Consider the following 57,445-nt stretch of genomic DNA (forward strand, 5'->3'; position numbering starts at 1 on the left):
GGCCGCGACAACGGCGGCGTGCACATCAACTCCGGCATCCCCAACCGCGCGTTCTACCTGGTCGCCGAGGCCCTCGGCGGGCACTCGTGGGAGCGGGCCGGACAGATCTGGTACACGGTCCTGACCGGCGGCGAACTGGCGCAGGACGCGTCCTTCACCGACTTCGCCAAGCTGACGGTCGCCGCCGCCCGCCAGAAGTTCGGCGACGGCGACGAGCTCAAGGCCGTCATCGACGCGTGGTCGACGGTGAAGGTGCCGACCACCGAGTGACGGCTTGACGGCGTGCTACCGGCCGCCCGCCCGGTGGAGTAGACAGGACCCATGCGTATCCAGGTGAAGCGGACCGGAGGATTCGCGGGCATCGACCGGCATGCCGAGGTGGACACCTCGCAGCTGGCCGATGCCCCGGAATGGCACGCCCTGGCCGAACAGGCCGTGGCCGAGGGGCGGAGCACCCCGCCGATAGGGGTGCCGGACGGCTTCAGTTACCAGCTGACGGTGGACGGGCGGACGGTGTACTGCGCGGACCCGCGGCTGACGGAGCCGCAGCGGAAGCTGATCTCGCGGGTGCTGAAGGAGGGCTCGTAGCGCGCCCCGGATAAAACCTGAGCTTTGTTCATCTTCTTGCCGCACACCCATTGACTTCCGTACTCGCCGGTACGGAGGATCCCGCCCATGGCAGCGAGTGCGGCGAGCCCGATACCCACCTTCCCCCGCGACTTCCTGTGGGGCGTCTCCACCTCGGCCCACCAGATCGAGGGCGCGGCCGACGAGCGCGGCGCCTCGGTCTGGGACGCGTTCACGGCCGTGCCGGGGAACGTGAAGGACGGCACGACCGCCGCGGTCGCCTGCGACCACTACCACCGCTACCGCGAGGACGTGGCGCTCCTCCGCGACCTCGGCGTGGACGCGTACCGCTTCTCGGTCTCCTGGCCGCGCGTGCTGCCCACCGGCGCGGGCGCGGTGAACCCGGCGGGCCTGGACTTCTACGACCGGCTCGTCGACGAGCTGTGCGCGGCCGGAGTGCGCCCCGTCGCCACCCTCTTCCACTGGGACACCCCGCTGGTCGTGCAGGAGGCGGGCGGCTGGCTGAACCGGCGCACCGCCGAGCGGTTCGCCGACTACGCGGCCGTGGTCGCGGCCCGCATCGGCGACCGCGTCACGAAGTGGATCACCCTCAACGAACCGGCGGAGCACACCCTTCTCGGCCACGCCCTCGGCCAGCACGCCCCCGGTGAACGGCTCCTCTTCGACGCGCTGCCCGCCGCCCACCACCAGCTCCTCGCCCACGGCCTGGCCGTACGGGCGCTGCGCGCGGCGGGCGCCGACGACATCGGCATCGCCAACTCGCACGGCCCGACCTGGCCCGCCTCCGCCACCGCAGAGGACACGGCCGCCGCGGACTTCTACGACGTGCTCCTCAACCGCCTCTTCGCGGACCCGCTGCTCCTCGGCGCCTACCCGGAGGGCATCGGCGAGCTGATGCCGGCGCAGGATCTCGCGGCGGACCTGAAGGTGATCTCCGAGCCGCTGGACTGGTACGGGATCAACTTCTACCAGCCGACGAAGGTGGGCGCGCCGCTCCCCGAGGGCACGGCGGCGGAGTTCGCGGGCGTCACGCTCCCGCCCGAACTCCCCTTCTCACCGCGGCACATCGACGGCTTCCCGGTCACGGACTTCGGCTGGCCCGTCGTCCCCGACGCCCTCCCCGAACTCCTCGCCGCCTTCCGCGACCGGTACGGCGACCGGCTCCCGCCGCTCGTCATCACCGAGAACGGCTGCTCGTACGACGGACTCGACGACCAGGACCGCATCGCCTATCTCGACGGCCATCTGCGGGCGCTGCACCGGGCGCTGGAGGCGGGCGCGGACGTGCGCGGCTACTTCGTCTGGTCCCTGATCGACAACTTCGAGTGGGCGGAGGGCTACCGGCAGCGGTTCGGCCTCGTCCACGTCGACCACGCCACGCAGCGGCGCACCCCGAAGGCGTCGTACCACTGGCTGCGCGAGGTGCTGCGGGCGCGCCGCCCGTGACCGTCACCGCGCTGCGGGAGCCGACCGAGCGGGTCGGGCGCGGCTGGACGGTCTCGCTGTCGCTCGCCAACGGCGCGATCTGGGTGGGGTGGTACGGGCCGCTACAGATCCTGCTCGCCGTCCAGGCGGAGGACCTCGCGCCCGCGGGCACGTCCAAGGAGACGGTCCTCGCCTGGGTGACGGGCGTCGGCGCCGTCGTCTCCCTCGCCGCGAACCCGCTCTTCGGCGCCCTCTCGGACCGCACGACGTCCCGCTGGGGCCGGCGCACCCCGTGGATCGTGGCGGGGTCGGCGGGCGGCGCCGCCGCGCTCCTGCTGCTCTCCGCGGCGGGCTCGGTGTGGTGGCTGGCGGCGGGCTGGTGCCTGGTCCAACTCGCCCTGAACGCCGCGTTCGCCGCGGTCACGGCGGCCGTACCGGACCGGGTGCCGCGTCTTCAGCGGGGCTCGGTGGGCGGGTGGCTCGGCGCGGCGCAGCTGCTCGGCGTGGTCGTCGGCACGGGGCTCGCGACGGTGGCGGGCGGGACGGTCGCGGGGTACGCGGCGTGTGCGCTCTTCACCGTGGCGGGCGTGCTGCCCTACGTCGTACGCCACCGGGACCTGCGCCTGTCACCGGCCGACCGCCCGCCGTGGAATTGGCGCGACTTCCTCGCCGGCTTCCGGCTGAGCCCGCGCCGCCACCCGGACCTGGCGTGGGCCTGGCTGACCCGCTTCCTGATCAACGTCAGCAACGCGCTGGTGCTGCTCTACCTTCTCTACTTCCTGCGGGACCGCCTGGAGTACGCGGACCCGGAGGAGGGCGTCCTGATCCTGACCGCCGTGAACGGCGCGACGATGCTGGCCACCGTGGTGGTGGGCGGCGCATGGTCGGACCGGACGGGCCGCCGCAAGCCGTTCGTGCTCTGGTCGGGGGCGCTGATGGCGGCGGCGACGGGACTGCTCGCGCTCTGGCAGACGTGGCCCGGCGCGCTCGTCGCGGCGGCGGTCCTCGGCATCGGCTTCGGCGTCTTCACGTCCGTGGACTTCGCCCTGATGACGGACGTCCTGCCCACGACCATGGACCGCGGCAAGGACCTCGGCATCATCAACATCGCCAACTCCCTCCCCCAGGTCGCGGCCCCCGCCCTGGCGGCCCCGCTCGTGACACACCTGGGCGGCTACCGGACCCTGTACCTGACGGCGGCGGTGATCGGCCTGGCGGGGGCGGTGCTGGTACACAGGATCAGAGGGGTCGACTGAGGCAGCGCCCCGTCAGGGGCGCGGGGAACTGCGCGACCGGCCACGACGGGCCGGCAGCCGAAGAACCCGCCCTAGAACCCCAGCTTGCGCAGCTGGCGCGGATCCCGCTGCCAGTCCTTCGCGACCTTGACGTGCAGGTCGAGGAAGACGGGCGTCCCGAGAAGCGCCTCGATCTGCTTCCGCGACTTGATGCCCACGTCCTTCAGGCGCTTGCCCTTCGGGCCGATGATGATGCCCTTCTGGCTGGGCCGCTCGATGTAGACGAACGCGTGGATGTCGAGGAGCGGCTTGTCGGCGGGGCGGTCCTCGCGCGGCAGCATCTCCTCCACCACGACCGCGATGGAGTGCGGCAGCTCGTCCCGCACGCCCTCCAGCGCCGCCTCGCGGATCAGCTCGGCGACCATGACCTGCTCGGGCTCGTCGGTGAGGTCGCCCTCGGGGTAGAGCGGGGGGCCCTGCGGGAGCATCGGGACGATGAGGTCGGCGAGGAGCTCGACCTGCTGGTCGCCGACGGCCGACACGGGCACGATCTCGGCCCACTCCAGGCCCAGCTCCTTGCCGAGCTGGTCGACCGCGATGAGCTGCTCGGCGAGCGTCTTGCTGTCGACGAGGTCCGTCTTGGTGATGATCGCGATCTTCGGCGCCTTCTTGATGGAGGCGAGCTCCTTGGCGATGAAGCGGTCACCGGGGCCGAGCTTCTCGTTCGCCGGGAGGCAGAAGCCGATCACGTCGACCTCGGCCCACGTCGTGCGCACGACGTCGTTGAGCCGCTCGCCGAGCAGCGTGCGCGGCTTGTGCAGCCCGGGGGTGTCGACCAGGATCAGCTGGGCGTCCGGGCGGTGCACGATGCCGCGCACCGTGTGGCGCGTGGTCTGCGGCCGGTTCGAGGTGATCGCCACCTTCTGGCCGACCAGAGCGTTCGTAAGGGTGGACTTGCCCGCGTTGGGGCGGCCGACGAAGCAGGCGAAGCCGGCGCGGTGGACGGCCTCGGACGGCTCGGCTGAAGACGGGGTACGAACGCTCATGGCGCCCATTGTCCCTGATCCCCGGAGCCCCGCCGCACCGCCCGGGCCGGAAGGGGGGAAGCCGGCGGCCTCAGCCCGCCGCGACGCGCGCCCGGACCTCGCCGTCGGGCCCCGCCAGGAAGACCGGCGTCCCGGCCCCGCCCAGGTCCCGCACCGCGGCCAGGTCCTCGTCGGAGACCTTCTCGGCACCCGAGACGACCGCCGCCGCCTCCAGGGACTCCGCCCCCGACGCGACCGCCATCGCCACCGCCGTCCGCAGCGCGGACAGCCGCAGCGAGTCGAGAGCCACCGTCCCCGCCACGTACGTACGACCGGTCTCGTCCCGCACGGCCGCCCCCTCGGGCACACCGTTGCGGGCCCGCGCGGAACGGGCCAGGGTGACGATCTTGCGGTCCTCGGGGTCAAGCGCGGCGCTCTCAGTCATGCCCCGAGCATACGGAGCGGACCCCGCCGCACCGCCACCGGCCGGACCGGTCACATCGCCGGCCGGACCGGTCACATCGCCACCGGATGGATCGATCCCCGGCGGCCCTCGGGCGAGGCGAGCCACGCCAGCTTGCCCGCCGTGTCCACCTCGGCGTGCGGCATCGGCGTGTGCAGCACGATGGTGAGGTCGGGCCTGGCGGGCACCTTCAGCTGCGTCGACTCCAGGAACAGCGCGCCCGCCACGGGGTGCTGGATCTCCTTGGCGACCTGCCCGCCGGGCAGGATGTCCCGCCGCTCCCACAGCTCCACGAACTCGGGGCTCACCGACTTCGCCTCGGCGATCACCGCGGCGAAGCCGTCGTCGTCGGGGTGTTCCGAGCACGCGGCCCGGTACATCGCCACGATCTGCGGGGCGTTCCGCTCCCAACTGCGCGCCCGCGCGCGGTAGATGGGGTCGGTGAAGAAGGTGAGCAGGCAGTTCTCGGAGGTCTCCGAGCGCATGCCGAGCACGGAGGCGGCCGCGTCGTTGTACATGACGCAGTTCCAGTACGCGTCCATGATGTGCGCGGGCTGCGGCATCCATGTGTCGATGAGCCGGTGCAGCCCCTCGCACATGGCCGCGTCGTCCCTGGCGACCTCGGGCCGCGGCGGGTTGAGCCCGGCGAGCACGTACAGATGCCGCCGCTCGGCGCCGCTCAGCTTCAGGACGCGCGCCACGGAGTCCAGGACCTGCGGCGACACGGAGATGTCGCGGCCCTGCTCCAGCCACTGGTACCAGGACGCGCCGACCCCGGCGAGCACGGCGACCTCCTCGCGGCGCAGACCCGGCGTGCGCCGCCGGGCCCCGCCGTCCGGGAGCCCGGCCTCCGCGGGGCTGATCCGCGCACGGCGGCTCATCAGGAACTCCCGCAGCTCCCCGAGGCGACGCGCCTTCGACGCGTCCGTGTCCGACGCCGCGACCGACGGTGTTGCCATGTGGCGCTCCCCCAAGCCCTGACTGGTGTTCCGACCACCAGCATAAGTTCCCGCTCCCCACGTCTATTCCAGCCGCAGCAAGCTCTGGCCCATGGCGATCGACACCTCCACTGCCCCGTCCCCCAAGGCCGCGCCACCGGCGCCGGGCCCGCGAAACCCTGAGCCCAACCCCAAGCTCTCCACCCGCGACAAGCTCGTCCTCTTCGTGCTCTGCGCCGCGCAGTTCATGGTCGCGCTCGACTTCTCCGTACTGAACGTGGCGCTGCCCGTGCTCGGCGCCGACCTCGGCATGAGCCACTCCGCTCTCCAGTGGGCGGTGACCGCCTTCGCACTGCCCTCGGGAGGGTTCCTGCTCCTCTTCGGCAGGACCGGCGACCTCTTCGGGCGCCGCAAGCTGTTCCTCGCGGGGCTCGCGCTCTTCGGCCTCGCGTCGCTGCTCGCCACGTTCGCGTGGGACCCGGCGTCGTTCCTGACGGCACGGGCGCTGCAAGGCGTCGGCGCGGCGGCGATCGTGCCGACCGGCATGTCGCTCCTGACGACGACGTTCCCCGAGGGGCCGCAGCGCGACCGGGCGCTCGGCATCTCCGGCACGCTCCTCTCCCTCGGCTTCACGGTCGGCATGGTGCTCGGCGGCGTACTGACCGACACCCTCGGCTGGCGCTCCACGATGGGCCTGCTGACCCTCTTCGCGCTGATCGTGCTGCCGCTGGCCCCCGGGCTGCTGCCGGAGTCCCGCACCCCGGACCGCCCCCGCCTGGACATCCCGGGCGCCGTGACGGTCACCGGCGGTCTGCTCTCCCTGATCTACGCCCTCTCCACCGCGGCCGAGCGCGGCTTCGGCGGCACGGACGTCATCGTCGCGCTGGTGGCGGGTCTCGCCCTGCTCGTGGCGTTCGGCTACGTCGAGTCGCGCGCCGCGTCGCCGCTCGTCTCGCTGCCGATGCTGCGCCGCCGCACGGTGGCGTGGGGCAACCTGGGCGGCCTGGTCACGTTCTCGATGATGTCGACGGTCGTCTTCGTGCTGACCCTCTACCTCCAGGAAGTGCTGCGTCTCTCCGCCTTCGAGACCGGGCTCGTCTTCGGCGTGCAGGGCGTGCTCTCGGTGGTCGCCGGCGTGTACGCGCCGAAGGTCATCGGCCGCTTCGGTGCCCGTCGCACCCTGGTCGGCTCGCTGGCCGGGCAGGGCGTCCTCGTGGCGGCGCTGCTCGGCATCGGGGAGGGCGGCTGGTCGGTCTGGCTCGCCACGGCCGCGGTGTCGCTCGCCAGCATGTGCCACCTGGGCGCGATCATCTCGTACGGCCTGACGGTGACGTCGGGCGTGCCCGACGAGGAGCAGGGCCTGGCGACGGGCCTCGTCACCTCCACGCAGCAGGTCGGCATCACCATCGGCATCCCGCTGCTCGGCGTCCTCGCGACGACCGCCCCCGACCTGCTCACGGGTACGCGGACGGTCCTCGCGATCGATGCGGCGGTGGTCCTGGCGACGGCGGGCGCGGTCGCCGTCGGTCTGCGCCGCGGCGGCGTCCGCGCCTGACCGCCGCCATCGGGAACGGCCCGGCCTCTCTCAGAGGCGGGCCGTCCGCTCGTCGTTCCGTGCGCCTCGGTGGGTGTCCGGTGGCGCGCCCGCCACTTGGGCGACGAACGCCGTCCACGCCTCGGGACGGAAGGCGAGCACGGGACCGCGTGGCCGGACGGAGTCGCGGACGAGCACCGCGTCACCGGTCCAGGCGATCTCCACGCAGGTATTCGACCCGCCGTCGCTCGCACTGCTCTTGCGCCACGTCCATGAGTCGCCCACGCTTCTCCTCCACCCCGGGTGCGGAAGGCCAGCCGCCGCTTCCCGCGCGTGGCTGGTGCAGGGACACGCAGCACCTCTTCCAGAATAACGGGGCGTCATACGAATATGAACGAGGCGTTTCTCGCCAAGGTCCCTCTGTCCGGGGGGAGTTACGTCTGCGGCACCTCCTGCGGCACGGCCTCCCTGGTCAGCGTCTCCAGGTCGTCGCTGCCCTCGCCGATCCGGACCGCGAGGGCGCGCAGCAGGGCGGGCATGTCGTCCTTGAGGGCGAGATCCTCCAGCTCCCAGAACCGCTCCAGGTAGCGGCCGGTCTCCTCCGGGGAGTCGGTCACGTACGAATCGCCGCGCGGGTTCTCCAGATAGAGCGAGTCCGGCATCTCGTCCACCCCGAACTCGAAGTGGCTGAAGGGACCCTGGATGCCCGCGTGGGCGCCGACGCTGAACGGCAGGATCTGGATGGTGACGCCCGGCCGCTCCGCCAGCTCCGCGAGCCGCTCCAGCTGGGCGCGCATCACGCCCCGCCCGCCGACGTGCCGGCGCACGACCGCCTCGTCGAGGATGTAGAAGACCTCGCGGCCTCCCGAGGTCAGCAACTCCTGGCGGGTGAGGCGCACTTCGACGCTTCGTTCCAGGCGTTCCTCGGGGATGTCCTTCTCGTACGAGAGCATGATGGCGCGCGCGTACTCCTCGGTCTGGAGGGAGCCGGGCATCAGGAGCGCGCCGTAGTGCCGGACGATCGACGCCGAGGACTCCAGGGCGAGGAACTGAAGGAACTCTTTGGTGTAGAGGTCGCGGTACTCGCTGAAGGGCATGCGCCGACTGCCTCTGGCGAGGTCCAGCAGCTCTTCGATCTTGCGTCGGTCGCGGATCCCGTACGTCTCCAGCAGGGGCCGCAAGTCGTTGACGGAGATACCGACTTCACCGGCCTCGATGCGGATCAGCTTGGAGGGGCTCCACTCCATCTTCGCCGCGACCTGACGCTGGGTCAGCTGCGCGGCGGTCCGCGCCTTTCGGAGCTCGGTGCGCAGCCGCAGCCGCTGAAGTGCCGCACTTGGCACGTTCATGATGGCTCCACCCCCAACCGGACCGTGCGAGGTGCAACATAGCAGACTAGCAGCTTACTCATCGAGACCTTCCGGGACGACAGTTCACGCCACTGTCAGGAGACCTGAAGTTCCCCGCAGCGGCAACCGCACAGGGCTGTCCGGTCGACAGCTCACGGAAAGCTATATCGCATTCAGCGAGCTCTGGAACCGGACCCGTAACTCCGCGAGGTGCCGTATGGCACTACCCACGTGGCGATGTGCGGGCTACGCTGGTGCGGAGGGGTAGCTTGCTTCAACTGCCCGACAGGAAAAGGAGGTTGAACATCAACAAGACCAGCGGGGAACTCACTCCAACGAGTGTCGCCGGCCGCCCGGTTCGCTGGTCCGCCGACTGATCCGAATCCCTCTTCCTGCTGCCACCCGTTCGTGGAGCGCCGCGGTATCCACGACAGAGAGTGGGACCAGGAAGGAGAACAAGCCCCATGGCTGAGAAGCCGGACGGGCGTCGCGCCACCCGCACGTGGACCGACTGGGCCGCCCACGCGGCTCCGTGGGCCAGTCTTCTCGTGGTACTCGGCGAGTGCTTCGAGAAATGGGTACTGCCCCACGTGTGACACAGAGCCGGCCCCGACCCGAGAGGGCCGAGGCCAGACGGCGGACGCCATCGCACTGACGTTTCCACTCCGAGTTCCCTTGGCCGGCAGCCCGGAGTGGAGGCGTTTCGGTTCCGGCCGTCACTCCATTCTGCCTGCCCCACCACCCCGATGGCGAGGGGCTGTTGGCACACTCTGCGCCAATCGCCGCGGACCGCGCACGCCCCTCAGGGGCGGTCGAGCCGCAGCCGCTCCGCCCGCGGCAGACCCGCGACCACCAAGTCGTACGAGTCCTCGACGAGCTCCCTGACCTGCCGCTCGGTGAGCCCGCCGTCGACCGTGACCGTGTTCCAGTGGCGCTTGTTCATGTGCCAGCCCGGCACGATCTCCGGGTGCTCGGCCCGCAGCCGGACCGCGATCTCCGGATCGCACTTGAGGTTGACGGTGAGCGGACGCCCGTCGAGCGCCGTGAGCGCGAACATCTTCCCGCCCACCTTGAAGACCGACATCTCCGGCGTGAACGGGAAGTCCTCCACGGCTCCGTTGAACGAGAGACAGAACGCGCGCAGGTCCTCGGGCGTCACCCGGCCTCCCCCGCCTTCACCGCGCCGTCCCCGGCGTCCGCGGGGGCGGGCTCCACGAGCACCGTCATGATCCGGTTGCGGCGGCCGGCCGCGGACTCCGCGGTGAGCTTGAGCCCCCGCCCGTCCGGCAGCGGCACCACCGCCGTGGCCCCCGCGATCGGCACGCGGCCGAGACGCTTGGCGAGCAGCCCGCCGACGGTCTCGACGTCCTCGTCGTCGAACTCGTCGAGGCCGAACAGCTCCCCCAGGTCACCGATGTCGAGCCGCGCCGTCACGCGGTAGCAGCCGTCCGCCAGCTCCTCCACCGGGGGCAGCTCACGGTCGTACTCGTCGGTGATCTCGCCGACGATCTCCTCCAGGATGTCCTCGATGGTGACGATGCCGGCCGTCCCGCCGTACTCGTCGATCACCACGGCCACGTGGTTGCGCTCCTGCTGCATCTCGCGCAGCAGGTCGCCCGCGTTCTTCGTGTCCGGGACGAAGGTGGCCGGACGCATCGCCGTCGACACCAGGTCGGACTCGCTGTCGCGGTTGATGTGCGTCTTGCGCGCCAGGTCCTTCAGGTACACCATGCCGACGACGTCGTCCTCGCTCTCGCCCGTCACGGGTATGCGCGAGAAGCCGGAGCGCAGCGCGAGGGTGAGGGCCTGGCGGATCGTCTTGAAACGCTCGATGGCGACCAGGTCGGTGCGGGGCACCATGACCTCGCGGACCAGGGTGTCGCCCAGCTCGAAGACGGAGTGCACCATGCGGCGCTCCTCGTCCTCGATCAGGGACTCCTTCTCGGCGAGGTCCACCATGGCGCGCAGCTCGGCCTCGGAGGCGAACGGGCCGCGGCGGAAACCCTTGCCGGGCGTCAGCGCGTTGCCGATCAGGATCAGGAGGGGCGGGACGGGGCCCATGATGCGGGCCAGCGGCAGCAGGACGTACGCCGACGCGGTGGCCGTGTTCAGCGGGTGCTGGCGGCCGATGGTGCGCGGGGAGACCCCCACCGCCACATAGCTGACGAGGACCATCACGCCGATGGCGACCGCGAGGGCCTGCCAGGTCTCGTCGAACTCGCGCAGGCAGGCGTACGTCACCAGGGCGGCCGAGGCCATCTCGCAGGCCACCCGGACGAGCAGCGCCACGTTGAGATAGCGGGTCGGGTCGGCGGCGACCTGGGCGAGCTTCGCGCTGCCGCGCCGCCCCGAGCGGACCGCCTCGTCCGCGCGGAAGCTGGAGACCCGGGCGATGCCCGCCTCCGCGCAGGCCGCGAGCCAGGCCACGACGGTGAGGGCGACCGCGCCGACGATCAGCTGTGGACTCATGGCGCTACGAGACGGTGGGCGCCGGAGAGGGGCCGGTCAGGCCCTTCTCGGCACGCCAGCCGTCGACGATCGCGGCCTGGAGGCCGAACATCTCGGCCTTCTCGTCGGGCTCCTCGTGGTCGTACCCGAGCAGGTGCAGGACTCCGTGGACGGTGAGGAGCTGGAGCTCCTCGTCCATGGAGTGCCCCGTCGGGGCGTCCTTGCCCTGCTGGGCGGCGACCTCGGGGCAGAGCACGATGTCGCCGAGGAGGCCCTGCGGGAGCTCGCCGTCGTCCTTCATGGGCGGCCGCAGCTCGTCCATGGGGAAGGACATGACGTCCGTCGGCCCCGGCAGGTCCATCCACCGGATGTGCAGCTCCTCCATGGCGTCGGCGTCCACGACGATCACCGAGAGGTCGGAGAGCGGGTGGATGCGCATCCGCGCGAGGGCGTAGCGGGCGATGTCGAGGATCGCCGGCTCGTCGACCTCGGTTCCGGATTCGTTGTTGACGTCGATCGACATGGTGGTGCTCGTCTACTTCCCGTCGCGGCTGTCGTGCTGCTCGTACGCGTCGACGATACGGCCGACGAGCTTGTGCCGGACGACATCGTGGGACGTGAGCCGGGAGAAGTGGATGTCCTCGACGCCGTCGAGGATCTGCTGGACCTCGCGCAGACCGCTCTTGGTGCCGCCCGGCAGGTCGACCTGGGTGATGTCGCCGGTGATGACGATCTTCGAGTCGAAGCCGAGGCGGGTGAGGAACATCTTCATCTGCTCGGCGCTGGTGTTCTGCGCCTCGTCGAGGATGATGAACGCGTCGTTCAGCGTGCGGCCGCGCATGTACGCGAGCGGCGCCACCTCGATCGTTCCCGCCGCCATCAGCCGCGGGATGGAGTCCGGGTCGAGCATGTCGTGCAGGGCGTCGTAGAGCGGCCGCAGGTAGGGGTCGATCTTCTCGTAGAGCGTGCCGGGCAGGAAGCCGAGCCGCTCGCCCGCCTCGACCGCGGGGCGGGTCAGGATGATGCGGTTGACCTGCTTGGACTGGAGGGCCTGCACGGCCTTGGCCATGGCCAGGTAGGTCTTGCCGGTGCCGGCGGGGCCGATCCCGAAGACGATGGTGTGCTTGTCGATCGCGTCGACGTACCGCTTCTGGTTCAGCGTCTTGGGGCGGATGGTGCGGCCGCGGGACGAGAGGATGTTCTGCGTGAGGACCTCGGCGGGGGTCTCCTCCGCGCCGTCGCCGTTCTCGTCCGCCCTCAGCATGGCGATCGAGCGTTCCACTGCGTCCTCCGTCATCGGCTGACCGGTGCGGAGCACCAGCATCATCTGGTCGAACAGGCGCTGGATGAGGGCGACTTCGCGGGCCGCGCCCACGGCGCTGATCTCATTGCCCCGGACGTGGATGTCGGCCGCCGGGAAGGCCTTCTCGATCACCCGCAGCAGGGCGTCGCCGGAGCCGAGGACGGTCACCATCGGATGCTTCGCCGGAACGGTGAAGTGCGCTCGGGACTGGCCCTGGGCATCGGTGTGAGTTGTGGGTGTCTGAGTCATGGGCCGGCTCTGAAGGCCTGCTCATCCTCCTCGTGCGGGGCTCGGTGGCCGCTCGACAGCCTTGCACTGCCAAGAGTACGACGCGCCACGCCCGAGCCCGTAGGCCTTTTCCCCCGTCCGCCGCACGCACCTCCCCGGGCCCCGGCCCCTCACGCCGACCGGAAGCCGATCGTCGGCACGGCCCGCCGCAGGGGCCACGGCCGGCTCGCCGCGGGAAGCAGCCCCTCCAGGAACGCGTACCGGCGCAGCGCGACCGGGTCCTGGCCGTCCAGCTCCCGCACCCGGCGCCACCACGCGCCGACCTCCGCCCAGCCGGGCGCCGACAGGGACCCGCCGAACTCCTGCACCGAGAGCGCCGCCGTGAGACCCGCGAAGGCGAGCCGGTCCGCGAGGGGCCACTCCGCGAGCGTCCCGGTGACGAATCCGGCGACGAAGACGTCCCCCGCCCCGGTGGGGTCGAGCGCCTCGACCTCGATGGCCGGGACCTCCGCGGTCTCGCCGGTCCGCCCGTCCACGGCGTACGCGCCCTCCGCGCCCAGCGTCACCACGGCGAGCGGCACGTACTTGGTCAGCGCCCTGGCCGCGGCGCGGGGGCACGACGTGCGCGTGTACCGCATGGCCTCCTCCGCGTTCGGCAGGAACGCCTCGCAGTGCTCCAGGTCGGGCAGGCCTGCGAGGTCCCACCGCCCGGTGTCGTCCCAGCCGACGTCGGCGAAGATGCGGGTGCCGCTGCGCGCGGCCCGCTCGATCCAGGGGGCGTGGACGCCGGGCGTCAGGGAGGCGACAGCGGCACGCGCGCGTGGCGGGCAGGAGGGGGCGCCGCCGTCCGGCGCGTCGGCGTCCGGCGGCGGCTCGTGGCCGTGGCTGACCATGGTCCGCTCGCCCTCGTACGCCATGGAGACCGTCACCGGGGAGTGCCAGCCCGGCACGGTCCGGGACGGGGTGAGGTCGATGCCCTCGCCCTGTTCGAGGGCGTCCCAGCAGTACTCCCCGTAGTGGTCGTCCCCGAAGGCGGCGGCGAGCGACGTGTGCAGCCCGAGCCGGGCGAGCGCGGTCGCCATGTTGGCGACGCCGCCGGGGCTCGACCCCATGCCGCGCGCCCAGGACTCGGTCCCGCGCACGGGCGCGGAGTCGAGCCCGGTGAAGATGATGTCGAGGAAGACCGTGCCGGTGAGGTAGACGTCGCAGTCCGGATCCCCGGCTCTGCGGGCCGCCTTCAGCGGGTCGACGGTGGGCTGTACGGGTACGACCATGCAGGCAACGTAACGGACGAGGGGCTACCAGCGCGGCACGGCCGGGGTGGTCCACGCCGGGTCGGCCACCCGCATCGCCGCCGCGTCGTCCCGCTCCCGCATCGCGCGGAAGCCGTCGTCGAGCCAGCGCGCGTGCAGGGCGGCGAGCCTGTCGCGGTCCAGCTCGACGCCGAGGCCGGGGGTGTCGGTGACGGCGACGTGCCCGTCGGTGAAGCGCAGCCGTGAGGTGAGCACGTCCTCGGCCTGCCAGGGGTAGTGCGTGTCGCAGGCGTGGTCGAGTCCGGGCACGGTCGCCGCCACGTGCGTCATCGCGGCGAGGCTGATGCCGAGGTGGGTGTTGGAGTGCATGGACACGCTCACGCCGAAGGTCCGGCAGACGGCGGCCAGCTCGCGGGTGCGCCGCAGCCCGCCCCAGTAGTGGTGGTCGGAGAGCACCACCCGCACGGCCTTCTTCGCGAAGGCCTCCGGTATCTCCTCGAAGGTCGTCACGCACATGTTCGTGGCGAGCGGCACCGGCGTGCGCGCGGCGACCTCCGCCATCGCGGGCGTGCCGAGCGCGGGGTCCTCCAGGTATTCGAGTACGTCACCGAGCTCCTGCGCCACCTTCAGCGAGGTCTCCACGGACCAGGCGCCGTTGGGGTCGAGCCGGAGCGGGCGGCCGGGGAACGCGGCGGCCAGGGCGCGGATCGCGGCGGCCTCCTCGTCCGGCGGGAAGACGCCGCCCTTGAGCTTGAAGGACGAGAAGCCGTACCGCTGGGCGAAGAGTTCCGCCTGGGCGACGATTCCGGCCGGATCGAGCGCCGCGCCCCACCCTTCGTCCCGCTCGCTCACGACCCCCGCCGGGTGCTCAGCCCACTTGTAGAACAGGTACGCGCTGTACTCCACGGCGTCGCGGACCTTGCCGCCGAGCAGCGCGTGCACGGGCAGCCCGAGCGCCTTGCCGAGGGCGTCCAGGCAGGCCACCTCGAACCCGGAGACGACGGAGAGCCGCAGCTTGTCGGCGGTCTGCACGCCGCGCAGGCCGCCGACGTCCACGGAGTCGTCGACGCGGGCGGCGTCGACCGCCGTCTCGTCCGCGAGTGTGAACAGCCGGTTCGGCTCGGAGACCGCGTGGCCGACCAGCCGCCGGGCGAGCGGCCGCGCGATCTCCAGATACTGCCCGTCGCCGTACGTCTCCCCGATCCCCGTCACCCCACCGGCCGTGACCACCTCGATGATGAGCCGGGGCGTGTAGGGCTGGTGGACGCCCTGCGTGTTGAGGAGCGGCGGGTCGGCGACGAGGACGGGGGTGAGACGGACGTCCGTGATGACGAGACCGCCGGAGCGTTGTCCATACATGAGAACGGAGACTAGGTATGCGAACCGCACCCGTCAACGGAACGGACAACATTAGCGGTCCCGCACGTCCGTGGCGCCCGGCGGCCGCCCGTCAGTCGAACGAGTAGGCCTCCACCTCGGCGAGGTACCGCGCCCGCAGCGCCTCGTCCGCCGCGTCGCGGTCCAGGAAGGCCGCCTCGAAGGAGTTCCGCGCCAGGGTGCGCAGCCGCTCCTGGTCGAGCCCGAGCGCCTCGCGCACGGCGTGGAAGGTGTCGTCGACGTAGCCGCCGAAGTAGGCCGGGTCGTCGGAGTTGACCGTGCACATCAGCCCGGCGTCCAGCATCTGCGGCAACGGGTGCTCCTCCAGGACGTCGATGGCGCGAAGCCGGACGTTGGAGAGCGGGCACAGCGTCAGCGGCACGCGGTCGCGGACCAGCCGCTCCACCAGCGCCGGGTCCTCCATGCAGCGCAGACCGTGGTCGATGCGCTCGACGCGCAGGACGTCGAGGGCCTCCGTGATGTACGCGGGCGGGCCCTCCTCCCCCGCGTGGGCGACGAGCCGCAGCCCGTGCGCGGCGGCGGCCTCGTACACCTCCTTGAACTTGGCCGGCGGGTGGCCGACCTCGGCCGAGTCGAGCCCGATGCCGATGATCCGGCCGAGGTGGGGCTCGGCGGCCTTCAGGGTCTCCATGGCGGATTCGGCGGACTGGTCGCGCAGGAAGCACATGATGAGCCGCGTGGAGACGCCGTGCCGCTCCTCGCTGCGGTCCAGGGCGCGGCCGAGGCCTTCGACGACGGTGGCGATGGGGACGCCGCGCGCGGTGTGCGCCTGCGGGTCGAAGAAGATCTCCGCGTGCCGGACGCCCTGTGCGGCGGCGCGGGCGAGGTAGGCGTCCGCGAGCTCCTCGAAGTCGGCCTCGGTGCGCAGCACGGCCATGAGGCTGTAGTAGAGGTCCAGGAAGCTCTGGAGGTCGTCGAAGAGGTAGGCCTTGCGGAGCTCTTCGGTGTCGGCGTAGGGCAGTTCGACGCCGTTGCGTGCGGCGAGGGCGAAGGCGAGCTCGGGTTCGAGGGTGCCTTCGATGTGGAGGTGGAGTTCGGCCTTGGGGATCGGCATGGTGCGGTCTCGCTCAGTTCGGGGGTGGTTCAGGTTCGTTTGGGGAGGGGGACGCGTGCCAGGTCGCGCGCGATGGTGAGGTCGCCGTCGAAGCCGGCGGCGCGGGCCTGCTGTTCATAGACGTCGGGGTCGGGGTAGCGCTGGCTGAAGTGGGTCAGGACGAGGTGGCGCACGCCCGCGTCGACGGCCACACGGGCGGCCTGGCCGGCCGTCAGATGGCCGTGGTCGGTGGCCAGTTGTTCGTCCTCGTCGAGGAACGTCGACTCGATGACGAGCATGTCGCAGCCCTCGGCGAGCGCGTGCACGCCGTCGCAGAGGCGGGTGTCCATCACGAAGGCGAACCGCTGCCCGCGCCGCACCTCGCTGACCTCGTCGAGGGTGACGCCGCCGAGGCGGCCCTCCTTCTGCAACCGTCCGACGTCCGGCCCCTTGATGCCGCGCTCGGCGAGCAGGGCGGGCAGCATCCGCCGCCCGTCGGGCTCGGTGATCCGGTAGCCGTACGACTCGACCGGGTGCGAGAGCTTGACCGCGTCGAGGGTGTACGCGTCCGTCACGGCCAGCGGCCCGTCGGCGGCGACCGGTTCCTCGGCGAGCGGCACGGTCTCGCGGTACGCCGTCGCGTACCGCAGGCGGTCGAAGAAGCGCTGCCCCGACGCGGGGTAATGGGCGGTGACCGGGTGCGGGACCCGGTCGAGGTTGATGCGCTGGATCACCCCGGCGAGGCCCAGACAGTGGTCGCCGTGGAAGTGCGTGACGCAGATCCGGTGCAGGTCGTGGGCGGCGACCCCGGCGCGCAGCATCTGCCGCTGCGTGCCCTCGCCGGGGTCGAACATGATGCCCTGGCCGTCCCAGAGCAGGACGTAGCCGTTGTGGTTGCGGTGCCGGGTGGGGACCTGGCTGGCGGTGCCGAGCACCACCAGTTCACGTGCGGACAAGGAGGCCGGTCCCCGCTATCCGGGAGGCCACTGGAGGCCGCGGCCGCCCAGGACGTGCGCGTGCGTGTGGAAGACGGTCTGGCCCGCGCCGGCGCCGGTGTTGAAGACGATGCGGTAGCTCTCCGCCTGCTCCTGCGCGGCCACCTCGCCCGCCTCCCGCAGCACGTCCGCGGCGATCCGCGGTTCGGCGGCGGCGAGGGAGGCGGCGTCCGGGTAGTGCGCCTTGGGGATCACCAGGACGTGGGTGGGCGCCTGCGGGTTGATGTCGCGGAAGGCGAGGGTCGTCTCCGTCTCGCGGACGAGCGTCGCCGGCACCTCCTTCGCGACGATCTTGCAGAACAAGCAGTCACTTTGCGCTTCGCCCGCCATGGGCCGCCTCCTGGCTGAGTATGGGCACGAGGGAAAGATCAGTACGTTCGGCATGCTATCGGCCGCCGTGTCAAGGGGCCGGGGGCCGGGGGTCCGGCCGGGTCACTCCGCGCCGGGCAGGGGCGGCGGCGACTTCGCCGGGTGCTCCTCCAGCGCGGCCAGCGCGATGCGGACCGCCTCGTCCAACTGCGGGTCACGGCCCGCCACATGGTCGTCGGGGGTGGTGACGACCTCCACGTCCGGGTCGACCCCGTGGTTCTCGACGCCCCACTCGTGGCCCTCCAGCCAGAACGCGTACTTCGGCTGCGTCACCAGCGTCCCGTCGACCAGGTGGTAGCGGCTGTCGATGCCGACGACGCCGCCCCAGGTGCGCGTGCCCACCACGGGCCCGATGCCGAGCGCCCTGATCGCGGCGTTGACGATGTCCCCGTCCGAACCGGAGAACTCGTTGGCGACGGCGACGACGGGGCCGCGCGGCGCGTCCACCGGATAGCTGAGCGGGCGCGAGCCGCGCGGCAGGTCCCAGCCGACGACCCGGCGCGCCAGCTTCTCCACGACGAGCTGCGAGGTGTGCCCGCCGCGGTTCTCCCGCACGTCCACGACCAGGCCCTCGCGGGCGACCTCGACGCGCAGGTCACGGTGGATCTGTGCCCAGCCGGGCGCCTGCATGTCGGGCACGTGGAGGTAGCCGAGGCGGCCGTCCGAGCGCTCGTGGACGTACGCCCGCCGGTCGGCGACCCAGGCGTGGTAGCGCAGCGGCTCCTCGTCGTCGACGGGGATCACGACGGCGTACCGCGGGTCGCCGCCGCCGGACGGCGAGACGGTCAGCTCGACCGGCTTGCCCGCGGTGCCCACGAGCAGCGGCCCGGGGCCCGTGACCGGGTCGACGGGACGGCCGTTGACCTCGATGACCGCGTCGCCGGGGCGGGCCGCGACGCCGGGCGCGGCGAGCGGGGACCGGGCGGCAGGGTCGGAGGACTCCGAGGGCAGGATGCGGTCGATGCGCCACAGGCCGTCCGCGCCGCGCGAGAGGTCCGCGCCGAGGAGCCCTTGGCGGTGCCCGCCGCCCCCGCCGCCGGAGGCCACGTACGCGTGCGAGGTGCCCAGTTCGCCGTGCACCTCCCACAGCAGGTCGACGAGGTCGTCGTGGGTGGCGACGCGGGCGAGCACCGGGCGGTAGCGGTCCAGGACCGCGGCCCAGTCGACGCCGCCCATGTCGGCCCGCCAGAAGTTGTCCCGCACGAGGCGGCCCGCCTCCTCGTACATCTGCCGCCACTCGGCGGCCGGGTCGACGGTGTACCGGACGCGGGAGAGGTCGACGGTGATGTTCGAGTCGCTGTCCTCGTCGCCGGAGGCGCGCCGGTCGCTCGGCACCACCTTCAGCTTGCCGTCGGTCCACAGCAGGACCCGCTTGCCGTCGCCGGTGACCGCGAAGTGGTCGGCGTCCGCGGCCAGTGTCTCCACCCGGTGCTGTACGAGGTCGTACCGCTCCAGCTCCGTCTTCGGGTCGGGGTCGTGCGGGGTGGCGCGGGAGGCGCCGAGCACGCCGCGCACCGGGTGGCGCAGCCAGAGCAGCCCGTCCTTGGCGGCCCGCAGCGTGGTGCAGCGGGCCGCCTCGACGGGGAACGGCACGATGCGGTCGGCGAGCCCGTCGAAGTCGATACGGGTGACGGGGGCGCCCTCGCTGTCCGGTGTCTCGGCGCCGTCCTGCGCCTCGAAGGGCCTGCCGTGCCGCTGCGGCCCGAAGGGGGACGGCGTGGTCGCGGCGAGCGTGAGCAGGTGCGGCCGGGAGCCGCCGACGAAGGCGAGGTCGAAGACGTGCTCGTCGTAGACCGGGTCGAAGGCGCGCGCGGAGAGAAAGGCGAGGTGCTTGCCGTCGAGGGTGAACGCGGGCGCCCAGTCGCGGAAGCGCAGCGGGGTCGCCTCGGCGACCGACAGGTCCGCGGTGTTGGCGAGCTTCAGCTGGCGCAGCGGGCTCGGCCCGGGATGCGACCAGGCGAGCCAGGCGGAGTCGGGCGAGAAGACGAGCCCGGTGACCTCGCCGTCGGCGCTCCGGTCGACCTCGCGGACCTCGCCGCTCTCCCGCTCGACGAGCAGCACCCGGCCGTCGTGCGAGGCGACGGCGGCCCGGGAGCCGTCCGGCGCCACGGCGAGCCCGAGGACCCGGCCGAGCTGTCCGGCGGCGAGCCTGCGCGGGGTGGTGCCGGGCGCGGGGCCGGTGGCCGGCGCGAATTCGAGGGCCTCGTCGCCCTCCGCGTCGGTCACCCACACCACGTGCTCCTCGCCCTGCACGCGGAAGGTGCGGGGCAGCCGGGCGCGCACCCCGGGCTCGGCGGCAAGCGCGCGGGCGGGCCCCTCGCGGTGCGTGACCCAGTGCACGGAGCCGCGCACGGAGACGGCGCTGCCGCGCCCGGTGTGGTCGGGCGCGGCGGCACCGAACCAGCGGGCGGCGGAGACGGGGTGCGGTTGCAGGTCGGTGCGCTGCCCGCCGAGGCGGAGGCCGACGCGGCGCGGCTCGGCGTCCGCCAGGTCGTCGAGGAGCCACAGCTCACCGGCGGACATGTAAACGACGCGGGTGCCGTCGGTGGCGGCGTGCCGTGCGTAGAAGCCGCTCTCGACCGGGGTGTGGCGCCGCAGGTCGGTACCGTCGGGCAGCGAGGAGTAGAGGGCGCCGACGCCTTCGTGGTCGCAGAGGAAGGCGATGCGGTCGCCGACCCAGAGCGGGTACTCGATGTTCCCGTCGAGTTCTTCGTGGACGCGGACGAACGGTTCCGCGGCCTCGTCGTTCCCGGCGGGCCGCCGTATCCACAGCTTGCCCGCGGTGCCGCCCCGGTACCGCTTCCACCGGGCGGCCTCGTGGCCCATCGGGGCGGAGAGCAGCAGGACCTGCCCGTCGGGGCCGTGCGCGACGTCGCCGACGATGCCGTACGGCAGGGTGGTGGCGGGTCCGCCGTCGAGCGGCACGGCCCGTGCCCAGCTGCGCCGCGGGGAGGCCTGCCCCGCCGCGCTGACGGCGAGGACCTGTCCGTCGGGGGTCCAGCCGCACATGGCGGTCTGCCAACTCCCCCAGTACGTCAGCCTTTTGGAGGGCCCGCCCTCGACCGGCGCGATGTGCACCTCCGGGGCACCGTCGCGGCGGGAGGTCCAGGCGACGGTCGTGCCGTCCGGGGAGATCCTCGGGTGGTTCACGGGTACGTTGTCGGCGCTGACCCGCCAGGCGCGGCCCCCGTCGAGGGGTGCGACCCAGACGTCGTCCTCGGCCGTGAAGGCGATCAACTCGCCGTGGATGTGCGGGAACCGGAGATACGCGAAGTGCGCTGCCTCTGTCACGCCGACCAGCCTAGGCAGGGTCCCGGCGGGCCGACAGAGGGCGGATCACTTGCCGGGCAGGCAGGTGCAGGTCGGATGGGGCGGCGGGTCCGGGGTGACCGTCACGGTGACGGTGGCGGTGGGTGCGGGGTCGGGCGGGTCGTGGGAGGGCGGCGGCTCGTGGGAATCGGGCGGATCGGAGGGCCGGCCGTCACCGTCGCCATTGCCGTCGTCCGCACCGCAGTTGCCCAGCACGTCGACGCGGAACCACTGCTTGCCGTCGACCTTGGCGGTGAGGTCGCCGCGTACGCAGCGGCCGTCGGCGACGGAGTGCACCTTGCCCTTGATGCCGATGTCCTTGCCGTCGTCGGTCTCGCCCTGGCAGTCCACGTCGACCACCGCGTCCGCCGACGCGGACCTGCCGCGCGGAGTGACCTTGTCGTCGAAGCTGGCGGTACAGCTGAGCCACGCCACGTCGGCCTTCTGCCGCTCCAGCTCCTTGGTGCCCATCTCGTCGGTGGTGAGCGCGACCGCGGAGGTGTTCATCCCGCCGTCCACCGGATCGCACGCGGTGACGCCGAGCGCGGCGGCCCCGGCGAGCCCGACGGCGTACAGGATCGTCGGACGCCGCTTGCCCGCCACCCGGCCGCGTAACCGTCTCAATGCCCCCATGGGCGGCAGAGTGCCACCGCGTACGCCGGTGCGGTAGGCCCCTTGCGGCCATCCGTCCCCTCGGGACCGCGAGACATGTCGACCGGAAACGGCTCAACCCCGGGGGCGCCCCCGGGGTGCGGTCAGGACCAGCGCCCCGTACGCCCGAGGAGCAGCGCCGTCGCCGCGGTCCCCGCGGTCGAGGTGCGCAGGACGCTGCGCCCCAGGCGATAGGGCTTGGCGCCGGCCTCGGCGAACGCCGCCAGCTCGTCCGGGGACACGCCCCCTTCGGGGCCGACCACCAGCACGATGTGCCCGGCCGCCGGGAGCTCGGCGGTGGCCAGCGGTTCGCTGCCCTCCTCGTGCAGGACGGCCGCGAGGTCGGCGCCGGCGAGGAGCGCCGCGACCTGCTTGGTCGACGCGGCGTCGGCGACCTCGGGGAAGCGGACGCGGCGCGACTGCTTGCCAGCCTCGCGCGCCGTGGCCCGCCACTTGGCGAGGGCCTTGAGACCGCGCTCGCCCTTCCACTGGGTGATGCAGCGGGACGCCGTCCACGGCACGACGGCGTCGACGCCGGTCTCCGTCATGGTCTCCACGGCCAGCTCGCCGCGGTCGCCCTTGGGCAGCGCCTGCACGACGGTGATGCGGGGCGACTCCTCGGGCTCCTCGGCCACGGTGTCCATCCGCACGACGAGCCGGTCCTTGCCCTCGGTGCCGAGGACCACGCACTGGGCCCACCGTCCGGCGCCGTCGGTCAGGACGACGTCCTCACCGGCGTGCAGCCGCTTCACGGAGACGGCGTGCCGCCCCTCGGGCCCGTCCAGTACGTACTGTCCGTCGGCGCCCGCGGTGAAGTCCTCGACGACGAAGACGGGGGCGGTCACGCGGCGCCCTCGGCCGTCAACGAGGCCTTGGCCTCGGCCAGTTCGGCGACGAGGACCTCCACGAGCTGCCCGGCGGGCAGCTCCCGGGCGAGCCGGTGGCCCTGCCCGGCCCAGAGCGCCATGGCCTGCGCGTCACCGGCCTTCGCCGCGGCCTTGCGCAGCCCGCTGGTGAGGTGGTGGACCTGGGGGTAGGCGGCGGGGGCGTAGGGGCCGTGCTCGCGCATGAAGCGGTTGACGAGGCCGCGCGCGGGGCGCCCGGAGAACGCCCGGGTCAGCTCGGTCCGTACGAACAGCGGGTTGGTCATGGCCTGCTTGTGCAGGGCGTTGGCGCCCGACTCGGGGGTGACCAGGAACGCCGTGCCGAGCTGCGCGGCGTCCGCGCCCGCCGCGAGCACTGCGGCGATCTGCGCGCCCCGCATCAGGCCGCCGGCCGCGACGATCGGGATCTGCGCGGTCTCGCGGACCTGGGTGATGAGGGAGAGCAGCCCGATCCCGCAGCCGTCGGTCTCGGGGTTGTCCTTGTGCGTGCCCTGGTGGCCGCCCGCCTCGACGCCCTGCACGCACACGGCGTCGGCACCGGCCCACTGCGCGGTCTGGGCCTCCTCGGCCGTGGTGACGGTGACGACGGTCACCGTGCCGACGCGCGCGAAGGCGTCCAGGACGTCGCGGGTGGGGCACCCGAAAGTGAAGGAGACGACCGGCACCGGGTCGTCGAGGAGGATCGCGAGCTTGGCGTCGTACCCGTCGTCCCGCCCGCTGTCCGGGTCGCCGAGCTCCGTCTCGTACCAGGTGGCCTCGCCGGCGAGCTGGTTGCGGTACACCTCGACGGCGGCGGGGTCCGCGGTGTCGGGCTGCGGCATGAACAGATTGACGCCGAAGGGACGCGAGGTCAGCCCCCGCACCTGTTTGATCTCCTGGTACATCCCGTCGGCCGTCTTGTACCCGGCGGCGAGGAACCCGAGCCCGCCGGCCTCGGCGACGGCCGCGGCCAGCTGCGGCCCCGAGGCGCCGCCCGCCATGGGGGCCTGCACGATCGGGTGGCGGCAGAGATCGGTCAGTGCGGAGGACATGCACGCATCGTGCCACGCTCTGTGACCCGGACCGAATCGCGCACCCCGCACCGGGCGTGCGCCGCCCCGTCTGCCCACGCTCCCCCGTCGGCGTCTACCGGCCGTCGCGGCTCGCTCGCGCAGTTCCCCGCGCCCCTGAAGGGGCCCGGGACGGGCCTTCAAGGGGCGCGGGGAACTGCGCGACCAGCCCCCACGAACCCGCAGCCGAACAAAAAGGCCCCCGGCGACGGAACCCGTCGCCGGGGGCCAAAGAACACCGCTCAAGGCGCTACCGCCCGTTGAACGCATCCTTGAGCCGCGAGAACAACCCCTGCTGCCCCGGCTGGAACTGCCCCGTGGGCCGTTCCTCCCCGCGCAGCTGCGCCAGCTCCCGCAGCAGCCGCTCCTGCTCGGGGTCGAGCTTCGTCGGCGTGAGGACCTCGACGTGCACGATGAGGTCACCGCGGCCGCCACCGCGCAGGTGCGTGACGCCACGCCCGTGCAGCGGCACGGACTGCCCGGACTGCGTACCGGGCCGGATGTCGATCTCCTCCAGGCCGTCCAGCGTCTCCAGCGGCACCTTCGTGCCGAGGGCCGCCGCGGTCATCGGGATCGTCACCGTGCAGTGCAGATCGTCGCCGCGCCGCTGGAAGACGGCGTGCGGCAGCTCGTGGATCTCGACGTAGAGGTCGCCGGCGGGGCCGCCGCCGGGGCCGACCTCGCCCTCGCCCGCGAGCTGGATCCGCGTGCCGTTGTCGACACCGGCCGGGATCTTCACGGTCAGCGTCCGGCGCGACCGGATGCGGCCGTCACCGGCGCACTCCGGGCACGGCGTCGGCACGACGGTGCCGAAGCCCTGGCACTGCGGGCAGGGCCGCGAGGTCATGACCTGGCCGAGGAAGGACCGCGTGACCTGCGACACCTCACCGCGACCGCGGCACATGTCACAGGTCTGTGCGGAGGTACCGGGCGCGGCACCCTCACCACTGCACGTCGTACAGACGACAGCCGTGTCGACCTGGATGTCCTTGGTGGTCCCGAAGGCGGCCTCTTCGAGGTCGATCTCCAGGCGGATCATGGCGTCCTGGCCGCGGCGCGTGCGCGACCGCGGGCCACGCTGCGACGCCGTCCCGAAGAACGCGTCCATGATGTCGGAGAAGTTGCCGAAGCCACCGGCGCCGAAGCCGCCCGCGCCTGTGCCGCCGCCCGCCTGGGACAGGGGGTCGCCGCCGAGGTCGTAGACCTGCTTCTTCTGCGGGTCCGACAACACCTCGTACGCGGCGTTGATCTCCTTGAAGCGCTCCTGAGTCTTCGGGTCCGGATTCACATCCGGGTGAAGCTCACGCGCCAGCCTCCGGAAGGCCTTCTTGATCTCGTCCTGGGAAGCGTCGCGGCGCACGCCGAGTACGGCGTAGTAGTCCGTGGCCACTTACGACTCCGCCAGGATCTGTCCGACGTAACGTGCCACTGCGCGTACTGCTCCCATCGTTCCCGGATAGTCCATGCGGGTCGGTCCGACCACGCCGAGTTTGGCGACTGCCTCGCTTCCCGAACCGTAGCCGACCGAGACCACGGACGTGGAGCTGAGCCCCTCATGGGCGTTCTCGTGACCGATCCGTACGGCCATGCCCGAATCCTGCACCTCACCAAGCAACTTGAGGAGCACGACCTGCTCCTCGAGGGCTTCGAGAACGGGCCGGATGGTGAGGGGAAAGTCATGTCCGAAGCGGGTGAGATTGGCGGTGCCGCCGATCATCAGCCGTTCTTCGGTCTCCTCCACGAGCGTTTCGAGGAGGGTGGAGAGGACCGTCGCGACCGTGCCGCGGTCCTCGGTCTCGAAGGCCTCGGGCAGGTCCTGCACCAACTGTGGCACATCCGCGAACCGCCGCCCCGCGACCCTGCTGTTCAGCCTGGCCCGCAGGTCCGCGAGCGCGGTCTCGCCGAACGGCGCCGGGCAGTCGATCATGCGCTGCTCGACCCGGCCCGTGTCCGTGATCAGGACGAGCATCAGCCGGGCCGGAGCGAGCGAGAGCAGCTCCACGTGCCGCACCGTCGACCTGGTGAGCGACGGGTACTGCACGACGGCGACCTGCCGGGTCAGCTGCGCGAGCAGCCGCACCGTGCGCCCCACGACGTCGTCGAGGTCCACGGCGCCGTCGAGGAAGTTCTGGATGGCACGGCGCTCGGGCGCGGTCATCGGCTTGACGCCGGCGAGCTTGTCGACGAACAGCCGATAGCCCTTGTCGGTCGGGATGCGCCCCGCGCTGGTGTGGGGCTGGGCGATGAACCCTTCCTCCTCCAGCGCCGCCATGTCGTTGCGGACGGTGGCCGGGGAGACCCCCAGACGGTGCCGCTCGGTGAGCGCCTTCGAACCGACGGGCTCCTCCGTCCCCACATAGTCATGGACGATGGCGCGCAGCACTTCGAGCCTGCGTTCACTGAGCATCGCGCACACCTCCAGCTGTCTCTGTGAGCCCCGCCTGGCACTCACCGCGGGCGAGTGCCAGCCTTTCAATTGGGCCAGTGTACGGCCGTCGGGTACGGCCCCGGCAAGACAGCGGCTGCCGAACACCGCGCGTGCGGATAGCGTCACCGTATGAACGTGACGCCGGCATGGGAAGCGGCGGGCTGGGAGCGGCTCGCACCGCGCGTGGGGCGGCGGCGCCTGCCCGTCTGGGACTGCACGGCGGGGCTGGTCGTCGGGGACGACGCGGCCCTCATGGTCGAGGCCGGGTCGAGTCTGGCGGAGGGCGCGGCCCTGCGGACCCAGGCCCGGCGGATCCTCGGCGGTGGCCGCAGAGTGACGCACCTCGCACTCACCCACCCGCACTTCGACCACGTCCTCGGCGGTGCCGCCTTCGCGGGCGTGGAGGTGTACGGGGCGGTGGGCATCGACACGGTCCTCACCGAGGGCCGCGAGGAGCTCCGCGAGGACGCGGTGCGCCACGGCCTGGCCGCGGACGCGGCGGCGGAGGCGGCCGACCTCCTGATCCGCCCGCACCACCTGGTGTGCGGGGAGTGGACGCTCGACCTGGGCGGCCTCCAGGTGCTGCTCGCCAACATCGGCCCCGGCCACTCGGGCCACGACCTGGCGGTCCTCGTCCCCGGCACCGACGGCGGACCGGAGGTCGTCTTCTGCGGCGACCTCGTCGAGGAGTCGGGCGAACCGCAGGCGGGCCCGGACGCGGCGCCGAACCACTGGCCGGCGGCGCTGGACCGACTCCTCGACCTGGGCGGCGAGGACGCGCTGTACGTCCCCGGGCACGGCGCGACGGTGAATGCGGCATTTGTCCGGGCGCAACGCGCCACATTGGCCGCCCGCTTCGGCGTGTCGTGACCGCAACACCCTCCGCTCTTCCTATCGTCACCGGAATGCGCCAGTACTCCGCCGACCTCACGCCTCCCTGGAAGAAGCCGAAGCCCGTACCGGAGGTGGCGGCGGACGCCGGCCTCGTGGTCGAGGAGCTGAGCACCGGTTTCTGCGGGGCGGTGATCCGCTGCGAGAAGACGGCGCAGGGCCCGACGGTGACGCTGGAGGACCGCTTCGGCAAGCACCGCGTGTTCCCGATGGAGCCCCGCGGCTTCCTCCTGGAGGGCCGCCCGGTCACCCTGGTCCGCCCCGCGCAGGCCCCTGCTCCCGTACGTCCCTCCCGCACCGCCTCCGGTTCGGTGGCCGTCCCCGGGGCGCGGGCCAGGGTCGCCCGCGCGGGACGCATCTACGTGGAGGGCCGTCACGACGCCGAACTCGTCGAACGCGTCTGGGGCGACGACCTGCGCATCGAGGGCGTCGTCGTCGAGTACCTGGAAGGCATCGACGACCTCCCCGCGATCGTCGCGGACTTCGCCCCCGGCCCCGACGCCCGCCTCGGCGTCCTCGTCGACCACCTGGTCCCCGGCTCCAAGGAGTCCCGCATCGCGGCGGAGGTCACCAGCGCGCACGCCCTGGTGGTCGGCCACCCCTACATCGACGTCTGGGAGGCGGTGAAGCCCGCCTCCGTCGGCATCCCCGGGTGGCCCCGCGTGCCGCGCGGGCAGGACTGGAAGACGGGGGTGTGCAGGGCCCTGGGGTGGCCGGAGAACACGGGCGCGGCATGGCAGCGCATCCTGGGCTCGGTCCACTCCTACAAGGACCTGGAGCCCCCGCTCCTGGGCCGGGTGGAAGAACTGATCGACTTCGTCACCCTGCCCTAGGTCCTGTCGTCACATTCCCGTCGTCCGCCCGGAGGGCGGCCCCGGCGGCGTCTGGTGCGTGCGATCGCAAGGCGCCGGAGCGTCCTCGTGGCGGAGCCACGTGGGCGTTTCGGCAACGCGGCATGGGGGTCCCCCCTGGCCTTTCAGGCCTGGGGGAGGGCGTGCCAGACGCCGCCGGGCAGGCGGGAATGTGACGACAGGGCCTAGGCCCGTGCCGGACGTCCCTAGTCGACCAGGTCCCGCACCACCGCGTCGGCCAGCAACCGCCCCCGGAGCGTCAGCACGGCCCGCCCGTCGTCGTAGGGTCCGGGCTCAAGGAGCCCCTCGTCGCGCGCCCGCGCGGACGCCGCGAGGCCCGCCTCCCGCAGCAGCGACAACGGACACCCCTCCCGCAGCCGCAGCTCCAGCAGGATCCGCTCCACCCGCCGGTCCTCGGCGGAGAGCACCTCCCGCCCGGCCCCCGGCGACCCCCCACCGGCCAGCGCCGCCGCATACGCCCCGGGGTGCTTGACGTTCCACCACCGCACGCCCCCCACGTGGCTGTGCGCGCCCGGCCCGGCGCCCCACCAGTCGGCCCCGCGCCAGTACAGCTCGTTGTGCAGGCACCGCCCGGCCTCGGAGGTCGCCCAGTTGGACACCTCGTACCAGTCGAAGCCCGCACCGCCCAGGATCTCGTCGGCGATGAGGTACCGGTCCGCGTGGACGTCGTCGTCGGTCATCGGCACCTCGCCGCGCCGGATCCGCCGGGCCAGCTGCGTCCCCTCCTCCACGATCAGCGCGTACGCGCTCACGTGGTCGGGCCCGGCCCCGATCGCCGCGTCGAGGGAGGCCCGCCAGTCGTCGTCCGTCTCGCCCGGCGTGCCGTAGATCAGGTCCAGGTTCACGTGGTCGAACCCGGCCGCCCGCGCCTCGGCGACGCACGCCTCGGGCCGGCCGGGCGTATGCGTACGGTCGAGCACCTTCAGGACGTGCTGCTTCGCGCTCTGCATGCCGAAGGAGACCCGGTTGAACCCGCCATCGCGCAGCTCGCCCAGGTACGCCGCGTCGACGGACTCCGGGTTGGCCTCGGTGGTGATCTCGGCGTCGTCCGCGAGCCCGAACTCCTCGCGCACGGCGCCCAGCATCCGCACGAGATCCCCGGCGGCGAGCAGCGTCGGCGTACCACCGCCGACGAACACGGTCCGCACGGGCCGCGGGTCGTCCCCGAGGACCTTCCGGGCGAGCCGCACCTCGTCGACGAGGGTGTCCGCGTAGTTGTCCCGGGAGGCGAGCACGCCGCCGGAGCCGCGCAGCTCGGTGGCGGTGTACGTGTTGAAGTCGCAGTAGCCGCAGCGCGTGGCGCAGTACGGGACGTGCAGGTAGAAGCCGAGCGGGCGGGAGGCCGCGCCGTCCAGGGCGTACGCGGGCAGCGCCCCGTCCTCGGGCATGGGCTCACCATCGGGCAGTGCGGAAGGCATACCTTCGATTGTCCCGCACCCCGAGGCGACCCCACACCGCTGTGCCGCCCACGGCCGCCCACCGCACCCGCACCGCCCGTCACTGGGCCCGAAGCACCAGCAACGCCAGGTCGTCGTCCGGCGGCCGCTCCGAGAACTCGTGGACGAGCCTGCGGATCCGCTCCGCCACCAGCGGAGCGTCGAGCCCCGTGCACCCGGCCAGCGCCTGAGCGAGCCCGTTCCCGTCGTCGAACTGGCGCCGCCCCGAGCGGCGCTCGGTCACTCCGTCCGTGACGCACAGCAGCGTCTCGCCGGCCCGCAGCTCGAAGGTCTCGCTCGTGTACGTCTCGTCGTCGACGACCCCGAGCAGCATCTGCGGGGTGGCCGCCTCCCGTACCTCCCCCTCCGGGGAGAGAAGGAGCGGCAACGGATGCCCGGCGCACGCGATCGTGCAGCGTACGCCCCCTTCGTACGGCACGAGCTCTCCATAGAGGAGCGAGAGGAAGCGCGAGGTGGGGCCGTCGGTCGGCACGCCCTGCCCGCCCGCCACCGCGACGACCGCCGCCGCCGCGTCCGCCGCCTCGGTCGCGTCGTCGAGGAGCAGTTGGTTGAGGCGGTCCATGACCTCCGCGACCTGGTACCCCTCGCGGGCGAGGAGCCGCAGCCAGGGGCGGGCGAGCCCGATGACGACGGCCGCCTCCGGCCCCTTGCCCTGGACGTCGCCGAGCGCGAAGCACCAGCGGCCGTCACCGGCCTGGAACACGTCGTAGAAGTCGCCGCCGGGGCCGCCCTTGTCCCGGGGTTCGTAGACGAGGCCGCTCTCCACGCCGGGGATCTCCGCGACCTTGCTGGGGAGCAGCCCGCGCTGGAGCACCTGGCTGATGTTGGCCTGGCGCTGGTAGCGCCGCGCCGTGCTGATCGCGAGCGCGACCCGGCGGCTGAAGTCCTCGACGAGGCCGGTGACCTCGTCGGGGAACCGGACGAGACCGGCCCGGCCGATGAGGAGCGTGCCCAGCGCGCGCCCGCCCGCGGTCAGCCGGTACGCCAGAGCCGCCCCGGACGAGCTGGACGCCCCGGTGTCGAACACGGCGGGCACCGCGACGCCCGCCTCGGAACCATGAGAGGCACCGGGCGCCCCGACCCCGCCCACCAGCCCCTCCCCCGGCCAAGGAACGGGAAACGCGCCCGAGCCCGCCGCCTCGGGCAGCCGCGGCGGCTCCTTCTCCAGAACGCGGCGCAGTTCCTCTATCCGGTGCTCGCTGGTGTGCCACACGCGGGCGAGGCGCGCCCCCGGCGCCCCCATGCTCCCGCGCGCCGGCCCTTCCGAGGCGTCCTCCAGCCACACCGCGCACCAGTCCGCGAGGCGCGGCACGAGCAGCTGCCCGGCGAGGGCGGCCACCATGTCCTCGTCGAACTGTCCGGCCAGCAGGTCGGACGCCTCGGCGAGGAAGGTCAGCGCGCCTCTGTTGACCCACTCCATGTCGTCCGACGTGCGCTTGGGCAGCGGCGCGAGGATCTCGGCGGCGCGCAGGCCGCGCTGGAGCGCCTGCTCTGTCGCGTAGGACTCGATCTCGTGGGCGGCCCTGACGCCTTCGACGGGCAACCGGGCCCAGACCGTCTTGGTGCCGGTGCGGTAGGTGATGCCCCAGGACCCGGAGAGGGTCGCGACAAGCTGAAGGCCGCGGCCGTACTCGGGCGTGCCGACGGACGGCGGCGGGCCCTGGTCGCTGCGGACGGCGCGGGAGGGGTGGTGGTCGGAGACCTCGATGACGAGGGCCTCCGTGCTCTCGTCGGGCAGCGCCTCGTCGAGCCGGCACAACAGCTCGACGGCGGTGCCCGCGTGCACGACGGCGTTGGTCACCAATTCGCTGACCAGCAGCACGGAGTCGTCGGCCAGACGGTCGGTGATGCCCGCGGCGGCGGGCACGCCGAGCTCGGTCCAGTCGGCGAGCGCCGCCCGCACGAACCGGCGCGCGGCGGCGGGCGCCAGCGGGTTCCCGGGCAGCGAGGTGCGCACCACCGCCGGCGGCCCGGAGGCGTCCGGGTCCATGGCGGAGGCACGGAAATCGTTCTTCCGTTGCATCGGAATGGACCCCACGGTGCGGCTCCTGAGCAGTTCGGGCGAATGCGCCTCAGGCGACACCGACAGAGTGACAGACTGGCCACGCCCATAAGCACCGAGTCACCGAAGTGGGCCGTTATGAGTGAGAACAGTGCTATGCCTGTGTCCGGACGGGACCGGCTTCCCGTTCCGGCGCAGAAGGCCGACTCCGGCACGGAACCGGTCACCAGTCAGCTGCGTCCGCTGCTCGCCGCCATGCGCGCGGCACGGGACGGGGACTTCACCAAGGTCGCACCGGTCGGCGAGGGCATCACCGCCGAGCTGTACGCGGTCTTCAACGAAATGCTCGACCGCTCGCTCCACTTCGACGGCGAACTGGTCCGCGTGCGCCGCGAGATCATACGCCACGGCCGCCTGGACGAGAGGTTCGGCGCGAGCCCGGGACAGGGCCGCTGGGCGGCGCGTGTCTCGGAGGTCAACACGCTGCTGGACGCGCTGGTCGCGCCGGCGGCGAACGCCACCCGGGTGCTGAACGCGGTCGCGGGCGGCGATCTGACGCAGCGCGTGGACCTGCACGACGGCACCCGGGAGCTGCGGGGCGATTTACGCCGTCTGGGGCGTGCCGTCAACACGATGGTCGATCAGCTGTCACTCTTCACGGGCGAAGTCACGCGTGTCGCCCGCGAGGTGGGCACGGAGGGGCGGCTCGGCGGGCGCGCCAAGGTGCGGGGGCTCTCGGGCAGCTGGCGGGACGTGACGGAGGCCGTCAACACGATGGCGGCCCGGCTCACCGCGCAGGTGCGGGACATCGCCCTCGTCACCACGGCGGTGGCGCAGGGCGACCTGACCCGCACGGTCACCGTGGAGGCCACGGGTGAGCTCCTCGAACTGAAGCTGACCGTGAACACGATGGTGGAGCAGCTCTCCGCGTTCGCCGCCGAGGTGACCCGTGTGGCGCGCGAGGTCGGCACGGAGGGCCAGTTGGGCGGCCGCGCACAGGCGCGCGGTGTCTCCGGCGTCTGGAAGGACCTCACCGACAACGTCAACTTCATGGCGTCGAACCTCACCTCCCAGGTCCGCAACATCGCCCAGGTCACCACCGCCGTCGCCAACGGCGACCTGAGCCAGAAGATCACCGTCGACGCCCGGGGCGAGATCCTGGAGCTGAAGTCGACGGTGAACACGATGGTGGACCAGCTCTCCGCCTTCGCCGACGAGGTCACCCGTGTCGCTCGCGAGGTCGGCACCGAGGGGAATCTGGGCGGGCGCGCCCAGGTGCGGGGCGTCTCCGGCGTCTGGAAGGACCTCACCGACAACGTCAACTTCATGGCCGACAACCTCACCTCCCAGGTGCGGAACATCGCGCTCGTGTCGACGGCCGTCGCCCAGGGCGATCTCGGCAAGAAGATCACCGTCGAGGCGAAGGGCGAGATCCTCGAACTGAAGTCGACGATCAACACGATGGTCGACCAGCTCTCCGCCTTCGCCGACGAGGTCACCCGCGTCGCCCGCGAGGTCGGCACCGAAGGAAACCTCGGCGGTCAGGCCCAGGTCCGGGGCGTCTCCGGCGTCTGGAAGGACCTCACCGACAACGTCAACTTCATGGCGTCGAACCTCACCTCCCAGGTCCGCAACATCGCCCAGGTCACCACCGCCGTCGCCAACGGCGACCTCTCCAAGATGATCACGGTGACGGCGCGCGGCGAGATCCTGGAGCTGAAGGACACCGTCAACACCATGGTGGAGCAGCTGCGCGCCTTCGCCGACGAGGTCACCCGGGTGGCCCGCGAGGTCGGCACGGACGGCCGGCTCGGCGGCCGGGCGCAGGTGCTCGGCGTATCCGGGGTGTGGAAGGACCTCACGGACAACGTCAACTACATGGCGGACAACCTCACGGGCCAGGTCCGCAACATCGCGCAGGTCGCGACGGCCGTGGCCCAGGGCGACCTCTCCAAGAAGATCGACGTGGACGCGCGCGGCGAGATCCTGGAGCTGAAGACCACCATCAACACCATGGTGGACACGCTGTCCTCGTTCTCCTCCGAGGTGACCCGTGTGGCCCGCGAGGTCGGCTCGGAGGGGCAGCTGGGCGGGCAGGCCCGGGTCGAGGGCGTGTACGGCACGTGGAAGCGCCTGACGACGAACGTGAACGAGCTGGCGCTGAACCTCACCACCCAGGTCCGCGCCATCGCCGAGGTCGCCTCCGCCGTCGCCCAGGGCGACATGACCCGCGCCATCACGGTCGAGACGCGCGGCGAGGTCACCGACCTCAAGGACAACATCAACCTGATGGTGAACAACCTCCGCGAGACCACGCGCGCGAAGGACTGGCTGGAGTCCAACCTCGCCCGTCTCGCGGGCCTCATGCAGGGCCACCGCGACCTGATGGAGGTCGCCGACCTGATCCTGCGCGAGCTGACCCCGCTGGTGAACGCGCAGTACGGCGCGTTCTTCCTCGCCGATCCGGACACCGCGGAGAGCCCTGCGCCCACCCAGGTCACCGCGAAGGGCCTCGCGTTCATCGCGGGGTACGGCGCGGCACAGGGCTCGGTCGTCGACACCGGCGGGATGCCCGCGCAGGGCCTGGTGCGCCAGGCCGCGCTGGAGAAGAAGCGCATCCTCGTCGAGGAGGTCCCGCCGGACTACATCAAGATCCATTCGGGGCTCGGCGACGCGGCCCCGGCCACCGTCGTGATCATCCCGATCCTCTTCGAGGACAAGCTGCTCGGCGTGATCGAGCTGGCCACGTTCTCCCGCTTCTCCGACGTCCACCTGGCCTTCTTCGACCAGTTCGTGAATACCATCGGCGTCGCCATCAACACCATCATCGCCAACTCCCGCACGGAGTCGCTGCTCGGCGAGTCGCAGCGCCTGGCCACCCAGCTCCAGGAGCGGTCGGACGAACTCCAGCGCCAGCAGGCCGAGTTGCGCCGCTCCAACGCGGAGCTGGAGGAGAAGGCGGCGCTGCTCGCCACGAGTTCGCAGTACAAGTCGGAGTTCCTCGCGAACATGTCGCACGAGCTGCGCACTCCGCTCAACTCCCTGCTGATCCTGGCGCGGCTGCTCTCGGACAACCCCGACGACCATCTCTCCGACCAGGAGGTGCAGTTCGCGACGACCATCCACCGCTCCGGCTCCGACCTGCTCCAGCTCATCAACGACATCCTCGACCTGTCGAAGATCGAGGCGGGGCGGATGGACGTACGCCCCAAGAAGCTCCCGCTCATCAAGGTCCTCGACTACGTCCACGCGACGTTCCGCCCGCTCACCCTCGACCGCGGGCTCGCCTTCGACGTGTCGGTCGGCGAGGACGTGCCGCGCGAGATGTTCTCCGACGAGCAGCGCCTCCAGCAGATCCTGCGCAACCTCCTGTCGAACGCGGTGAAGTTCACCTCGGCCGGCAGCATCGAGCTGCGGGTCAGCCGCGTCAAGAAGACCGCGCGCGACCGGCTGGTCCACGACAACGAAGACCTGCTCTGCTTCGCCGTCAGGGACACCGGCATCGGCATTCCGCCCGAGCAACTGCCGGTGATCTTCGAGGCGTTCCAGCAGGCCGACGGCACCACCAACCGCAAGTACGGCGGCACCGGCCTCGGCCTCTCCATCAGCCGCGAGATCGCGGGCCTGCTCGGCGGCCGGATCACCGCGGAGAGCGCCCCCGGCCAGGGTTCGACCTTCTCCCTGTACGTCCCCGTGGTGCACCCGGGCCACGGCGCGGCCGCCATCGCGTACGCGGCGGCGCACACGGAGCACCTGCCGGAGCCGGTCGAACAGGCCGTGCTGCGGCCGCACACCAGCCTGGAACCCGACGACAGCTGGCCCACGCCCACCAAGCTGGAGGAGTGGAAGGAAGGGCACGCGGGCCGCATACTCCCGGGCCGCAGGGTGCTCATCGTCGACGACGACATCCGCAACGTCTTCGCGCTCACCCATGTGCTGAGCCGCGTCGGCATGCCCGTCCTGTACGCGGAGAACGGCCGTGAGGGCATCGAGACGCTGGAGCGCAATCCGGACGTCGACATCGTCCTGATGGACATCATGATGCCGGAGATGGACGGCTACGAAACCATGGCCGCGATCCGTCGCAGCCCCCGCTGGCGGGGTCTGCCGATCGTCGCCCTCACCGCCAAGGCCATGCCCGGGGACCGCGAGAAGGCCATCGCCCAGGGCGCCACCGACTACGTACCGAAACCCGTGGACGTGGACCAGCTGCTCGGCGTCGTCTGTGCCCTCCTGGACCCCGAAGGACCGGCCGCGGCCGGGCAGCCCACCTCCGCCGAATCCACCGATCCCGAGCCTGTCGATCCGGAACAGAACGGCACTCCAGGAGAAGGCGCTGTTCCGCCGGCAACCGAGTGAGGCACCGTGACCATGCGTGCAGAGGCCGCTACAGACAACCGCGCGAGCATCCTCCTGGTCGACGACATGGAGGACAACCTGATGGCGCTCGAAGCCGTCCTCGGATCACTGAACGAGCCGTTGGTGCGCGCCCGTTCGGGGGAGGAGGCGATGAAGGCGATTCTGAGGCAACGATTCGCCGTGATCCTCCTGGACGTCCGCATGCCCGGCATGGACGGCTTCGAGACCGCGTCGAACATCAAACGCCTCGACCAGACCAAGGACGTGCCCATCATCTTCCTGACGGGCACCGACAACGACGCGGGCTACGCCTTCCGTGGCTACGCGACGGGAGCGGCGGACTACCTCACCAAGCCGTTCGACCCCTGGGTGCTGCGCGCCAAGGTCACCGTCTTCCTCGAACTGCACCGCAAGAACCGGCAGTTGGAGCGGATACTGGCCCGCGAGCAGCGCCAGTTCGACGAGCTGGCGGCACGGCTCTCGTCGATCGAGGCCCAGATGGCCGCGAGCAGCCTCAAGGACGTCCTCGAACTGCGCCGCCAGGTGACGCACATGGAGGAACTGGTACAGGAGATGCGCCGCGGCCGGGACATCTAGCGCCCGCACAAGTCCCGGCCGCGCACGAGGGGCCCCCGGACCCCGGGCCCGCGCCTGCGCTCAGGCCTCGCGTGAACCCTCGTACATCTCCTCGATCAGGTGCTTGTACTCCCGCTCGACCACCGGTCGCTTCAACTTCAGGCTGGGTGTCAGCTCGCCGTGCTCGACGTCCAGGTCGCGCGGCAGGAGCCGGAACTTCTTGATGGTCTGCCAGCGTTGCAGGCCTTCGTTGAGCTCCCGCACATAGCCGTCGATGAGCTCGACCGTCGTGGGGGCCGCGCACACCTCGGCGTAGGACTTGCCCTCCAGGCCGTTCTCCTTGGCCCAGTCCAGGATCGCGGGCTCGTCGAGGGCGATCAGGGCGGTGCAGAAGTTCCGGTCGGCGCCGTGCACGAGGATGTTGGAGACGTACGGACACACGGCCTTGAACTGGCCCTCCACCTCGGCGGGCGCGATGTACTTGCCGCCGGAGGTTTTGATCAGGTCCTTCTTGCGGTCCGTGATCCGCAGATAGCCGTCGACGGACAGCTCGCCGATGTCCCCGGTGTGGAACCAGCCGTCGGACTCCAGGACCTCGGCGGTCTTGTCGGGCAGGCCGTGGTAGCCCTCCATGATGCCGGGGCCGCGCAGCAGGATCTCGCCGTCGTCGGCGATACGCACCTCGGTGCCGGGCAGCGGCTTGCCGACGGTGCCGGTGCGGTAGGCCTCGCCGGGGTTGACGAAGGAGGCCGCGGAGGACTCGGTCAGGCCGTACCCCTCCAGGATGTGGATGCCGGCGCCCGCGAAGAAGTAGCCGATGTCGGGGGCGAGCGCGGCCGACCCGGAGACGGCGGCGCGCAGCCGGCCGCCGAAGGCGTCGCGCAGCTTGGAGTAGACGAGGGTGTCGGCGGCCTTGTGCTTGGCGCGCAGCCCGAAGGGCACGGATGCGGTGCCGGTCCTGCGGAAGTTGTCCTGGCTGACCTTCGCGTACTCGCGGGCGACCTCGGCGGCCCACAGGAAGATCTTGTACTTGGCGCCGCCGCCCGCGCGCGCCTTGGCCGCGACGCCGTTGTAGACCTTCTCGAAGATGCGGGGCACGGCCGCCATGTACGTCGGCTGCACGACCGGCAGATTCTCGATGATCTTGTCGACGCGGCCGTCGACGGCGGTGACGTGCCCGAGCTCGATCTGGCCCGAGGTCAGCACCTTGCCGAAGACGTGCGCGAGCGGCAGCCACAGGTACTGCACGTCGTCCGGGCCGAGGAGGCCGGTCGCGGCGATGGCCTTGGCCATGTACGACCAGTTGTCCTGCGGCAGGCGCACGCCCTTGGGGCGGCCGGTGGTGCCGGAGGTGTAGATGATCGTGGCGAGCTGGTCCTTGCTGATCGCCGCGATGCGCTCCTTGATCAGCTCCGGGTTCTTCTCCAGGTGCGCGGCGCCGCGGGCCTCCAGGTCGGCGAGCGTGAGCACCCAGCCGTCGGGGTCGCCCTCGACGGGGTCCGCGCCCTTGGGGTCGAGCACCACGACGTGCCGCAGCTCGGGCAGGTCGGCGCGCTTCTCGCGGGCCTTGGCGAGCTGCGTGGCGTCCTCGGCGATCAGCACCCGGCTGCCGGAGTCGGCCAGGATGTACGCCGACTCCTCGGCGTTGGTCTGCGGGTAGACGGTCGTGGTGGCGGCGCCCGCGCACATGATGGCGAGGTCGCAGAGAATCCACTCGACGCGCGTGGACGAGGCGAGCGCGACCCGGTCCTCGGAGCGCAGACCGAGCTCGACGAGTCCGGCGGCGATGGCGTGGACGCGGTCGGCGGCCTGCGCCCAGCTGAGCGACTTCCAGTCGTCGGGGCCCTCGCCGGAGGCCGCCGGGGCGGGGTAGCGGTAGGCCTCGGCGTCCGGGGTGGCCGCCACGCGCTCCAGGAAGAGATGCGCCACGGACGGCGGACGGTTCTCGATCAAGGTCTGTGTGTCGCTCACGACATCCTCCGGGCCCACGACGGTGCGGCGAACTGGCTGGCGGCTGCTTCTTACGTCTGCTGGTGCGTCTGCTTACGGCTGCTCTTACGTCCCTGCGGCTACTTGTTTAACTTGTGAGTAACCTACGAGTGGTGATCAGAGTAGAGCTCCGACGCGTCGCGCGTAAGGGGCAGCCGCCCGTCACTTCCTACAGACACCCAAACGGAATGAGCTGGCCCGCCGCAACGCGCCGCGGGCCCGGTGCGTATGCGCACCGGGCCCGCGTGGCGGCCGCTCCACCGCGGCGGGGGTGACTACTTCTTGCCCTTGCCGGGCCCGCTGTCGTCGCTGGAGAGCACCGCGATGAAGGCTTCCTGCGGCACCTCGACGGAGCCGACCATCTTCATGCGCTTCTTGCCCTCCTTCTGCTTCTCCAGGAGCTTGCGCTTACGGGAGATGTCACCGCCGTAGCACTTGGCGAGGACGTCCTTGCGGATGGCGCGGATGGTCTCGCGGGCGATGACCCGGGAGCCGATCGCGGCCTGCACCGGCACCTCGAACGCCTGCCGCGGGATGAGCTCGCGCAGCTTGGCGACGAGCCGCACGCCGTACGCGTACGCCGCGTCCTTGTGCGTGACGGCGGAGAACGCGTCGACCTTGTCGCCGTGCAGCAGGATGTCGACCTTGACGAGCTGCGCGGACTGCTCGCCCGTGGGCTCGTAGTCCAGCGAGGCGTAACCACGCGTCTTGGACTTCAGCTGGTCGAAGAAGTCGAAGACGATCTCGGCGAGCGGCAGCGTGTAGCGGATCTCGACGCGGTCCTCGGAGAGGTAGTCCATGCCGAGCATGACGCCGCGCCGGTTCTGGCACAGCTCCATGATCGAGCCGATGAACTCGCTCGGCGCGAGGATCGTGGCGCGCACGACCGGCTCGAACACCTGGTCGATCTTGCCCTCGGGGAATTCACTCGGGTTGGTGACCGTGTGCTCGGTGCCGTCCTCCATGATCACGCGGTAGACCACGTTCGGAGCGGTGGCGATGAGGTCGAGCCCGAACTCGCGCTCCAGCCGCTCGCGGATCACGTCGAGGTGCAGCAGCCCGAGGAAACCGACGCGGAAGCCGAAGCCGAGCGCGGCGGACGTCTCGGGCTCGTAGACGAGCGCGGCGTCGTTGAGCTGGAGCTTGTCGAGGGCTTCGCGCAGGTCGGGGTATTCGGAGCCGTCCAGCGGATACAGACCCGAGAAGACCATCGGCTTCGGGTCCTTGTAGCCGCCGAGCGCCTCGGTCGCGCCCTTGCTCTGGGAGGTGATCGTGTCACCGACCTTGGACTGACGGACGTCCTTCACGCCGGTGATGATGTAGCCCACCTCGCCGACGCCGATGCCGTCGGCCGGGGTCATCTCGGGGGAGGAGACGCCGATCTCAAGAAGCTCGTGCGTGGCCCCGGTGGACATCATCCGGATCCGCTCGCGCTTGTTGAGCTGGCCGTCGACGACTCGTACGTACGTCACGACGCCACGGTAGGAGTCGTAGACCGAGTCGAAGATCATCGCGCGGGCGGGGGCATCCGCGACGCCGACCGGCGCCGGAACCTCGGCCACGACCTTGTCGAGCAGCGCCTCGACGCCCATGCCGGTCTTCGCGGAGACCTTCAGGACGTCCTCGGGCTCGCAGCCGATGAGGTTGGCGAGCTCCTCGGAGAACTTCTCGGGCTGCGCGGCCGGCAGATCGATCTTGTTCAGTACGGGGACGATCTTGAGGTCGTTCTCCATCGCCAGGTAGAGGTTGGCGAGAGTCTGCGCCTCGATGCCCTGGGCCGCGTCGACCAGGAGGATCGTGCCCTCACAGGCCGCGAGCGAACGTGAGACTTCATACGTGAAGTCCACGTGGCCCGGAGTGTCGATCATGTTGAGGATGTGGGTCCTGCCCTGATCGGGGCCCTCGGTCGGGGCCCAGGGCAGACGCACCGCCTGGGACTTGATCGTGATGCCGCGCTCGCGCTCGATGTCCATGCGGTCGAGGTACTGAGCACGCATCTGCCGCTGCTCCACCACCCCGGTGAGCTGGAGCATGCGGTCGGCGAGCGTGGACTTGCCGTGGTCGATGTGCGCGATGATGCAGAAATTGCGGATCAGAGCCGGGTCGGTACGGCTCGGCTCGGGCACATTGTTAGGGGTCGCGGGCACGCAGGGTCCTGTCTCTTGAGGCGCCTGTAGCCTCGGGTCGGATCTATACGTAGCTTCCATCGTCCCATGGGTGGCGCACTGCGCTCGGTTTGGGCCGGTCCGAGGGCGGCTGGTACCGTGGACAGCTGTGTCTCGTAGCCCTCTCAAGCATCGAGGCGCGTGTCATCAAAATCATCTGCAGTACCTCTGCAGTACCTGAACCTGAAAAGGCTCTTTCGTGGCGAACATCAAGTCCCAGATCAAGCGGATCAAGACCAACGAGAAGGCGCGTCAGCGCAACAAGGCGGTCAAGTCTTCGCTGAAGACCGCGATCCGCAAGGCCCGCGAGGCCGTTGCCGCCGGTGACACCCAGAAGGCCGCCGAGCTCACGCGTGAGGCCACGCGCCAGCTCGACAAGGCTGTCTCCAAGGGCGTCATCCACAAGAACCAGGCCGCCAACAAGAAGTCGGCGCTGGCGACGAAGGCTGCGGCTCTCAAGGGCTGAAGCCCTTTCCCCGGCCGTGCGCCGGGGCGGTGATCAATCCTCCCGCGAGGGTAATTCGAGCCCTCTACCTCGAATCGCGGACAGACCACGCAGTACGCCACGCTGCGCCAGTGCCCCCGGACCCACTCCGGGGGCATTGCTGTGTCCGGGGTGTGTTGCTGGGGGTGACAGTGCTCTGTCAGGGGCGCGGGGAACTGCGCGACCAGCCACGAGCTACCCGCAGGGGGTGCACCGCCGGCCTGTGCGGAGCACTAGCGGCGACCGGAGCGCGCCGCCCGCGCAATGGCGACCACCGCCTTCTCCAGCGCATACTCCGCGTCGTCACCGCCACCCTTGACGCCCGCGTCCGCCGCCGCGACGGCGGTGAGCGCGGCGGCCACACCGTCCGGCGTCCAGCCCCGCATCTGCTGCCGGACGCGGTCGATCTTCCACGGCGGCATGCCCAGCTCACGGGCGAGGTCGGCGGGGCGCCCCCCACGCGCGGAGGAGAGCTTGCCGATCGCCCGGACGCCCTGCGCGAGGGCACTGGTGATCATGACGGGGGCGACCCCGGTCGCAAGGGACCAGCGCAACGCTTCGAGCGCCTCGGCGGCCCGCCCCTCGACGGCCCGGTCGGCGACCGTGAAGCTGGAGGCCTCCGCACGGCCCGTGTAGTACCGCCCGACGACCGCTTCGTCGATCGTGCCCTCGACGTCCGCCACCAGCTGGGAGACCGCCGAGGCGAGCTCCCGCAGGTCGCTCCCGATCGCGTCGACGAGCGCCTGGCACGCCTCCGGGGTCGCCGAGCGGCCCGTCGCACGGAACTCCGCGCGCACGAACGACAGCCGGTCCGCGGGCTTGGTCATCTTGGGGCAGGCGACCTCGCGCGCGCCCGCCTTGCGCGCGGCGTCGAGCATGCCCTTGCCCTTCGCGCCGCCCGCGTGCAGCAGGACGAGGGTGATCTCCTCGACAGGCGCCGCGAGATACGCCTTGACGTCCTTGATCGTGTCGGCCGACAGATCCTGCGCGTTCCGCACGATGACGACCTTGCGCTCGGCGAAGAGCGACGGGCTGGTCAGCTCGGCGAGGGTGCCGGGCTGGAGCTGGTCGGCGGTGAGGTCGCGCACGTCCGTGTCCGCGTCGGCCGCGCGGGCGGCCGCGACCACCTGCTGCACGGCGCGGTCGAGGAGCAGCTCCTCCTGTCCCACGGCGAGCGTGAGGGGGGCGAGCGGGTCGGACGCGGCGGTATCTGTCTTCCTGGCCATCGCGGTCAAGCATCCCACGCGCCACTGACACCCCGCCCCGAGCCGCCCCGCTCCGAGCCGCCCGGCTCCGAGCCGCCGGGCCCCTGTCGGAGAATGGTCCGGTGAACGACGTACGACATGTCCTGGTGCTGCCCGACCGCGATGCCGCGGAGACGGTGGCCGAAGAGCTCCCCGACCGTTTCGGCGTGACCGAGGAACCCCAGCTCGTCCGCGACGCCCTGGCCGGCGAGGACGACGCCGAAGACGCCCAGTGGCTCGTCGTGGTCGAGGACCCTGACTCCCGCCTGGACCCGGCGTCCCTCGACGAACTGGCCGCCGAGCACGAGGGCTGGCTGGAGGCCCCCTAGGGGGCGGCCCACCGGCTGGCCGGTGGGCCGGTCAGCCGGTCTTGGGGACGACCTGGATGTCGAGGTCGATCGTGATGCTGTGCCCCACGGCGGCGATACCGCGCGCGAGCATCGTCTGCCAGGTGATCGTGAAGTCGTCGCGGTGCAGTTCGGTGGTGGCGCGGCAGGCGACGCGGGTCTCCCCTTCGAGGCCCTTGCCGATGCCGAGGTACTCCGTGTCGAGCGTGACCGTACGCGTCACGCCGTGCAGCGTCAGGCCGCCGGATATCGCCCAGCGGCTGCCGCCCTTGTGGACGAAGCGGTCGCCGTAGAACTCCATCGTCGGGTAGCGCGCCACGTCCAGGAAGTCACCGGACCGCAGATGGTCATCGCGCATCTTGACCGCGGTGTCGATGGAGGCCGCGTCGATCACGACGTGCATCGCGGACTCCTCCATCCGCTCGCCCAGCCTGATCGCACCCGCGAAGCTGTTGAACCGGCCGTGGATGCGGGCGAGCCCGATGTGCCGCGCGGTGAAGCCGACCGACGAATGCAGCGGGTCGATCTCCCAGTCGCCGGGCTCGGGAAGCGCCGGGGGCGGGGCGACCTGGAGCGTGACGTCGCCGAGCGAGGCGTGCGCGTCCTCCGCGACCGTGGCGCTCGCCCGGTATGGAGTGAACCCCTCCGCCGAGACCGCGAGGCGGTAGTCCCCCGCCGGAACTGCGGTGACGAACGATCCGAAGGGGTCCGTGCCCCCGCAGACGACCTTCCGGCCCATGGCGTCGCTGACCGCGAACTCCGCGTTCCGCACGGGCTCGTTGACCGGGTCGAGCACCCGGCAGCTGAGCACGCCCGCGCTCGACGGAACCTTCAGCGCCGACAACGGTCCCGTCCGTCCAGCCAGATTCGTACGGTTTCCCAGCCAACGGCCGAACACGTGCGACACACCCCCGCCTTGCTTGACAACACCACAACACCTGCAAACCGCAACGAAGAGGCATTCGATCACCGTTGCGGCTTTCGATGCAACACGGACCCAGATCACGGGAATGCTGCCGATGCGCCGCGAAGTGTCGCGACTGGCCCGAATTGGCCCTCCCTCCTCCACATCTTGCCTGTTCACGACGGGGTTCCCCGCGGTAGCCGCCCCGGCCGGGTGGCCACTTCGAGCCGTGGCGCCGAGCGGGGGCCCGACCCCACCACCGCGATCGCCCCCTGCGTATCCGTGCGCAACACCTGCGCTCCCTGGGCCCGCAACGCCGCCAGGGTGACGGGCGACGGATGCCCGTACGAGTTGTCGGCGCCGCAGGAGATCAGGGCCAGCCGCGGCGCCGCCCTGCGCAGCAGCTCCGGGTCCTGATGGGCGGAGCCGTGATGGGCGACCTTGAGCACGTCCACGGAGGTGAGCGACGCGGCGGCCGGGGTGCGCAGCAGGGCTCGCTGGGCGGGCGGCTCCAGATCCCCGAGGAGCAACAGGGTCAGGCCGCCCGTCCGCACGAGCAGGGTGACACTCGCGTCGTTCGGCCCCTCGGGCCGCGGCACCGGTCCCGCCGTGGGCCACAGCACCTGCCAGTCCAGGGGCCCCGCGCGGCGTCGCTCCCCCGCCGCGGCCGGGACCACCGGCACACGCACCGCCGCGGCCTGCTCCCGGACGAACGCGGCCTGCTCCGGCGGCTCCTGGTACCCCGTCGTCTGGATCTCCCCCACGGCACGCCCTCGCAGCACCCCCGGCAGGCCCGCGACATGATCGGCGTGGTCATGTTCTCCACGATCCGTATGTCTCACGAGACAACGGCTGCCTGCCGCACTGAGGCGTGGTGCGGACATCACCGGGGAAAGCTGCCGTCGGATCGATGCAGCGTTGAGACATCAGAGCCTCAACTGCATGTGACGCAAGTCACTCAATAGGGGTTGTTGGGCGCTACCGCAGGTGAGTGTGTGCACGGCCGGTGTCGCGGCAGTTGCTGTGGTCCACGCAGGTGATGTTGCTCTAACTGCGTTCTGGGGTGGCGGGCTGTGTCGGCGGAGATCACATTGCTGCGGTGAGCGCCCTGTAGAGCCTCGGGCGGATCTGCCGTGTGGGAGGGATTTGGCAGAGCCGAGGCCGTACCTCACGGGGAGTGATCCTGATCTGGAGGAGGTTGAACGGCTAGCCACGGCGGCGTAGGCGCCCCGCCCCATGGTCAGCCGGCCCCGAGGCCTCCGACTACCGTGCCGCCCTCGCCAGGCGCCACGCGGTCTCACCGCTGCTGGTCTCCCAGTGGCTTGTGCTTCGGTAGATTCCGCTCCGTTCGAAATGCTCACGGCCGTAGGCGGCGCGGGCGGACCGTTCAATGACGTCCGCGCCAACTTTGGTGGCCCAGCGGCCCTTGGCGACCAGGTGGAAGGCCTTCGCCAGGTCGTGTCCTGAGCAATAGCGATGTGGTTCCTCGATGCCCGCAAGTTCGCGTCGCAGGGAGTCCAGGAGGTCGGGGTAGTCCTCCGGGTCTCTCTCGGCCCTCTTGCAAGCGATCTCGATCAACTTGCCGAGGTCAACGGAGCCATCGCGAACGCTCGCGACCTGGTCGAGTGGGAATTTGCGTAGCGCCAGGCCCAAGCTGTCACGACTGGATATGAACCTGAGGACCCCGACAGCAAAAGCCAGGTCGACACAGGCAGTGCTGATGTCGCTGTGCGAGCAGCCAGGCGCACCGCGCTTGAAGGTGTTGTTCGTGCAGAACGTGGCCGCCAGCTTCTCGTAGACGCCCGGCGTGAAGAAGATGCACGCGTCCATGTCGTAGAAGTCGGTGTAGGCCACCTCGGAACGCTTAACTCCCTCTTCTAGAATCCCGACCCAGTCTCGGTCCAGAAGCGCGAAGATGTCGCCCAAGAGTGTGCCTTCATCGAGGCGCGCGATCGCTCCGAGGGCGCGATCCTTGCCGAGGGCTGGGACAGTCGTGAAGTGCTCGTCGTTGATGAATTCATCGAGCACGTGGCAATCAGTCGGTCCTTCGAGGATGATGAAGGCGCGAAGGTCGTTCGAACGCAACATGATTAGCTCGGCGTACAGGTCATCGCCGTCAAGGATGTCGAACACTGGGACCTACTCCGCGTCCGGGCCCAGGACAACCATCCGGTCTGCCCATTTGCCGGCGATCTGTGGCGAGTGAGTTGCGATGATCGTCCGGAACTTCGCCAACTCGGAGATTTTTTGCAGATCACGCATGAAGGCTTTCTGCCATGAGACGTGCAGCGAAATTTCCGGTTCATCGATCAGAACCAAGGCGCCAGGCTCCGTATTAAACAGTAGGTCGTAGGTGAGAACAAGTTCGTGTTGCTCGCCAGATGACAGCGAAGCGAGGTCTAGTTCCTCGCTATTATCATCGATGATCTTGAAGCCCTGGTTGCCGTCGATCTCCAGAGTCTTGAAGAGGAAACGGCTGTTAACGACGTCACGCAGCAGGGAGACACGATCAAGGATGTCATTAAATGTTGAGAGTTTGTCCTCAGTATCCCGCAGGTATGTCCACAGCACGGCCCGTTGCCAGGGCTCCATCTCCTCGGGAATGTCGATCACTTCGGTCTGCTCGTCGACCAGCGAAACCTCCCCCAGGCGCCGCCGCCATTCCTCCTGCGCCACGTAGCGGTCCCGGATCTCCTGCTCGCTCACATCCGCCGGCTCTTCCAAGAGTCGCCGTGGGTAGGTGCGATCCAGATCCTGTGAGGTGCGGGAATTTTCCTCCAGGGCCTTGGCGAGTCGTCCTCGGAGTTCCTTGGAGAACTCCTCAACCTTGGTCGGAGACGCGGCTGTCCGGTTCCTTCCTGGTTGTTCCTCAGAGCTCTGCAAGCCGCGGAGGCGGTGCGTGTCGATGAAGTGCACTTTGATATCACTGAGGAAATCACGCAAACTTTGCGGTGCCGGCTCGCCCATGAACTCATGAAGATCGCGTTGCATCGTCGGGTTTAGCTCACTCAGAATGTTCCAGACGTCCACGTCGGACCTGTGCACGAGAAGGTTACGCAAGTCTCGCTCGCGTCGCGAAAGGCTTTCGAATCGCGAGGATGACCTGAGCAGCGTCCGACGCAGGGCGTCTGATGTCGCGTCCGATTCTCGTGGAGACCAGGTCTCGGTTGCGACCTGATCTCCACGGAGGCGGAATCGAAGACCGTTGGTTTCCTGCACCTCTGCCTTCTCGACCGTGAGGACCGATTTGTCGCTGAACTGCAATTCCAGTGACTTGAAGGGAGTGCGGGTCAGTTCGGTGAAGTTCACAGGCCACGCGAGCGCGCTCACGAGATCCAGCAGCCTGGTTTTCCCTACCCCGTTTGGGCCGTGGACGATCACGAAGGTATCGCCTGCAGGGAAGTCGACTTTGTGGTTGAACCGGCCAAACAGGCCTTCAACCCGCACCCTGGTCAGACTGCGGTCCTGGCTCATGCGTCACCTCTACCTCGTCACCGTAAGCGGCGTCACTGATGCTATCGCCGTCCCGCGGTCCTCAGCCGGTGTTGCCCCAGTTCATTGAGGTCAGCCCCGCAGACCTAGTTTGGGTAACCGTGCAGCCGAGCGCGATGGCTGGAACCAGGGGCGGTCGAAGAGGACGACGTGGCTGGCCTGGGTGAGGGTGAGGCCGGTGCCGCCGGCGTTGACGGTCATGACCATGAGCTGGCTGGAGCGGGCCTGGAAGGTGCCGATGATGCGCTGGCGTTCGCGGACGGAGGGGATGTCGCCGCTGCAGTAGAGCGGGTCGTGTCCGTAGCTGCGTAGGTGCCGCAGGAGGAGCTTGGCCACGGACCGATACCGGGTGAAGATCAGCGTGGATGCCTCGGGCGCGGTCAGGGTGGGCAGCAGGTCGTCGAGTGTGCCGATCTTGCCGGAGCGGGCTGCGGCCTGCTCGGGGTCGTACTCGTCCTCCAAGAGGCCTTTGTGGCACTGGGCGGGGGTGTTGCAGATCTGCTGCAGCTTGTTGAAGAGCTCCAGCAGCAGGCCTTTGCGGTGTACTCCGTGGGCGTCGCGGATGTCCTGGAAGGTGTCGTCGGCAGTCTGCTGGTAGAGGGCGATCTGTTCCTGGGTGAGGCTGACGACCGCGGCCGGATCTCCTTGGGGGCAGCTCGGTGAGGATGCCCGGGTCGCTCCTGTGGCGGCGCAGCATGAACGCGCTCATGAGGCCGGACAGACATGTGGTGCGCTCGGTGTCGGCGATGTTGTCTTCGATGGGGCGGGCGAACTGGTCGCGGAAGGTGCGCTGAGTGTGGAACAGTCCGGGGTTGAGCCAGTCCATGAGGACCCACGCCTCGGTGAGCTTCTTCTCGACCGGGCTGCCGGTCAGGGCCACCCGGACGCCGGTCCTGACGCGGCGCAGGGCGCGGGCGGTGGCAGTGGTTCTTGACCATCTGGGCTTCGTCGGCGACAACCAGGTCGAACGTCATGAGGGCCAGCAGGTCGATGTCGCGGCGGAGCGTTTCGTAGCTGGTGATGACGACGGTGCGGTTGATGGCGTCTTCGAGAGTGCGGCCGGCTCCCGGGTAGCGCAGGGTCGTGTCGGACGAGAGAAAAGAGTCAGTATCCAGGGCTCTAACCTGGGCACTGAAGTCTTCCCTACGCAGCTGGGATCGGAAAAATGCGCACTGATCTGTTCAGTGCGCAGACCATGGTGGGCGTCTCCCTGGGCACAGCCGACAACCAGGCCCGTGGGAAGTGCCGGTCCGTGACGTAGAAGGCACTGATCACGTGATCAGTGGTGAGAACCATGCTGCGACCCTGCTTCCGGTGGCCGTGGCGAGAGCTGCCACCAGCCACCCAAAGGCGCGCTGAACCGTCAAGTACCGCCCGTGGCCAGTGGATCCGAACGCTGAACGACTCACGGCCTCCAGGTTCTTATAAAACTCGACCCTCTTGTGAGGTAGAGTCTTTATAATTGCGCTGCCGACTCCCGGAGGCCCTCTTGCCCCTGTCCCTCGTGAAGCCATCTCATGATCCCAGCGACGTACAGGCCCAGTTGGGCGGCATAGGGACCAGGCTAGAGTTTCTGCACGATGTACTGCGCGCGGGCGAAGCCGCGCGACGCACGGCTGTCCGTAATGATCCGACAGGAACGGCAGGTCGGCGGGCCTATGAGGCGCACGTGCGGACCATCCGAGAGCTGCACATCGCCAAGATGAAATGGGTTCGGCTTGTCCATGGTCGCCTTGAACTGGTCTGCAGCGCGGACCGCTCGGTCGCGATAGGCGTGATGGTCGGCGATGCTGCGACGGGGCAGGCGAGCCTGTTCCCGAAGAACGCACGTCGGCGTGGAGCCGCCACCGAGATGGTCACCCGAGTCAACGCCGGTGACGTCGCCTTGCCCGTGCAGACAGCTCTGTTCGCAGCTGGCGCGGGCCCCAATGGGGTGGCGTTGAGTACAGAAGAAGCCTCTGCCCTGAAGACGTGGTTTCTGCTGTCGTACCGCACCAGGGTCGGCGACAAGGTGCGGATCGACTGCGAGCTGTCGCAGCCGCAGCGCTTCCAGGACGGCTTCGTGATCGAATGGGCAAGGAGGATTCCGCTTCCCGCCCTCGTGATGGACGGAATCGAACCTACAAACGATGATGGGCCTGAAGAGATCGACATCTCAGTCGACTTCCGCTGAGGCCCGTGGGTGGGGCGGCGCATCATGTTGCCCCACCGTGCACTACCAATGACTTAGGCAGCCCTCACATGGTGACCCCTTCCCGCATCACGCTGGCCCGCAAGCGCAGAGGCCTCACTCTTGCCGAGTTGTCCGGCCTAGCTGGGGTATCGTTGCAGAGCCTGTCGAACTACGAGACAGGGCGCACTGCACCACGTTCCGAAACCCTCACCAAGATCGCCTCCGCACTCGACTTTCCGGCAGCCTTCTTTAAGGGGCCTGCGCTGGATGAGCTTCCCGCGGAAGGTATCTCGTGGCGGGCACGCAGCAAGACGTCAGCGAGGGTCCTGGACGCCGCACGGGCCGCTGGCACGCTGGGTGCGTTGCTCTACGACTGGATCGACGAGAGATTCCGCCTCCCGGCAGTGGACGTGCCCTCACTGGGCAAACCGGATCCGGAGACAGCTGCTGGCATGTTGCGCACCCGCTGGGGCCTGGGGGAAGCCCCGGCGCCCAACACGGTGCACCTTCTGGAGGCGCACGGAGTGCGGGTCCTCTCGCTGGACCCAGACCACGCCGAGGTCGACGCGTTCGCGGCGTGGCGCGACGGCGTCCCGTTCGTATTCCTGAACACCCTAAAGTCAGCCGAACGCGGGCGCTTCGACGCAGCCCATGAACTGGGCCATCTCGTCATGCACGGTAGCGAGCACGCCTGCTCCGGCCCCGAGGCGGAACGGCAGGCCAACGACTTCGCCTCCGCGTTCTTGATGCCGCGATCGAGCGTGCTGGGACATATGCCGTCTGGTGCACACGTCGATCAGATCCTTCGGGGCAAGCAGATCTGGAACGTCTCCGCGATGGCCCTGACGTACCGCATGCACGACTTGGGGCTGCTCTCCAACTGGCAGTACCGCTCCACCTGCGCGGAGCTGAGCCGCCTGGGGTACCGGTCGGGCGAGCCGCAGGGAATGAGCCGCCGCGAGACATCACAGGTGTTGACCAAGGTCTTCACCGCGCTGCGCTCGAAGCGTGTGCGCCCAGGGGCCGTCGCTGCCGAACTCGGACTGACCAGCCAGGAGATGAACCAGCTCCTGTTCGGTCTGACCCTCACGACCTTCGAGGGCGAGGGCCGCCACGTCTCCCTTCCCGCGACACGCAGTCTGTCGATCGTTCCCTGAGCAGCCCCCTGCCACCGGGGTTGGGCCGCGAGGACGGTGGCCTCAGGGGCGGAGCGCTGTGGGGTTATCGGGGTGCTGATCGATCCAGCTCAGCCCCGCAGGGTCAAGGTGGTGGCGGGCGCGGGTGACGGCCACGTAGGCCAGGCGAGCTTCTGAGTCCTTGACGGGGCCGGGTACGGGGCAGCCGGCGGCGTCGACTTCGTCGGTGTCAGAGGGCGGTGTGAAGTCGGACGCGATGCGGACACGGTCCCATTCCCTGCCTTTGGCTTTGTGAGCGGTGGAAACGGCGACCTGAGCCCGGTCTTCGGGGACGAGGCGGTTGATGGCGTGGAGGATGGCGCCGGCACCGTGTTCGTCCACAAGGTTGGCGAAGGGCTGCAGGTCTGCGCCGGCAGGATCGAGCTCGGCGTAGTCGCGCAGCTCATTCCAGGTGGTGAACAGCAGAAGTTCAGGATGGTGGGTACGTCGCCCGCCGATGAGGTCGCGGGCAGCCTGGGCCAAGGCTCGCAGCGACTCTCCCCCTCCGACCAGCGCCGTGGCAGTCCCGGCGTTGAGAAGCGCAAGGATCTCGGTGATGGCTCCGATGTTGGTCCGGCACAGGACCGCATCCGGGTTCTTCGGGTGGGGGCCGAGGGTGGTGGGGATGTCGGGAGTCCCGGTGAGCTGGATGGGAGCTTTGCTGAGGGTGAGCCAGCGGTTGGCTTCGGCGGCGAGTCGGGGACCAAAGCGGAAGGACCGGGTGAGGGTGAGATGGTGGCCGGTGAAGCCGCTCATCACGTCGCGGGCTCCTCGCCAGCCGTAGATGGCCTGCGCGGAGTCGCCGACCATGACGATCTGGGTGTTCTCCCTCTGGGCCAGGACGATCTGTTCCAGGACGGGGTTGGTGTCCTGGGCCTCGTCCAGCAGCAGGAAGTCGCCGGGCAGGACGGGTTCGGTCAGAGCCCACATTTTCAGGTAGTGGTCATGCTCGAAGCGCACCATGCCCGCATCAGGACTCTGCAGGTCGCTCCAGGCCTTTGCGGCATAGGGCAGCAGGAGTTCGGCTAGTTCTGCCCGGCTGTCTTCAGTGTCGATGCCGCGCGGCGGCGGGACGTGGTGCGGGGCGAGTTCAGTGTCGGCGGACTGGCAATAGCGGGTGACCGTCCGCAACACGGTATTGGACAGGGTGGCGGGCACGAGATCCCGCCCGTTGATGCGGGCGGGGGCGTTCAGGCCCAGGTCCTGCCCGACCTTCCAGCCGGGTCTGCGGGGGCTGTTGAGGCGGTCGCGATACCGGTGGCCGAGGGCGGCGTACGCCAGAGAATGGGCGGTCTTGCACTGTACTGATGCGGGGAAGCGGGCAGTAGCGTCCAGGGCGATGGCTCGGTTGAAGGCGAGGTAGCGGCCGCGGCGGGCGGGTGTCTGCTCCGCGAGGAAGACGAGGGTGGAAGTCTTGCCGGTGCCAGCGCCCGCCTGGATCGCGAGATGCTCGTTCTTGCCGAAAGCCTCAACGGCGGCGGCCTGTTCCTCGGTGGGAGCGAAGGGCATGTGAACAGATCTCCGGATGCTGACGGCCCCAACACGTCCGGCTCGGACGCAAAGGGGGCCTGGTTCGTGGGGCAGATGCCGGAGTAGAAAGTGCCAGCAGACACGCCCACAGCCCCTATGCGCACCATGGGTCCCCTTCGATCGAGTGCCAAGAAGCCTATACATGTACGTATCCCGTACAGGCGTACGTCAGCTGGTTTCCCTTCGAGTGATCAGACGAAAGCCGACTTCAAGGCCGCGGGCGGGGAGCTTCGTGACCGGTGCACAGCGGGTCGAGGAGGTCGCCCAACGGGATGCTGAAGGCGTGAGCCAGAGCGTGCCAGGTGCCCAGGCTGCCGGTGGTGCGGCCCTGCTCGATCTCGATGAGCGTGCGGCGGGACAGACCGCTATGGGCGGCGAGCTGGTCATAGCTCCAGCCGCGCTCCGCGCGAAGGCGGGCGAGGAACTGCCGCAGCGCCGTCGCGTCGGGTTCCGGCGGCGGGGTGATCGTCACCCGACCATCCGACGGGGCAGGCACCTGCCCTGACAGTGCATAGGTCTGCCCTATTTGTGTGCGTACGGAGACATCTCCGCCAGGGCACAGGTCTGCACTACGGTGTCCGCGCCCGGAAGCGCGCCAAGACGGGAGCCCGGGCTTGCCCGATCACGACCTGGAGGGACCGAATGCCCACTGCTCTGCCCTCACGGGCGTGGAGTGTCACGATCAGCTGCTCGGCGGGACGGCTCGTACTGGGATGCAGTGCTTGCCCCTCGCCCATCGCCGTGAGGAGTGCCACCGGCGGGCCCGAGCTCCGTCGGCACCTGGCACGCCACTTGGCCGAGTGCCACCTGGCTGCACACCTTCGGGTGTGCCACTGTCGCGAGCAGTCCTGCGTATGGCATCGACGGCAGGCACCATGCTCTGGCCCCCTCCGGCTCCTACTTATCCGGGCCGACAACGGCCGGACCTGGCACCTTGCCGACACCTGCAACGGATGCGCTGTCACGATCCCCCACGCCGCCGCCGTCCCAGAACCTCCAGCGCCCACGACCACTGGCTTTGATGGCCAGGCTTCCAGCTACAGCGCCACAGCGAATGCGGCAAGCGAGTACAGCGAATGGGTGGAAGTTCCTTGAAGGGCACCTTCATTAGCGCGTTGACCGAAGGTTCTCCCGGTGAGAGCACCGGCCCAGTGCCGTGGAGAACACGCCCGGGGCAAGCTCCACAGGTCAGGGAGTCTTCGCTTCACCGCATGCACGCGGCATGGCGACCAGAACCCTTCTTCGCTTCTTCCACCTTCTACCGCTGGCGCGGCGACGAGCGCGAGCCGTACGAACGCAGGCGCCGCGACGCCGAGCTCACCCAATAGATCCGGCGGACCCTCGTCAGCTCCAGCGAGATCTGAGGCTCTCGGCGCGTGCAGGCCGTCCTCGAACGCAGGGCGTTCATGTCGGCCGTAAGTATGTTGAGCGATTGTTGCGCGAGGCCGACATGGCGGGCATCAACCCGCGACGCGAGGGCCTCACGCGCCGTGATCCGAAGCCACCCCGGCCCCAGACATGATCGAGGCGGATTTCCCCGCGCCCGCGTCGAACCTGCTGTGGGTCACAGACCTCACCGTGACCTCCACCAGTGAGGGCCCGATGTCGCTCTCGGCGAGCCGGGATGGGCTCTCGCGTCGGGTTGTGGCCTGGAGGCCACTGCCCGCGCGAACACCGGACTGGTCCGAGTACGCCCTCGTCACGGGAGGTTAAGCCCGGCTCGCTCGTGACCACGCAGATCACGGCTACCAGTCCACGTCGGCGAAGCTGACAGCTCCGATGTGCGAACGGGAGTACAGGGCACTTAGGGCTCGGCCGCAGACTCGTGTAATAGCGCCATCACGGAAACCTTCGGACGCTCATCCGACCGAGTGCATCCGTGGGCCATACCTACACCACCCGAGCCGGCACCAACCTGGCGCTCTTCGAGTACATCGCTTCTATCAGTTGTGGCGCATCCAAAAGCGCCTCGGCTACCTCAACCCGATCGGGTTCGAGGAAGCACTACCCCGACCAGGCAGCGCTCGACCAGGACCGCTGCCCCGCCCCGGCGAACATTGGCCATCTCGGCACCGACGCCGGGCTGCAGGCCGCCTCACGGAAACGCCCCGACCTAACCGGCGGCCTCGGCCTAGATAACGAGACGTACGACAAGTTCCACCGCGGACTCCGCTTCCCCGACGAGCGGACCACGGCCGAGTTCCGAACCAACGAATGCAGGATAAAGCTGCCCTGACCAGCGACGACTTCGCGAATTCGGCGTGCACCACGCCTGCGGTCGTGATCCGCATCACCCAACGACCGGATACGTACACGACCCATGGCTGTCGTACCAGTCAGTGGCTGAAACCCTCTGCCAGATTACGGATAAACAGTGAAATAAGGGGCTCGCATAAACATGAACGGCAGGTAAACACTGACTTAAATAAAAGTGTTGACATGGCGACATCCTTGAATGAAAGTGGCCCGGGAGAGATCGCGATCGCCTGATAGCGAGGGGAACTACTAGTGCCGGTAGACGAAATACCCGAAGCAGGTAACCCTTGCGACGGCTCTAAACTGCTTGACTTGATGCCGTCGCGCACTTCGAGTGATCTCGAAGAGGCGATGACTCGCGCTTCGCGAGCGACACAGATCATCGGAGAGTACCTTCCGGACCGTTCGTGGACGCTTTACGCCCTTGGGAGTATCGGGTACGGCGGCTACGTTCCCGGGTGGAGCGATATAGACCTGGATGTCATTGTTTCCAACCCGGGCGAGATTGACCTTGCGAAGCTGTCGAAGGAAATAACCACAGCATCAAACGAACCGGCAAGTGACGAGATCGATGTAAAGCTGTTTGATCTGGGAGCCCTGATTGACCGTGATAGGTCCATTGACTACGGCATTTCCAATCGCGTGGTCATGCTCCTCGACTCAGCCAAGCTTCTCTACGGACCTGATATTCGAACCCTTTTGCCGAGGCCGAGCCGCGCGGAACTCCAGAGTGAGGCGCGGCAGATCGCGGAAGCCTTGACTGGGAAACCGGAAGAATGGTGGAAGACAAGGCCGGTTGATGACTTGGCTGCAATCATCGCGCTACCCGCGAGGCTCTATTACACGACAACAGTCGAGAAGGTTACGAGCAAGCAGCAGGCGTTCTCATTCTTCCTCAAGAGCGACGTGATTGATACGTATCCGCCGGATGCCTGGACTTGGGCTACCTGGGCGTACCTGGCTCGCTTTACGGCCGATGCCAGAAAGCCACCAAACTCAAGTATGCCAGCGCTTCGGAGTGCGGCGCGGTCTGGGCTTGAGTGGGTACTCCAGAGACTGTGAATCTTGTTAGAGATTTAGGAATCACACGCCGAAGATACGCAATGAGGAGACCGCTTCATGACCTCGGTAGATCGATTCGACCTTTCTGGGCGCGTCATCGTCGTCACCGGGGGGCTCGGGATGCTGGGCGCCAACTTCACTCGGTCACTGACGAACCGGGGAGCACGTGTGGCCATCCTCGACAGCTCAGCAGCGTCAGACGGCATAGAGTCGGTTGATAAGAATTCGCAAGTCTGCGCTATTAGGGCCGATGTTTCCAAAGTCGACCAGGTGCGCGAGGCGTATAAGGCAATAGAGTACCGGTGGGAAACACCCACGGGGCTCATTAATGCGGCCGCTGTTGACTTTCCCCCCGTAGAGAATGCGCTTACCAGTTCTTTCGAAAAAAATAATGCGGAGCAATGGGACACCGTAAACCAGGTAAACATCAATGGGGTTCTTAACTGCAGCCAGGTGTTTGGTGGTGCTATGGCCCAGGCAGCCGGCGGCAGCATCGTCAACATCGGTTCCATATACGGCCAGGTGAGTCCCGACCACCGCATTTATCCGAGCGGTTTCACTAAGCCGATCTCGTACACGGTCAGTAAGGCCGCCATGCTGGGTATCAGCAAATACTTGGCAACTTACTGGGCTTCAAAAGGTGTTCGGGTGAATACCCTCGTGCTTGGGGGAGTCGAGGCGGCAGATCATTCGCATGAGTTCATCGAGAGCTACTCTCACCGTGTTCCGCTCGGACGCATGGCGCGGCCCGATGAGTACGGTGATGCAGTGGTATTTCTGCTATCCGCAGCCTCTTCCTACATGACAGGTTCCCAGCTGCTCATCGATGGCGGGCTCACTGCCCTCTGAGAAGCCAGCAGATCTTGTTCACCTCAGCAAGAACAAGCGAAAGAGTAGACGCACGCCCATGCCTAGAATTCGTATCGGAAACGTGGCGATTGGTCATGATGAGCCGGCATTCGTCATAGCGGAGATCGGACAGAATCACCAGGGATCCGTGGAAACCGCCAAGAAGCTGTTTACGGCTGCCGCTGACGCTGGGGCATCCGCCGTCAAGCTGCAGAAACGTGATCCGCGCGCCTATACAGATTCCTTTAATGGAAGCAGCTACGACGGCCCGAACAGCTTCGGCAAGACATACGGAGCGCACCGAAAACAGCTGGAATTCGGAACAGCAGAGTATCGGGAACTGAAGTCCTTCGCTGAAGATCTCGGTCTTCTCTTCTTCGCGACCCCTTTCGATACCTATAGCGCTGAGTTCCTGATGGAGCTCGACATGGAGGCCTTCAAGATCGCCTCCGGTGACATTTCCAACCACCCGCTGATCGAACTTACGGCTGCGTCAGGCAAGCCCATCATCATCAGTACGGGCGGAGCCGATCTGGTAGAGGTTACAGCCGCCTTTGAGGTCGCCACCAAACAGAATCAGAATATCGCGTTGTTGCAATGCACGTCCACATACCCCACGCCGGAGGACGAACTCAACGTATCTGTGATCAGGGCGTTTGGAGAGTCATTTCCCGACGCTGTCGTCGGCCTCTCCTCTCATTCGTTGAGCCTCCTTCCTTCCGTGATGGCGTTCACCCTGGGGGCCCGGGTCTTTGAATACCACTTCACCTTGGACCGCTCCTGGAAGGGCAGCGATCACAAGATCTCGTTGCAGCCTGAGGAGCTCAAGAACCTGGTGGACTCGCTCCGGTTCGCGCAGCGGGCTCTCGGCGACGGCAAGAAGTTGCCCGTGGAAAGCGAGTTGCGGCAGCTGAGTAAGACTAGAAAGAGCCTGGTGGCAGCACGGGGCCTCACTCGGGGAGAAGTGCTTGGCCCGGACGATATCGCGATAAAGGTGCCAGGTGGTGGTGCCTACCCTTCCCACCTTCCCGAGCTGCTAGGCCGCCGACTCTGCACTGACCTGTCGGCTGATGATCCCATCACCTTCGATGCCGTCGAGAAGTAAGTAAGCAGGATTCCTACTTACATCGATACATCAAAGGCGGAAAGGGATTCTAAGGCATGAAGATTGAACTAAAGGAAGGCCTTCGCGTCGCCCTTGTTGATACCACCGAGGCGATGTCACTGGATTGGACAGTTGATCTACCTGATGCGGATGTCGTGCGTGTCATGAATCCTAGCGTCGACTCTTGGCTTGACCTCCGTAAGGCCGGTTTCACTGTCAAGCCTAGCTGGGTTAACTGGCGAGCAGAACTTCATGCCTCGGAAGCAGAATACCTAAAGCGTCTCTCTAGCTCCGAGAGGCGCAACATCCGACTCGGACTGCGCTTTGCTGAGGAGAGAGGCATCGTAATACGGGTTGAGGAAGGCTTGCATCCGGACGCACTTGAGGAGTTCTTGATCCTATACGATGCTCAAATCGCTGGAATGCGAAATGGTGTCGGCTATGCTCGGCGGCAGGAGACGCAGCTAATTCAGCGGCGTGGCGAGTATCTCAGCGTGTATGCCTACCAAGGTGACAAAATGGTGGGAGGCTGCCTCTGCCTGCTACGACATGACACGTCTATGCTGCAACTTCGCTTCGCCGCTGCGGCACAGCCTGAGCGACAAGGC

51 protein-coding genes and 2 pseudogenes (2 of these 53 only partly in view) are annotated in these 57,445 nt (G+C 69.4%); 20 read left to right on the top strand and 33 right to left on the bottom strand.

The window, feature by feature from the left end; all coding sequences use genetic code 11:
- The 4 genes from ACZ4Z4_RS01925 to ACZ4Z4_RS01940 all read left to right on the top strand — a co-directional run.
- Nucleotides 1-270, top strand: partial view of a M4 family metallopeptidase gene (locus tag ACZ4Z4_RS01925; protein WP_468320853.1) — the end only. Its footprint begins 807 nt before the window's first position; the window shows 270 of its 1,077 coding nt (coding positions 808-1,077); its start codon lies beyond the left edge, outside the window; it ends in the stop codon at nt 268-270.
- Nucleotides 271-321: 51 nt separating this feature from the next.
- Nucleotides 322-588 (top strand): protealysin inhibitor emfourin, encoded by a 267-nt coding sequence (locus ACZ4Z4_RS01930; protein WP_398297632.1) that lies wholly within the window; start codon nt 322-324, stop codon nt 586-588.
- Nucleotides 589-675: 87 nt separating this feature from the next.
- Nucleotides 676-2,034, top strand: a complete 1,359-nt coding sequence (locus tag ACZ4Z4_RS01935) for a GH1 family beta-glucosidase (RefSeq protein ID WP_468320855.1) — start codon at nt 676-678, stop codon at nt 2,032-2,034.
- Nucleotides 2,031-3,269 (top strand): MFS transporter, encoded by a 1,239-nt coding sequence (locus ACZ4Z4_RS01940; RefSeq protein WP_468320857.1) that lies wholly within the window; start codon nt 2,031-2,033, stop codon nt 3,267-3,269. The genes ACZ4Z4_RS01935 and ACZ4Z4_RS01940 overlap by 4 nt, the downstream gene beginning before the upstream one ends.
- A 71-nt stretch (nt 3,270-3,340) precedes the next feature.
- Here the strand turns inward: ACZ4Z4_RS01940 and era are convergent, their stop codons facing one another.
- The 3 genes from era to ACZ4Z4_RS01955 form a co-directional block, all read right to left on the bottom strand.
- Nucleotides 3,341-4,294 carry a GTPase Era gene (gene era / locus ACZ4Z4_RS01945; protein ID WP_468320860.1) on the bottom strand — a complete coding sequence of 318 codons (954 nt, stop codon included), beginning with the start codon at nt 4,292-4,294 and terminating at the stop codon, nt 3,341-3,343.
- Nucleotides 4,295-4,364: 70 nt separating this feature from the next.
- On the bottom strand, nt 4,365-4,718 hold the full coding sequence (locus ACZ4Z4_RS01950) for a cytidine deaminase (protein WP_468320862.1): 354 nt from the start codon (nt 4,716-4,718) through the stop codon (nt 4,365-4,367).
- A 71-nt stretch (nt 4,719-4,789) separates the two neighbouring features.
- Entirely contained in the window at nt 4,790-5,695 is a 906-nt protein-coding gene (locus ACZ4Z4_RS01955) for a helix-turn-helix transcriptional regulator (protein ID WP_468320864.1), read from the bottom strand.
- 91 nt (nt 5,696-5,786) lie between these two features.
- Here ACZ4Z4_RS01955 and ACZ4Z4_RS01960 point away from each other — a divergent pair, with 91 nt between their 5' ends.
- Nucleotides 5,787-7,229 carry an MFS transporter gene (locus ACZ4Z4_RS01960; RefSeq protein ID WP_468320866.1) on the top strand — a complete coding sequence of 481 codons (1,443 nt, stop codon included), beginning with the start codon at nt 5,787-5,789 and terminating at the stop codon, nt 7,227-7,229.
- Nucleotides 7,230-7,259: 30 nt separating this feature from the next.
- Here ACZ4Z4_RS01960 and ACZ4Z4_RS01965 read toward each other — a convergent pair whose 3' ends face one another.
- Both ACZ4Z4_RS01965 and ACZ4Z4_RS01970 read right to left on the bottom strand, forming a co-directional pair.
- Nucleotides 7,260-7,493: a DUF397 domain-containing protein gene (locus tag ACZ4Z4_RS01965; protein ID WP_468320871.1), complete on the bottom strand. Its 234-nt coding sequence runs from the start codon at nt 7,491-7,493 to the stop codon at nt 7,260-7,262.
- A 149-nt stretch (nt 7,494-7,642) separates the two neighbouring features.
- A complete protein-coding gene (locus tag ACZ4Z4_RS01970; RefSeq protein ID WP_468320875.1) occupies nt 7,643-8,557 on the bottom strand; it encodes a helix-turn-helix domain-containing protein in 915 nt (304 codons plus the stop codon).
- Between the two features lie 464 nt (nt 8,558-9,021).
- Here ACZ4Z4_RS01970 and ACZ4Z4_RS01975 point away from each other — a divergent pair, with 464 nt between their 5' ends.
- Nucleotides 9,022-9,153 (top strand): hypothetical protein, encoded by a 132-nt coding sequence (locus tag ACZ4Z4_RS01975; RefSeq protein WP_468320877.1) that lies wholly within the window; start codon nt 9,022-9,024, stop codon nt 9,151-9,153.
- Between the two features lie 206 nt (nt 9,154-9,359).
- On the opposite strand, the gene ACZ4Z4_RS01980 is transcribed toward ACZ4Z4_RS01975, so the two are convergent.
- The 15 genes from ACZ4Z4_RS01980 to hrcA form a co-directional block, all read right to left on the bottom strand.
- Nucleotides 9,360-9,716, bottom strand: coding sequence for an MmcQ/YjbR family DNA-binding protein (locus ACZ4Z4_RS01980; RefSeq protein ID WP_468320880.1), 357 nt, complete (start codon nt 9,714-9,716; stop codon nt 9,360-9,362).
- Nucleotides 9,713-11,026: a hemolysin family protein gene (locus tag ACZ4Z4_RS01985; protein WP_468320883.1), complete on the bottom strand. Its 1,314-nt coding sequence runs from the start codon at nt 11,024-11,026 to the stop codon at nt 9,713-9,715. Before ACZ4Z4_RS01985 ends, ACZ4Z4_RS01980 begins: the two co-directional genes overlap by 4 nt.
- A gap of 4 nt (nt 11,027-11,030) precedes the next feature.
- The gene (gene ybeY / locus ACZ4Z4_RS01990) at nt 11,031-11,528 is read right to left on the bottom strand and encodes an rRNA maturation RNase YbeY (protein WP_468320885.1); all 498 of its coding nucleotides are present in this window, start codon (nt 11,526-11,528) and stop codon (nt 11,031-11,033) included.
- A gap of 12 nt (nt 11,529-11,540) precedes the next feature.
- Nucleotides 11,541-12,557 carry a PhoH family protein gene (locus ACZ4Z4_RS01995; protein WP_362995693.1) on the bottom strand — a complete coding sequence of 339 codons (1,017 nt, stop codon included), beginning with the start codon at nt 12,555-12,557 and terminating at the stop codon, nt 11,541-11,543.
- Nucleotides 12,558-12,706: 149 nt separating this feature from the next.
- Nucleotides 12,707-13,810 carry a carbohydrate kinase family protein gene (locus tag ACZ4Z4_RS02000; protein WP_468320887.1) on the bottom strand — a complete coding sequence of 368 codons (1,104 nt, stop codon included), beginning with the start codon at nt 13,808-13,810 and terminating at the stop codon, nt 12,707-12,709.
- 24 nt (nt 13,811-13,834) lie between these two features.
- Entirely contained in the window at nt 13,835-15,148 is a 1,314-nt protein-coding gene (locus ACZ4Z4_RS02005; RefSeq protein WP_468320889.1) for a glucarate dehydratase family protein, read from the bottom strand.
- Between the two features lie 91 nt (nt 15,149-15,239).
- Nucleotides 15,240-16,241: an adenosine deaminase gene (locus tag ACZ4Z4_RS02010; protein WP_468320892.1), complete on the bottom strand. Its 1,002-nt coding sequence runs from the start codon at nt 16,239-16,241 to the stop codon at nt 15,240-15,242.
- Between the two features lie 29 nt (nt 16,242-16,270).
- Nucleotides 16,271-17,176 (bottom strand): ribonuclease Z, encoded by a 906-nt coding sequence (locus ACZ4Z4_RS02015; protein WP_468320895.1) that lies wholly within the window; start codon nt 17,174-17,176, stop codon nt 16,271-16,273.
- Between the two features lie 15 nt (nt 17,177-17,191).
- On the bottom strand, nt 17,192-17,545 hold the full coding sequence (locus tag ACZ4Z4_RS02020) for a histidine triad nucleotide-binding protein (protein WP_468320898.1): 354 nt from the start codon (nt 17,543-17,545) through the stop codon (nt 17,192-17,194).
- A 102-nt stretch (nt 17,546-17,647) separates the two neighbouring features.
- Nucleotides 17,648-20,875 carry a S41 family peptidase gene (locus ACZ4Z4_RS02025; protein WP_468320900.1) on the bottom strand — a complete coding sequence of 1,076 codons (3,228 nt, stop codon included), beginning with the start codon at nt 20,873-20,875 and terminating at the stop codon, nt 17,648-17,650.
- Nucleotides 20,876-20,920: 45 nt separating this feature from the next.
- Nucleotides 20,921-21,526, bottom strand: coding sequence for a hypothetical protein (locus ACZ4Z4_RS02030; protein ID WP_468320903.1), 606 nt, complete (start codon nt 21,524-21,526; stop codon nt 20,921-20,923).
- Between the two features lie 122 nt (nt 21,527-21,648).
- Nucleotides 21,649-22,389 (bottom strand): 16S rRNA (uracil(1498)-N(3))-methyltransferase, encoded by a 741-nt coding sequence (locus tag ACZ4Z4_RS02035; RefSeq protein WP_468320905.1) that lies wholly within the window; start codon nt 22,387-22,389, stop codon nt 21,649-21,651.
- Nucleotides 22,386-23,459, bottom strand: a complete 1,074-nt coding sequence (locus tag ACZ4Z4_RS02040) for a nitronate monooxygenase (protein WP_468320908.1) — start codon at nt 23,457-23,459, stop codon at nt 22,386-22,388. Before ACZ4Z4_RS02040 ends, ACZ4Z4_RS02035 begins: the two co-directional genes overlap by 4 nt.
- Before the next feature lie 268 nt (nt 23,460-23,727).
- Complete coding sequence (gene dnaJ, locus ACZ4Z4_RS02045) at nt 23,728-24,867, bottom strand: molecular chaperone DnaJ (RefSeq protein ID WP_468320911.1); 1,140 nt, start codon at nt 24,865-24,867, stop codon at nt 23,728-23,730.
- Entirely contained in the window at nt 24,868-25,884 is a 1,017-nt protein-coding gene (hrcA, locus tag ACZ4Z4_RS02050) for a heat-inducible transcriptional repressor HrcA (protein ID WP_468320914.1), read from the bottom strand. It lies immediately after the preceding gene.
- 156 nt (nt 25,885-26,040) lie between these two features.
- Between hrcA and ACZ4Z4_RS02055 the strand changes: the two genes are divergently transcribed.
- Together ACZ4Z4_RS02055 and ACZ4Z4_RS02060 are read left to right on the top strand one after the other, a co-directional pair.
- Nucleotides 26,041-26,775: an MBL fold metallo-hydrolase gene (locus ACZ4Z4_RS02055; protein ID WP_468322057.1), complete on the top strand. Its 735-nt coding sequence runs from the start codon at nt 26,041-26,043 to the stop codon at nt 26,773-26,775.
- Between the two features lie 35 nt (nt 26,776-26,810).
- Nucleotides 26,811-27,629, top strand: coding sequence for a DUF3097 domain-containing protein (locus ACZ4Z4_RS02060; protein ID WP_468320916.1), 819 nt, complete (start codon nt 26,811-26,813; stop codon nt 27,627-27,629).
- A 224-nt stretch (nt 27,630-27,853) separates the two neighbouring features.
- Here ACZ4Z4_RS02060 and hemW read toward each other — a convergent pair whose 3' ends face one another.
- Nucleotides 27,854-29,086: a radical SAM family heme chaperone HemW gene (gene hemW / locus ACZ4Z4_RS02065; RefSeq protein WP_468320919.1), complete on the bottom strand. Its 1,233-nt coding sequence runs from the start codon at nt 29,084-29,086 to the stop codon at nt 27,854-27,856.
- Nucleotides 29,087-29,165: 79 nt separating this feature from the next.
- The gene (locus ACZ4Z4_RS02070) at nt 29,166-31,115 is read right to left on the bottom strand and encodes a SpoIIE family protein phosphatase (RefSeq protein WP_468322060.1); all 1,950 of its coding nucleotides are present in this window, start codon (nt 31,113-31,115) and stop codon (nt 29,166-29,168) included.
- A gap of 267 nt (nt 31,116-31,382) precedes the next feature.
- Between ACZ4Z4_RS02070 and ACZ4Z4_RS02075 the strand changes: the two genes are divergently transcribed.
- A complete protein-coding gene (locus ACZ4Z4_RS02075; RefSeq protein ID WP_468322063.1) occupies nt 31,383-35,486 on the top strand; it encodes a HAMP domain-containing protein in 4,104 nt (1,367 codons plus the stop codon).
- 12 nt (nt 35,487-35,498) lie between these two features.
- Complete coding sequence (locus ACZ4Z4_RS02080; protein WP_468322066.1) at nt 35,499-36,083, top strand: response regulator; 585 nt, start codon at nt 35,499-35,501, stop codon at nt 36,081-36,083.
- A 60-nt stretch (nt 36,084-36,143) separates the two neighbouring features.
- Here ACZ4Z4_RS02080 and ACZ4Z4_RS02085 read toward each other — a convergent pair whose 3' ends face one another.
- Entirely contained in the window at nt 36,144-38,033 is a 1,890-nt protein-coding gene (locus ACZ4Z4_RS02085) for an AMP-dependent synthetase/ligase (protein ID WP_468320921.1), read from the bottom strand.
- Between the two features lie 293 nt (nt 38,034-38,326).
- A complete protein-coding gene (lepA, locus tag ACZ4Z4_RS02090) occupies nt 38,327-40,198 on the bottom strand; it encodes a translation elongation factor 4 (RefSeq protein WP_468320924.1) in 1,872 nt (623 codons plus the stop codon).
- Nucleotides 40,199-40,415: 217 nt separating this feature from the next.
- Here lepA and rpsT point away from each other — a divergent pair, with 217 nt between their 5' ends.
- Entirely contained in the window at nt 40,416-40,682 is a 267-nt protein-coding gene (gene rpsT, locus ACZ4Z4_RS02095; protein ID WP_365355753.1) for a 30S ribosomal protein S20, read from the top strand.
- A gap of 251 nt (nt 40,683-40,933) precedes the next feature.
- On the opposite strand, the gene holA is transcribed toward rpsT, so the two are convergent.
- Nucleotides 40,934-41,926, bottom strand: a complete 993-nt coding sequence (gene holA / locus ACZ4Z4_RS02100) for a DNA polymerase III subunit delta (RefSeq protein WP_468320926.1) — start codon at nt 41,924-41,926, stop codon at nt 40,934-40,936.
- Nucleotides 41,927-42,027: 101 nt separating this feature from the next.
- Between holA and ACZ4Z4_RS02105 the strand changes: the two genes are divergently transcribed.
- Complete coding sequence (locus tag ACZ4Z4_RS02105) at nt 42,028-42,273, top strand: hypothetical protein (RefSeq protein ID WP_468320928.1); 246 nt, start codon at nt 42,028-42,030, stop codon at nt 42,271-42,273.
- 31 nt (nt 42,274-42,304) lie between these two features.
- On the opposite strand, the gene ACZ4Z4_RS02110 is transcribed toward ACZ4Z4_RS02105, so the two are convergent.
- The 5 genes and pseudogenes from ACZ4Z4_RS02110 to ACZ4Z4_RS02130 form a co-directional block, all read right to left on the bottom strand.
- Complete coding sequence (locus ACZ4Z4_RS02110) at nt 42,305-43,189, bottom strand: YceI family protein (RefSeq protein ID WP_468322069.1); 885 nt, start codon at nt 43,187-43,189, stop codon at nt 42,305-42,307.
- 182 nt (nt 43,190-43,371) lie between these two features.
- Nucleotides 43,372-44,013, bottom strand: a pseudogene (locus tag ACZ4Z4_RS02115) (ComEC/Rec2 family competence protein); the annotation flags it as partial.
- A gap of 445 nt (nt 44,014-44,458) precedes the next feature.
- The gene (locus tag ACZ4Z4_RS02120; protein WP_468320931.1) at nt 44,459-45,328 is read right to left on the bottom strand and encodes a hypothetical protein; all 870 of its coding nucleotides are present in this window, start codon (nt 45,326-45,328) and stop codon (nt 44,459-44,461) included.
- 6 nt (nt 45,329-45,334) lie between these two features.
- A complete protein-coding gene (locus tag ACZ4Z4_RS02125; protein WP_468320934.1) occupies nt 45,335-46,669 on the bottom strand; it encodes an AAA family ATPase in 1,335 nt (444 codons plus the stop codon).
- Between the two features lie 90 nt (nt 46,670-46,759).
- Nucleotides 46,760-47,149, bottom strand: a complete 390-nt coding sequence (locus ACZ4Z4_RS02130) for a C-terminal helicase domain-containing protein (protein WP_468320937.1) — start codon at nt 47,147-47,149, stop codon at nt 46,760-46,762.
- A gap of 9 nt (nt 47,150-47,158) precedes the next feature.
- Here ACZ4Z4_RS02130 and ACZ4Z4_RS02135 point away from each other — a divergent pair, with 9 nt between their 5' ends.
- Entirely contained in the window at nt 47,159-47,350 is a 192-nt protein-coding gene (locus tag ACZ4Z4_RS02135) for a hypothetical protein (protein WP_468320939.1), read from the top strand.
- A gap of 40 nt (nt 47,351-47,390) precedes the next feature.
- Here the strand turns inward: ACZ4Z4_RS02135 and ACZ4Z4_RS02140 are convergent.
- Nucleotides 47,391-47,567, bottom strand: a pseudogene (locus ACZ4Z4_RS02140) (SNF2-related protein); the annotation flags it as partial.
- Between the two features lie 789 nt (nt 47,568-48,356).
- On the opposite strand from ACZ4Z4_RS02140, the gene ACZ4Z4_RS02145 reads away from it, so the two are divergent.
- Together ACZ4Z4_RS02145 and ACZ4Z4_RS02150 are read left to right on the top strand one after the other, a co-directional pair.
- Nucleotides 48,357-48,860, top strand: a complete 504-nt coding sequence (locus ACZ4Z4_RS02145; RefSeq protein ID WP_468320940.1) for a hypothetical protein — start codon at nt 48,357-48,359, stop codon at nt 48,858-48,860.
- Between the two features lie 68 nt (nt 48,861-48,928).
- A complete protein-coding gene (locus tag ACZ4Z4_RS02150) occupies nt 48,929-50,017 on the top strand; it encodes a helix-turn-helix domain-containing protein (RefSeq protein WP_468320943.1) in 1,089 nt (362 codons plus the stop codon).
- A 42-nt stretch (nt 50,018-50,059) separates the two neighbouring features.
- Here ACZ4Z4_RS02150 and ACZ4Z4_RS02155 read toward each other — a convergent pair whose 3' ends face one another.
- The gene (locus ACZ4Z4_RS02155) at nt 50,060-51,544 is read right to left on the bottom strand and encodes a UvrD-helicase domain-containing protein (RefSeq protein ID WP_468320946.1); all 1,485 of its coding nucleotides are present in this window, start codon (nt 51,542-51,544) and stop codon (nt 50,060-50,062) included.
- Nucleotides 51,545-51,773: 229 nt separating this feature from the next.
- Nucleotides 51,774-52,037, bottom strand: coding sequence for a helix-turn-helix transcriptional regulator (locus ACZ4Z4_RS02160; protein ID WP_468320948.1), 264 nt, complete (start codon nt 52,035-52,037; stop codon nt 51,774-51,776).
- Nucleotides 52,038-53,444: 1,407 nt separating this feature from the next.
- On the opposite strand from ACZ4Z4_RS02160, the gene ACZ4Z4_RS02165 reads away from it, so the two are divergent.
- From ACZ4Z4_RS02165 to ACZ4Z4_RS02185, 5 genes are all read left to right on the top strand, one after another.
- The gene (locus ACZ4Z4_RS02165; RefSeq protein WP_468320951.1) at nt 53,445-53,801 is read left to right on the top strand and encodes a hypothetical protein; all 357 of its coding nucleotides are present in this window, start codon (nt 53,445-53,447) and stop codon (nt 53,799-53,801) included.
- 272 nt (nt 53,802-54,073) lie between these two features.
- Nucleotides 54,074-54,883, top strand: coding sequence for a hypothetical protein (locus ACZ4Z4_RS02170; RefSeq protein ID WP_468320954.1), 810 nt, complete (start codon nt 54,074-54,076; stop codon nt 54,881-54,883).
- A 57-nt stretch (nt 54,884-54,940) separates the two neighbouring features.
- Complete coding sequence (locus ACZ4Z4_RS02175) at nt 54,941-55,732, top strand: SDR family oxidoreductase (protein ID WP_468320956.1); 792 nt, start codon at nt 54,941-54,943, stop codon at nt 55,730-55,732.
- Between the two features lie 148 nt (nt 55,733-55,880).
- On the top strand, nt 55,881-56,837 hold the full coding sequence (locus tag ACZ4Z4_RS02180; RefSeq protein ID WP_468320959.1) for an N-acetylneuraminate synthase family protein: 957 nt from the start codon (nt 55,881-55,883) through the stop codon (nt 56,835-56,837).
- A 56-nt stretch (nt 56,838-56,893) separates the two neighbouring features.
- A protein-coding gene (locus ACZ4Z4_RS02185; RefSeq protein ID WP_468320960.1) for a GNAT family N-acetyltransferase crosses the window boundary here: on the top strand, nt 56,894-57,445 show its 5' portion. The gene runs 381 nt beyond the window's last position; only the first 552 of its 933 coding nucleotides appear in the window; its start codon is at nt 56,894-56,896; its stop codon lies off the right edge, out of view.

The sequence above is a fragment of the Streptomyces sp. NPDC030245 genome (assembly GCF_055572995.1).

Excerpts from the sequence above, each read along its gene's own strand:
- ACZ4Z4_RS01930 (WP_398297632.1), top strand. The coding sequence starts at position 322 with ATGCGTATCCAGGTGAAGCGGACCGGAGGATTCGCGGGCATCGACCGG.
- ACZ4Z4_RS01935 (WP_468320855.1), top strand. The coding sequence starts at position 676 with ATGGCAGCGAGTGCGGCGAGCCCGATACCCACCTTCCCCCGCGACTTC.
- era (WP_468320860.1), bottom strand. The coding sequence starts at position 4,294 with ATGAGCGTTCGTACCCCGTCTTCAGCCGAGCCGTCCGAGGCCGTCCAC.
- ACZ4Z4_RS01950 (WP_468320862.1), bottom strand. The coding sequence starts at position 4,718 with ATGACTGAGAGCGCCGCGCTTGACCCCGAGGACCGCAAGATCGTCACC.
- ACZ4Z4_RS01955 (WP_468320864.1), bottom strand. The coding sequence starts at position 5,695 with ATGGCAACACCGTCGGTCGCGGCGTCGGACACGGACGCGTCGAAGGCG.
- ACZ4Z4_RS01960 (WP_468320866.1), top strand. The coding sequence starts at position 5,787 with ATGGCGATCGACACCTCCACTGCCCCGTCCCCCAAGGCCGCGCCACCG.
- ACZ4Z4_RS01970 (WP_468320875.1), bottom strand. The coding sequence starts at position 8,557 with ATGAACGTGCCAAGTGCGGCACTTCAGCGGCTGCGGCTGCGCACCGAG.
- ACZ4Z4_RS01975 (WP_468320877.1), top strand. The coding sequence starts at position 9,022 with ATGGCTGAGAAGCCGGACGGGCGTCGCGCCACCCGCACGTGGACCGAC.
- ACZ4Z4_RS01985 (WP_468320883.1), bottom strand. The coding sequence starts at position 11,026 with ATGAGTCCACAGCTGATCGTCGGCGCGGTCGCCCTCACCGTCGTGGCC.
- ybeY (WP_468320885.1), bottom strand. The coding sequence starts at position 11,528 with ATGTCGATCGACGTCAACAACGAATCCGGAACCGAGGTCGACGAGCCG.
- ACZ4Z4_RS01995 (WP_362995693.1), bottom strand. The coding sequence starts at position 12,557 with ATGACTCAGACACCCACAACTCACACCGATGCCCAGGGCCAGTCCCGA.
- ACZ4Z4_RS02000 (WP_468320887.1), bottom strand. The coding sequence starts at position 13,810 with ATGGTCGTACCCGTACAGCCCACCGTCGACCCGCTGAAGGCGGCCCGC.
- ACZ4Z4_RS02005 (WP_468320889.1), bottom strand. The coding sequence starts at position 15,148 with ATGTATGGACAACGCTCCGGCGGTCTCGTCATCACGGACGTCCGTCTC.
- ACZ4Z4_RS02010 (WP_468320892.1), bottom strand. The coding sequence starts at position 16,241 with ATGCCGATCCCCAAGGCCGAACTCCACCTCCACATCGAAGGCACCCTC.
- ACZ4Z4_RS02020 (WP_468320898.1), bottom strand. The coding sequence starts at position 17,545 with ATGGCGGGCGAAGCGCAAAGTGACTGCTTGTTCTGCAAGATCGTCGCG.
- ACZ4Z4_RS02030 (WP_468320903.1), bottom strand. The coding sequence starts at position 21,526 with ATGGGGGCATTGAGACGGTTACGCGGCCGGGTGGCGGGCAAGCGGCGT.
- ACZ4Z4_RS02040 (WP_468320908.1), bottom strand. The coding sequence starts at position 23,459 with ATGTCCTCCGCACTGACCGATCTCTGCCGCCACCCGATCGTGCAGGCC.
- hrcA (WP_468320914.1), bottom strand. The coding sequence starts at position 25,884 with ATGCTCAGTGAACGCAGGCTCGAAGTGCTGCGCGCCATCGTCCATGAC.
- ACZ4Z4_RS02060 (WP_468320916.1), top strand. The coding sequence starts at position 26,811 with ATGCGCCAGTACTCCGCCGACCTCACGCCTCCCTGGAAGAAGCCGAAG.
- hemW (WP_468320919.1), bottom strand. The coding sequence starts at position 29,086 with ATGCCTTCCGCACTGCCCGATGGTGAGCCCATGCCCGAGGACGGGGCG.
- ACZ4Z4_RS02070 (WP_468322060.1), bottom strand. The coding sequence starts at position 31,115 with ATGGACCCGGACGCCTCCGGGCCGCCGGCGGTGGTGCGCACCTCGCTG.
- ACZ4Z4_RS02075 (WP_468322063.1), top strand. The coding sequence starts at position 31,383 with ATGCGCGCGGCACGGGACGGGGACTTCACCAAGGTCGCACCGGTCGGC.
- ACZ4Z4_RS02080 (WP_468322066.1), top strand. The coding sequence starts at position 35,499 with ATGCGTGCAGAGGCCGCTACAGACAACCGCGCGAGCATCCTCCTGGTC.
- holA (WP_468320926.1), bottom strand. The coding sequence starts at position 41,926 with ATGGCCAGGAAGACAGATACCGCCGCGTCCGACCCGCTCGCCCCCCTC.
- ACZ4Z4_RS02125 (WP_468320934.1), bottom strand. The coding sequence starts at position 46,669 with ATGAGCCAGGACCGCAGTCTGACCAGGGTGCGGGTTGAAGGCCTGTTT.
- ACZ4Z4_RS02150 (WP_468320943.1), top strand. The coding sequence starts at position 48,929 with ATGGTGACCCCTTCCCGCATCACGCTGGCCCGCAAGCGCAGAGGCCTC.
- ACZ4Z4_RS02155 (WP_468320946.1), bottom strand. The coding sequence starts at position 51,544 with ATGCCCTTCGCTCCCACCGAGGAACAGGCCGCCGCCGTTGAGGCTTTC.
- ACZ4Z4_RS02175 (WP_468320956.1), top strand. The coding sequence starts at position 54,941 with ATGACCTCGGTAGATCGATTCGACCTTTCTGGGCGCGTCATCGTCGTC.